The 57,671-nt window shown below is 41.5% G+C and carries 48 protein-coding genes and 1 other annotated feature (1 of these 49 only partly in view); of the genes, 28 read left to right on the forward strand and 20 right to left on the reverse strand.

Translation table 11 applies throughout. The annotated features are described in order from the left end of the window. Positions 1 to 136: 136 nt before the first annotated feature. The 6 genes from ihfB to ansB all read right to left on the reverse strand — a co-directional run bounded on the left by ihfB (position 137) and on the right by ansB (position 7,622). Complete coding sequence (ihfB, locus tag AACQ81_RS08430) at positions 137 to 427, reverse strand: integration host factor subunit beta (RefSeq protein ID WP_092552144.1); 291 nt, start codon at positions 425 to 427, stop codon at positions 137 to 139. 74 nt (positions 428 to 501) lie between these two features. After that, on the reverse strand, positions 502 to 2,175 hold the full coding sequence (gene rpsA / locus AACQ81_RS08435; RefSeq protein WP_237385260.1) for a 30S ribosomal protein S1: 1,674 nt from the start codon (positions 2,173 to 2,175) through the stop codon (positions 502 to 504). A gap of 194 nt (positions 2,176 to 2,369) precedes the next feature. After that, positions 2,370 to 3,056 carry a (d)CMP kinase gene (cmk, locus tag AACQ81_RS08440; RefSeq protein WP_237385261.1) on the reverse strand — a complete coding sequence of 229 codons (687 nt, stop codon included), beginning with the start codon at positions 3,054 to 3,056 and terminating at the stop codon, positions 2,370 to 2,372. A gap of 207 nt (positions 3,057 to 3,263) precedes the next feature. Next, a complete protein-coding gene (gene aroA, locus AACQ81_RS08445) occupies positions 3,264 to 4,550 on the reverse strand; it encodes a 3-phosphoshikimate 1-carboxyvinyltransferase (RefSeq protein WP_237385262.1) in 1,287 nt (428 codons plus the stop codon). 159 nt (positions 4,551 to 4,709) lie between these two features. Beyond that, positions 4,710 to 5,798: a 3-phosphoserine/phosphohydroxythreonine transaminase gene (serC, locus tag AACQ81_RS08450; RefSeq protein ID WP_237385263.1), complete on the reverse strand. Its 1,089-nt coding sequence runs from the start codon at positions 5,796 to 5,798 to the stop codon at positions 4,710 to 4,712. A gap of 780 nt (positions 5,799 to 6,578) precedes the next feature. Continuing rightward, positions 6,579 to 7,622 carry an L-asparaginase 2 gene (gene ansB / locus AACQ81_RS08455; RefSeq protein WP_237385264.1) on the reverse strand — a complete coding sequence of 348 codons (1,044 nt, stop codon included), beginning with the start codon at positions 7,620 to 7,622 and terminating at the stop codon, positions 6,579 to 6,581. A gap of 147 nt (positions 7,623 to 7,769) precedes the next feature. On the opposite strand from ansB, the gene ycaO reads away from it, so the two are divergent. The 6 genes from ycaO to AACQ81_RS08485 all read left to right on the forward strand — a co-directional run bounded on the left by ycaO (position 7,770) and on the right by AACQ81_RS08485 (position 16,327). Beyond that, the gene (gene ycaO / locus AACQ81_RS08460; protein ID WP_237385265.1) at positions 7,770 to 9,533 is read left to right on the forward strand and encodes a 30S ribosomal protein S12 methylthiotransferase accessory factor YcaO; all 1,764 of its coding nucleotides are present in this window, start codon (positions 7,770 to 7,772) and stop codon (positions 9,531 to 9,533) included. A 318-nt stretch (positions 9,534 to 9,851) separates the two neighbouring features. After that, positions 9,852 to 10,709, forward strand: coding sequence for a formate transporter FocA (focA, locus tag AACQ81_RS08465; protein WP_237385266.1), 858 nt, complete (start codon positions 9,852 to 9,854; stop codon positions 10,707 to 10,709). A 54-nt stretch (positions 10,710 to 10,763) separates the two neighbouring features. Further along, the gene (pflB, locus tag AACQ81_RS08470) at positions 10,764 to 13,046 is read left to right on the forward strand and encodes a formate C-acetyltransferase (RefSeq protein WP_237385267.1); all 2,283 of its coding nucleotides are present in this window, start codon (positions 10,764 to 10,766) and stop codon (positions 13,044 to 13,046) included. Between the two features lie 144 nt (positions 13,047 to 13,190). Next, positions 13,191 to 13,931: a pyruvate formate lyase 1-activating protein gene (pflA, locus tag AACQ81_RS08475; RefSeq protein ID WP_237385268.1), complete on the forward strand. Its 741-nt coding sequence runs from the start codon at positions 13,191 to 13,193 to the stop codon at positions 13,929 to 13,931. Between the two features lie 664 nt (positions 13,932 to 14,595). Further along, a complete protein-coding gene (locus AACQ81_RS08480) occupies positions 14,596 to 15,411 on the forward strand; it encodes a BPSS1780 family membrane protein (protein ID WP_237385269.1) in 816 nt (271 codons plus the stop codon). Positions 15,412 to 15,493: 82 nt separating this feature from the next. Beyond that, complete coding sequence (locus tag AACQ81_RS08485) at positions 15,494 to 16,327, forward strand: BPSS1780 family membrane protein (protein WP_237385270.1); 834 nt, start codon at positions 15,494 to 15,496, stop codon at positions 16,325 to 16,327. Between the two features lie 116 nt (positions 16,328 to 16,443). On the opposite strand, the gene serS is transcribed toward AACQ81_RS08485, so the two are convergent. From serS to lrp, 5 genes are all read right to left on the reverse strand, one after another. Beyond that, positions 16,444 to 17,733, reverse strand: coding sequence for a serine--tRNA ligase (gene serS / locus AACQ81_RS08490; protein WP_237385271.1), 1,290 nt, complete (start codon positions 17,731 to 17,733; stop codon positions 16,444 to 16,446). Between the two features lie 105 nt (positions 17,734 to 17,838). Beyond that, positions 17,839 to 19,182: a replication-associated recombination protein A gene (locus AACQ81_RS08495; protein WP_237385272.1), complete on the reverse strand. Its 1,344-nt coding sequence runs from the start codon at positions 19,180 to 19,182 to the stop codon at positions 17,839 to 17,841. A 7-nt stretch (positions 19,183 to 19,189) separates the two neighbouring features. Continuing rightward, complete coding sequence (lolA, locus tag AACQ81_RS08500) at positions 19,190 to 19,801, reverse strand: outer membrane lipoprotein chaperone LolA (protein ID WP_237385273.1); 612 nt, start codon at positions 19,799 to 19,801, stop codon at positions 19,190 to 19,192. 71 nt (positions 19,802 to 19,872) lie between these two features. Next, positions 19,873 to 23,328: a DNA translocase FtsK 4TM domain-containing protein gene (locus AACQ81_RS08505; protein WP_237385274.1), complete on the reverse strand. Its 3,456-nt coding sequence runs from the start codon at positions 23,326 to 23,328 to the stop codon at positions 19,873 to 19,875. Positions 23,329 to 23,460: 132 nt separating this feature from the next. Then, the gene (gene lrp / locus AACQ81_RS08510; protein WP_092552174.1) at positions 23,461 to 23,955 is read right to left on the reverse strand and encodes a leucine-responsive transcriptional regulator Lrp; all 495 of its coding nucleotides are present in this window, start codon (positions 23,953 to 23,955) and stop codon (positions 23,461 to 23,463) included. A gap of 618 nt (positions 23,956 to 24,573) precedes the next feature. Between lrp and trxB the strand changes: the two genes are divergently transcribed. From trxB to infA, 5 genes are all read left to right on the forward strand, one after another. Continuing rightward, on the forward strand, positions 24,574 to 25,533 hold the full coding sequence (trxB, locus tag AACQ81_RS08515; protein ID WP_237385275.1) for a thioredoxin-disulfide reductase: 960 nt from the start codon (positions 24,574 to 24,576) through the stop codon (positions 25,531 to 25,533). A 103-nt stretch (positions 25,534 to 25,636) separates the two neighbouring features. Then, positions 25,637 to 27,406: a heme ABC transporter permease/ATP-binding protein CydD gene (gene cydD, locus AACQ81_RS08520; protein WP_237385276.1), complete on the forward strand. Its 1,770-nt coding sequence runs from the start codon at positions 25,637 to 25,639 to the stop codon at positions 27,404 to 27,406. A 2-nt stretch (positions 27,407 to 27,408) separates the two neighbouring features. Further along, on the forward strand, positions 27,409 to 29,151 hold the full coding sequence (gene cydC, locus AACQ81_RS08525) for a heme ABC transporter ATP-binding protein/permease CydC (protein WP_237385277.1): 1,743 nt from the start codon (positions 27,409 to 27,411) through the stop codon (positions 29,149 to 29,151). Between the two features lie 8 nt (positions 29,152 to 29,159). Continuing rightward, positions 29,160 to 29,867, forward strand: coding sequence for a leucyl/phenylalanyl-tRNA--protein transferase (gene aat, locus AACQ81_RS08530; RefSeq protein WP_237385278.1), 708 nt, complete (start codon positions 29,160 to 29,162; stop codon positions 29,865 to 29,867). Positions 29,868 to 30,005: 138 nt separating this feature from the next. Further along, positions 30,006 to 30,224 carry a translation initiation factor IF-1 gene (gene infA / locus AACQ81_RS08535; protein WP_092552189.1) on the forward strand — a complete coding sequence of 73 codons (219 nt, stop codon included), beginning with the start codon at positions 30,006 to 30,008 and terminating at the stop codon, positions 30,222 to 30,224. Positions 30,225 to 30,310: 86 nt separating this feature from the next. Here infA and clpA read toward each other — a convergent pair whose 3' ends face one another. Both clpA and clpS read right to left on the reverse strand, forming a co-directional pair. Next, positions 30,311 to 32,596 carry an ATP-dependent Clp protease ATP-binding subunit ClpA gene (gene clpA, locus AACQ81_RS08540; RefSeq protein ID WP_237385279.1) on the reverse strand — a complete coding sequence of 762 codons (2,286 nt, stop codon included), beginning with the start codon at positions 32,594 to 32,596 and terminating at the stop codon, positions 30,311 to 30,313. 31 nt (positions 32,597 to 32,627) lie between these two features. After that, positions 32,628 to 32,948: an ATP-dependent Clp protease adapter ClpS gene (clpS, locus tag AACQ81_RS08545; RefSeq protein WP_237385280.1), complete on the reverse strand. Its 321-nt coding sequence runs from the start codon at positions 32,946 to 32,948 to the stop codon at positions 32,628 to 32,630. 322 nt (positions 32,949 to 33,270) lie between these two features. Here clpS and cspD point away from each other — a divergent pair, with 322 nt between their 5' ends. Continuing rightward, positions 33,271 to 33,531, forward strand: a complete 261-nt coding sequence (gene cspD / locus AACQ81_RS08550) for a cold shock-like protein CspD (protein ID WP_237385281.1) — start codon at positions 33,271 to 33,273, stop codon at positions 33,529 to 33,531. Between the two features lie 140 nt (positions 33,532 to 33,671). Here the strand turns inward: cspD and macB are convergent, their stop codons facing one another. Continuing rightward, complete coding sequence (macB, locus tag AACQ81_RS08555; RefSeq protein WP_237385340.1) at positions 33,672 to 35,609, reverse strand: macrolide ABC transporter ATP-binding protein/permease MacB; 1,938 nt, start codon at positions 35,607 to 35,609, stop codon at positions 33,672 to 33,674. Continuing rightward, the gene (macA, locus tag AACQ81_RS08560) at positions 35,609 to 36,733 is read right to left on the reverse strand and encodes a macrolide transporter subunit MacA (RefSeq protein ID WP_237385282.1); all 1,125 of its coding nucleotides are present in this window, start codon (positions 36,731 to 36,733) and stop codon (positions 35,609 to 35,611) included. Before macA ends, macB begins: the two co-directional genes overlap by 1 nt. 656 nt (positions 36,734 to 37,389) lie before the next feature. On the opposite strand from macA, the gene AACQ81_RS08565 reads away from it, so the two are divergent. The 5 genes from AACQ81_RS08565 (at position 37,390) to artM (ending at position 41,514) form a co-directional block, all read left to right on the forward strand. After that, positions 37,390 to 38,292, forward strand: a complete 903-nt coding sequence (locus AACQ81_RS08565) for a lysine exporter LysO family protein (RefSeq protein ID WP_237385283.1) — start codon at positions 37,390 to 37,392, stop codon at positions 38,290 to 38,292. Positions 38,293 to 38,562: 270 nt separating this feature from the next. Then, positions 38,563 to 39,291: an arginine ABC transporter ATP-binding protein ArtP gene (gene artP / locus AACQ81_RS08570; RefSeq protein WP_237385284.1), complete on the forward strand. Its 729-nt coding sequence runs from the start codon at positions 38,563 to 38,565 to the stop codon at positions 39,289 to 39,291. 89 nt (positions 39,292 to 39,380) lie between these two features. Further along, positions 39,381 to 40,115, forward strand: coding sequence for an arginine ABC transporter substrate-binding protein (artJ, locus tag AACQ81_RS08575; RefSeq protein WP_237385285.1), 735 nt, complete (start codon positions 39,381 to 39,383; stop codon positions 40,113 to 40,115). A gap of 14 nt (positions 40,116 to 40,129) precedes the next feature. Further along, positions 40,130 to 40,846: an arginine ABC transporter permease ArtQ gene (gene artQ / locus AACQ81_RS08580; RefSeq protein ID WP_237385286.1), complete on the forward strand. Its 717-nt coding sequence runs from the start codon at positions 40,130 to 40,132 to the stop codon at positions 40,844 to 40,846. After that, positions 40,846 to 41,514 carry an arginine ABC transporter permease ArtM gene (gene artM, locus AACQ81_RS08585; RefSeq protein ID WP_237385287.1) on the forward strand — a complete coding sequence of 223 codons (669 nt, stop codon included), beginning with the start codon at positions 40,846 to 40,848 and terminating at the stop codon, positions 41,512 to 41,514. The genes artQ and artM overlap by 1 nt, the downstream gene beginning before the upstream one ends. Positions 41,515 to 41,596: 82 nt before the next feature. On the opposite strand, the gene rlmC is transcribed toward artM, so the two are convergent. The 3 genes from rlmC to AACQ81_RS08600 all read right to left on the reverse strand — a co-directional run bounded on the left by rlmC (position 41,597) and on the right by AACQ81_RS08600 (position 43,667). Beyond that, positions 41,597 to 42,730, reverse strand: coding sequence for a 23S rRNA (uracil(747)-C(5))-methyltransferase RlmC (gene rlmC, locus AACQ81_RS08590; protein WP_237385288.1), 1,134 nt, complete (start codon positions 42,728 to 42,730; stop codon positions 41,597 to 41,599). A 24-nt stretch (positions 42,731 to 42,754) separates the two neighbouring features. After that, entirely contained in the window at positions 42,755 to 43,270 is a 516-nt protein-coding gene (locus tag AACQ81_RS08595; protein ID WP_237385289.1) for a YbjN domain-containing protein, read from the reverse strand. A gap of 85 nt (positions 43,271 to 43,355) precedes the next feature. After that, positions 43,356 to 43,667: a YbjC family protein gene (locus AACQ81_RS08600; RefSeq protein WP_237385290.1), complete on the reverse strand. Its 312-nt coding sequence runs from the start codon at positions 43,665 to 43,667 to the stop codon at positions 43,356 to 43,358. 206 nt (positions 43,668 to 43,873) lie between these two features. On the opposite strand from AACQ81_RS08600, the gene AACQ81_RS08605 reads away from it, so the two are divergent. The 3 genes from AACQ81_RS08605 to AACQ81_RS08615 all read left to right on the forward strand — a co-directional run bounded on the left by AACQ81_RS08605 (position 43,874) and on the right by AACQ81_RS08615 (position 47,596). Then, positions 43,874 to 44,143, forward strand: a complete 270-nt coding sequence (locus tag AACQ81_RS08605) for a GrxA family glutaredoxin (RefSeq protein ID WP_237385291.1) — start codon at positions 43,874 to 43,876, stop codon at positions 44,141 to 44,143. A gap of 555 nt (positions 44,144 to 44,698) precedes the next feature. After that, positions 44,699 to 45,307, forward strand: a complete 609-nt coding sequence (gene ybjG / locus AACQ81_RS08610; RefSeq protein WP_237385292.1) for an undecaprenyl-diphosphate phosphatase — start codon at positions 44,699 to 44,701, stop codon at positions 45,305 to 45,307. 984 nt (positions 45,308 to 46,291) lie between these two features. Further along, on the forward strand, positions 46,292 to 47,596 hold the full coding sequence (locus AACQ81_RS08615) for an HAAAP family serine/threonine permease (protein ID WP_237385293.1): 1,305 nt from the start codon (positions 46,292 to 46,294) through the stop codon (positions 47,594 to 47,596). A 115-nt stretch (positions 47,597 to 47,711) separates the two neighbouring features. Here the strand turns inward: AACQ81_RS08615 and AACQ81_RS08620 are convergent, their stop codons facing one another. Further along, positions 47,712 to 48,920, reverse strand: coding sequence for a serine hydrolase (locus AACQ81_RS08620; RefSeq protein WP_237385294.1), 1,209 nt, complete (start codon positions 48,918 to 48,920; stop codon positions 47,712 to 47,714). A 200-nt stretch (positions 48,921 to 49,120) separates the two neighbouring features. On the opposite strand from AACQ81_RS08620, the gene AACQ81_RS08625 reads away from it, so the two are divergent. Next, positions 49,121 to 49,741 (forward strand): glutathione S-transferase family protein, encoded by a 621-nt coding sequence (locus AACQ81_RS08625; RefSeq protein WP_237385295.1) that lies wholly within the window; start codon positions 49,121 to 49,123, stop codon positions 49,739 to 49,741. A 3-nt stretch (positions 49,742 to 49,744) separates the two neighbouring features. Here the strand turns inward: AACQ81_RS08625 and AACQ81_RS08630 are convergent, their stop codons facing one another. Continuing rightward, complete coding sequence (locus AACQ81_RS08630; RefSeq protein WP_237385296.1) at positions 49,745 to 50,575, reverse strand: SDR family oxidoreductase; 831 nt, start codon at positions 50,573 to 50,575, stop codon at positions 49,745 to 49,747. A gap of 525 nt (positions 50,576 to 51,100) precedes the next feature. Then, positions 51,101 to 51,223 (forward strand) — a sequence feature (His leader region). A 43-nt stretch (positions 51,224 to 51,266) separates the two neighbouring features. Here AACQ81_RS08630 and hisG point away from each other — a divergent pair. The 7 genes in view from hisG to hisF are tightly spaced (at most 24 nt apart) and all read left to right on the forward strand, a layout consistent with a single transcriptional unit that may run on beyond the window. After that, entirely contained in the window at positions 51,267 to 52,166 is a 900-nt protein-coding gene (hisG, locus tag AACQ81_RS08635; RefSeq protein ID WP_237385297.1) for an ATP phosphoribosyltransferase, read from the forward strand. 2 nt (positions 52,167 to 52,168) lie between these two features. Then, positions 52,169 to 53,497, forward strand: coding sequence for a histidinol dehydrogenase (gene hisD, locus AACQ81_RS08640; RefSeq protein ID WP_237385298.1), 1,329 nt, complete (start codon positions 52,169 to 52,171; stop codon positions 53,495 to 53,497). Between the two features lie 9 nt (positions 53,498 to 53,506). Beyond that, the gene (hisC, locus tag AACQ81_RS08645; protein ID WP_237385299.1) at positions 53,507 to 54,613 is read left to right on the forward strand and encodes a histidinol-phosphate transaminase; all 1,107 of its coding nucleotides are present in this window, start codon (positions 53,507 to 53,509) and stop codon (positions 54,611 to 54,613) included. Continuing rightward, positions 54,610 to 55,692 carry a bifunctional histidinol-phosphatase/imidazoleglycerol-phosphate dehydratase HisB gene (hisB, locus tag AACQ81_RS08650; RefSeq protein ID WP_237385300.1) on the forward strand — a complete coding sequence of 361 codons (1,083 nt, stop codon included), beginning with the start codon at positions 54,610 to 54,612 and terminating at the stop codon, positions 55,690 to 55,692. Before hisC ends, hisB begins: the two co-directional genes overlap by 4 nt. A 24-nt stretch (positions 55,693 to 55,716) precedes the next feature. Beyond that, a complete protein-coding gene (gene hisH / locus AACQ81_RS08655) occupies positions 55,717 to 56,307 on the forward strand; it encodes an imidazole glycerol phosphate synthase subunit HisH (protein ID WP_237385301.1) in 591 nt (196 codons plus the stop codon). Between the two features lie 4 nt (positions 56,308 to 56,311). Further along, complete coding sequence (gene hisA / locus AACQ81_RS08660) at positions 56,312 to 57,049, forward strand: 1-(5-phosphoribosyl)-5-[(5-phosphoribosylamino)methylideneamino]imidazole-4-carboxamide isomerase (RefSeq protein ID WP_237385302.1); 738 nt, start codon at positions 56,312 to 56,314, stop codon at positions 57,047 to 57,049. Next, positions 57,031 to 57,671 carry the 5' portion of an imidazole glycerol phosphate synthase subunit HisF gene (hisF, locus tag AACQ81_RS08665; RefSeq protein WP_237385303.1) on the forward strand. The gene runs 136 nt beyond the window's last position, so 641 of the gene's 777 nt are visible here — the first part of the coding sequence; it begins with the start codon at positions 57,031 to 57,033; the stop codon falls past the right edge of the window. The genes hisA and hisF overlap by 19 nt, the downstream gene beginning before the upstream one ends.

The raw sequence follows: 57,671 nt of genomic DNA on the forward strand, positions 1-57,671 counted from the left end.
CAGTCAGATAAATGCTATTATGGAATCGCTTCGCAAATCAACTATAACGAAAAAGAAACGATTCATAGAATTACAGTTATCATCACAAAAAACGGCACCCTAAGGTGCCGTTAGTTTAATTAAGTAATAACTTATCTTAGCTATCGCTATAGATATTCACGCGGTCACGCAACTCTTTACCAGGTTTAAAATGAGGAACGTATTTACCGTCCAATTCCACTTTATCACCCGTTTTTGGGTTACGACCCACACGCGGAGCGCGGTAGTGAAGAGAAAAACTGCCGAATCCGCGAACTTCAATACGTTCACCTGCGGCTAATGTTTCTGCCATATGATCAAGCATTTCTTTCACTGAATCTTCAACGGCTTTAGCTGGCATGTGAGATTGTTGCTCTGCAAGTCTTTCAATTAATTCAGACTTGGTCATAGTACCTCCCTAAACTACCGTATTCGGGTAATATTGCCATTTCAGATAATATTACCCGCCGTTATTGACTTAGATTATTCGCCTTTAGCTGCTTTGAAAGCTTCAGCCATTGCGTTGTTAGCGAAGTTTGAATCTTCTTGCTTGTTCACAGAAGCGATAGCATCTTTTTCATCAGCTTCGTCTTTCGCACGAACAGACAGGTTGATTACGCGGTTTTTGCGATCAACGCCAACATATTTAGCTTCAACTTCATCGCCAACGTTCAGAACTTGAGTTGCATCTTCAATGCGGTCACGAGAAGCTTCTGATGCACGCAGGTAACCTTCAACGCCGTCAGCTAATTCAACTGTAGCACCTTTTGTGTCAACAGCAGTCACTTTACCATTAACAATTGCACCTTTTTTGTTTACAGACAGGTAATTGTTGAATGGATCTTCTGCCAGTTGCTTGATGCCCAGAGAGATACGCTCACGTTCTGCATCTACTTGCAGAACTACAGCAGCGATTTCGTCGCCTTTCTTATATTCACGAACTGCTTCTTCGCCTGCAACGTTCCAGGAGATGTCAGACAGGTGAACCAGACCATCGATGCCGCCGTCCAGACCAATGAAGATACCGAAGTCAGTGATAGACTTGATTTTACCTTCAACACGGTCATTTTTGTTGTGAGTCTCAGCAAATTGCTGCCAAGGGTTGGATTTACACTGCTTCAGACCCAAGGAGATACGACGACGTTCTTCGTCGATATCCAGAACCATAACTTCCACAACGTCACCAACGTTAACAACTTTGGATGGGTGGATGTTTTTGTTGGTCCAGTCCATTTCTGAAACGTGTACCAGACCTTCAACGCCTTCTTCGATTTCAACGAAGCAGCCGTAGTCAGTCAGGTTAGTTACGCGACCAGTCAGTTTAGTACTTTCTGGATAACGCTTAGCGATAGCTACCCATGGATCTTCGCCCAGTTGTTTCAGACCCAGAGATACACGGGTACGCTCACGATCGAATTTCAGTACTTTAACTGTGATTTCATCGCCCACATTGACGATTTCGCTTGGGTGTTTAACACGTTTCCAAGCCATATCAGTAATGTGCAGCAGGCCATCAACGCCGCCCAGATCAACAAATGCACCGTAGTCAGTCAGGTTCTTAACGATACCTTTAACTTCCATGCCTTCTTGCAGGTTTTCCAGCAGCTGATCACGCTCAGCACTGTTTTCAGATTCGATAACAGCACGACGAGAAACAACTACGTTGTTGCGTTTCTGATCCAGCTTGATGACTTTGAACTCAAGCTCTTTGCCTTCAAGGTGAGTAGTGTCACGAACAGGACGAACGTCAACCAGTGAACCTGGCAGGAACGCACGGATACCGTTCAATTCTACAGTAAAGCCGCCTTTTACTTTGCCATTGATAACACCAGTGACAGTTTCAGCTTCTTCGTATGCTTTTTCCAGCATCAGCCATGCTTCGTGACGTTTTGCTTTCTCACGGGACAGGATAGTTTCACCGAAACCATCTTCTACCGCATCCAGGGCTACGTCAACTTCATCACCGACCTGGATTTCCAGCTCGCCTTGAGCATTTTTGAATTGTTCTACAGGAATTGCAGATTCTGATTTCAGACCTGCGTCAACCAGTACAACGTCTTTATCAATAGCAACTACAACACCACGTACGATTGCACCTGGACGAGTTTCGATAACCTGTAGGGATTCTTCAAAGAGTTGAGCAAAAGATTCTGTCATGTTAATGATCTTCAAGGTTTTTAATTAACGTCCATTGAGCATCCAGCCAAATGGGGTTGTTTTACATACCCCGCAACTTTATCCCTGTTACAGGGTGTTTTGGTGTGCCAGCATATTTCACTACCCACACACCAGAATTCTATATACATCTTCTTGATATGCTACAGCAATAGCGCATTTGCGAAAATTAACAATTATGCTGGTATTTCCAGCGCGTTTTTCGCATGATTCAGTGCTTTATCAATCACGTCTTCGATAGACATGCTAGTCGAATCTAAGATTAATGCATCTTGTGCAGGCACTAATGGCGCAGATGCCCGATTTCGGTCACGGAAGTCACGTTCTTGTATTTCGGACAAAAGGCGTTCAAAGTTAACACTAAAACCTTTCTCCTGCAACTGTAACATGCGTCTACGGGCACGTTCTTCCGCGCTCGCATCAAGAAAAATTTTTACTGGGGCATCAGGAAACACGACGGTTCCCATGTCACGACCATCCGCAATCAGACCTGGTGTAATGCGGAAAGCCCGCTGCCGGCGCAGGAGCGCTTCACGGACACGTGGAAATGTTGCTGCCTGTGAAGCCGTATTTCCGACAGTTTCAGTCCGTATTTCATTACTGACGTCTTCACCTTCCAAAATCACCCGGAGTTCACCATTTGCAGGCACAAAACGAACATCCAGATTTGCAGCCAGAGGAACCAAAGCGTCTTCAGACTGGATATCCACCTGATGGTGGATGGCAGCCAGTGCCAACACACGATAAATGGCACCTGAATCAAGTAATTGCCAATTTAACGCTTCAGCCAATGCCTGACATAGTGTTCCCTTGCCAGCACCACTTGGCCCATCAACGGTTATTACTGGGGCTATTGCCGCCATCATTATCCTCCTTTTCGCATAACATTCGCATAACCAACAGGTCATCTACCGAATGCAGGTAGCTGCTTAATTAATAAGCAATGAAAATCTGTCTTATTATACGCACTCAGCAAATGAGCGAAACAGGCGCGACATAATTATCCCAAATTTTCATGATGGAATATTTTTTCAGCATGAATAACCCTGTAAAAACCTATTTATTTCTGGCTATTGTGTATATTGGCTGAGTTTTTCAAGCTGATTGAAATAATCTGGAAATGTTTTTGCTGTACAGCCCGGGTCAAGAATTGTGACAGGCGTATTTGACAGCGCCACCAACGAGAAACACATCGCTACTCGATGGTCGTTATAAGTTTCAATTTCAGCATGGTTGAGCTTTTTTGGCGGTATGACACGAATATAATCGTGGCCTTCTTCCACTTCGGCCCCTACTTTACGTAATTCAGTTGCCATTGCATTGAGCCGATCCGTTTCCTTCACCCGCCAGTTATAAATATTGCGGATAACAGTTTCACCTTGTGCAAACAGCGCAGTTGTTGCAATGGTCATTGCCGCATCAGGAATAGCATTCATGTCCATATCTATACCTGTCAATGTACTGCGTTCACATTCGACGAAATCGTCACCCCAGCGGATCGTTGCTCCCATCTGTTCCAATACATTTGCAAACTTAGTATCCCCTTGCAGACTATTCTTGCCAATGCCTGTGACACGGACTGTTCCACCTTTAATCGCTGCCGCTGCCAGAAAATAAGATGCCGATGAAGCGTCGCCTTCTACCAAATACTGCCCAGGTGATAAGTATTGCTGCTGTCCTTTAATGTAAAAAATCTGATATTGGTGATTTTCTACCGTTACGCCGAAACTTTTCATCAGTGCCAGCGTAATATCAATATATGGTTTAGAAACCAGATCACCTTGGATATGAATTTCCGTATTGTTCACTGCCAGTGGTGCCATCATCAGCAAAGCTGTCAAAAATTGGCTGGAAACACTGCCATCAACAGTAACTCTTCCTCCAGAAAAACCGCCCTGAATACGCAATGGCGGATAATTTTCCTGCTCGAGATAGTCAATTTTCGCGCCACCTTGGCGTAATGCATCCACTAAGTGACCAATTGGGCGCTCTTTCATCCGTGGCTCCCCTGTCAAAACCACGTTGTTATCTCCCAAACACAACGCTGCCGCCAATGGTCGCATTGCCGTACCCGCATTACCCAGAAACAATTCCAGACCACTTTTCCCTGTGATATGCCCGCCCATACCATCTATTTCACAAACAGTACGATCGGCAGAGAGACGATAAGAAATATCCAATGCAGTCAAGGCATTGAGCATGTAACGAATATCATCACTGTCCAATAAATTGGTCAGCCGAGTTGTTCCTTTGGCAAAAGCAGCGAGTAATAAGGCACGATTGGAAACACTTTTAGAGCCGGGTAAATTAATTGTTCCATTAATACGAGAAATAGGTTGTAACGTCAGGAATTGCATAATAGAGATGAGTCTCCGGTTTTTAATACATTCTACCCTTCATCTTTCCGGCCATGGCTCAGAAATTTACCGGGTAATATTATCTTTAATTTGAATTTTTAGATTAAAACAAAAATTTTAATATCGGGAGGTTTTATCCTCCCGATGATAAAAACATTATTATCCGTTGCGACGTTCAAAATCAGCCATAAATTCAACCAATGCTTTTACACCTTCATATGGCATAGCATTATAAATGGAAGCCCGGGCACCACCGGCAACTTTATGCCCTTTCAAAGCATGCAGCCCATTGGAATAGGCCTCCTCCAAAAACTTGCTATCCAGCTCAGGATTGGATAATTGGAATGGGATATTCATGATAGAGCGATTTTGAGGAGCAACGTGGTTGATATACAAATGACTGCTATCAATGGCACGGTAGAGAAATTCTGCTTTCGCAAGATTACGTTTGCTGATTTCTTGTAAGCCGCCTTGCTCTTTCAGCCATTTAAATACCATACCAGAGAGATACCATGCAAATGTCGGTGGCGTGTTATACATAGAATCCGCTTTAGCCTGCACAGTGTAATCCAGAATAGATGGCGTATGTTTATGAGCCTGGCCCAGCAGATCTTCGCGAATAATAACAACTGTAATTCCCGCAGGTCCAATATTTTTTTGTGCTCCAGCATAAATAACACCGTAACGGCTCACATCAATTGGCGAGGAAAGAATCGTTGAAGAGTAATCGGCAATCACAATTTTATCATCGCCAAAATTAGGTTCTTCAAAAATAGCTGTACCTTCAATGGTTTCATTAGGACAATAATGGACATAAGCAGCATCACTACTCAAGACCCATTCACTCATCGGTTTTACACTGTTAATGCCATCCGATTCAGTCCTGATATCTATAACGTTTGGTGTGCAATATTTTTCTGCTTCTTTCGCAGCACATTCAGACCAATAACCACTAACGATATAATCTGCTGTCGATTTGTTACCAAGTAAATTCAGAGGTAATGCCGAGAATTGCCCACGAGCTCCACCGTGACAAAACAGCACCTTGTAATTCCCAGGTATCGCTAACAAATCGCGTAGATCTTTTTCTGCTTCAGATGCCACTGCAATAAACTCTTTGCTGCGGTGGCTGATTTCCATCACCGATGTTCCCAGACTATGCCAATTGCAAAGCTCCTGTTCTGCGCGACGTAATACCTCTGCTGGCAACATTGCTGGACCAGCGCTGAAATTATATATCTGATTCATTAATTTCACCCTATCAATGGATACAATAAAACCGGATACATTGGTTTTATCACTCCCGCCCTGCCGCTGCAATGGTTATTAAAAGATTGTTATCAACTATCACTTGCTTGCTGTTAGGTAGCATTATTTATAGTTAAACATTGAAAAACCAATAAAAAAACAACCATTTCAGATTAATAAAACCTCACTTATTATACATGATACAAAATCCACATATCACATTAAATTAGGAATATAAATATAAATATAAATATAAAATTATATTTAATATCTTAGAAACCTTTTATATTTACTTATTTATTAACCAGTAACATAATAAAATAAAAAATCTCAGTCACTAATAATATAAATAAAGCTAATTTTAACTAGCTTAACAAAGCAATAATAATGACTCCATCAATGATAAAAACCTTTTCTAATGATTTTGATGATGAATCAATATACTCTATAATATACTGATTATGACCACCTCTCTATTTAATTTAATTGCTCATACATGCCCTCAGGCATTTCGTCACTTACGTTATCTACTCATAGGTGGTGAAGTATTAAATCCACATTTTTTACGCTAAGTTTTACATTCTTTCCCTTCTCAACACTTAATAAACTGTTATGGTCCCACTGAAAGTACCATTATGTCTCTGAACCATGAAATCATATTAGATGAATTAACAGAAGAAAGTGTGCCTATAGAAAAGCCAATTGCTAATACTGATATTTATATTTTAGTACAGAAAGACGTTTTTAAACGTCTTTCTGTATATATACCTGAATCAGAAATTAATATTTAGAAAACATTTCCTGAATTTTTTCTACATCATTAGTCTGGGTCAGAGCCAATTGCAGAAGAACACGCGCTTTCTGTGGATTCAAACGCTCTGAAGCCACAAAACCGTATTTGCTGTCGTTAACTTCCGCATTCTGAGTAGTATAACCGAAAGGAATACGGCTGGAACGAACTACAACAACACCATCTTTAGCGGCCTTAGTCAGAGTATCAAGAATAGATTTATAGATGTTGCCATTACCTACACCTGCACTGATCACGCCTTGGTAGCCGTTTTCAATAAACGCTTTTGCTGGCAGGTCAGACGCGTTGGAGTAGTTATAAACGATGCCAACTTTTGGCAGTTTATCCAGTTGACTAACGTCAAACACGGCTTTATTTGCTTTTACAGGAGCCGCAGAGTAATAGTTGACTTTACCGTTGTGAACAAAGCCCTGATCACCTGAATTGACAGCTTGGAACGCCTGCACTGCAGTTGTGCTCAATTTAGCGATATCACGGCCATGAATAACGGAATCATTCATCGCAAGCAGAACGCCACGGTTTGCAGAGTTCTTGTCAGATGCAACAACAACTGCATTGTACAGGTTCAATGGGCCATCAGCACCCAGAGCAGTCGATGGGCGCATTGCGCCAACCATCACGATAGGTTTCTGACACTGAGTCGTCAAATCGAGGAAGTAAGCAGTTTCTTCCATAGTGTCAGTGCCGTGAGTGATAACAAAGCCATCAGTTTTATCACAGTCTGAATTGATTTTTTTCGCCAAAGTCAGCCAAACTTGATCGTTCATGTCCTGAGAACCGATGCTGACAACCTGTTCACCTTTCAGATCAGCAATATTCTTGATAGCTGGCACAGCGTTTAACAGAGAATCAACTCCCACTTTACCCGCAGTATAACTAGATTGAGTTGCGGATTCACCGCCTCCGGCAATTGTACCCCCTGTTGCTAAAACAGTAATGCTTGGCAAAGCGAAAGCAGAACCACTAACTAAAGCCAGAAAACCGGCTATTGCTGTTTTTTTAGTCTTTTTCATTATTTAACCTCTTGTAAAAAAACTATTTTATTATGTAAAGCAAGAATAAATAAACTCTAATTAACAATAATTTTTGGGAATTGATAGAGCGGACAAAAAAAACGCCGTATGATATATGGCTTCTAACATGAATTGAAGTGAATTACGATGACGCAAACCTATATCCCGGGCAAAGATGCCGCATTAGAAGACTCCATTAACCGTTTCCAAGACAAGCTGGTATCCCTTGGTTTTAATATCGAAGAAGCCTCTTGGCTGAATCCTGTCCCTAATGTTTGGTCAGTACATATCCGTGATCGCGATTGCCCACTGTGCTTTACTAATGGCAAAGGTGCCAGCAAGAAAGCCGCTTTGGCTTCTGCGCTGGGAGAATATTTTGAGCGCTTATCGACAAATTATTTCTTTGCTGATTTTTATCTTGGCGATGCGGTAGCCAATGGTGAATTTATTTATTATCCAAATGAAAAATGGTTTCCATTACCAGAAGATGATTCCCTGCCAGAAGGCATTTTAGACGAACGTCTCCATCATTTTTACAACCCAGACAATGCCCTCAATGCCAGCCAATTGATTGATCTTCAATCAGGCAATGAAGATCGCGGGATCTGCGCCCTGCCATTCTCTCGTCAGTCAGATAATCAAACTATTTATATTCCGATGAACATTATCGGAAACCTGTATGTTTCAAATGGTATGTCAGCCGGTAATACCATTAACGAAGCGCGCGTTCAGGGATTATCTGAAGTGTTCGAACGCTATGTGAAAAACCGCATTATTGCAGAACTCATCAGCTTGCCTGAAATCCCACAAGACGTTATGAACCGCTACCCTAGCGTAGTTGAGTCCGTCAATAAATTGCAGGAAGAAGGCTTCCCGATTTATTGCTACGATGCTTCACTCGGCGGCCAATTCCCGGTCATTTGCGTTGTATTACTCAATCCGAATAATGGAACTTGCTTTGCATCCTTTGGTGCCCATCCTGATTTTGGCGTTGCACTGGAACGTACTGTCACAGAGTTGCTGCAAGGGCGCAGCCTGAAAGATCTGGATGTCTTCACTCCACCCAGTTTCGATGATGAAGAAGTTTCTGAGCATACTAATCTGGAAACTCACTTTATTGATTCAAGCGGCGCGATCAGTTGGGATCTATTTAAACAAGATGCTGATTATGAGTTTGCTGACTGGAATTTCAGCGGAACAACAGAAGAAGAATTTGACACTTTGATGGGGATCTTCAATACACTGGATGCTGACGTCTACATTGCTGATTATGAGCATCTTGGCGTTTATGCCTGCCGTATTCTGGTCCCGGGTATGTCAGATATTTATCCAGTTGAAGATCTGCATATTGCCAATAACACCATGGGAACTCATCTTCGTGATACCATTCTGGCGTTACCGGTAAGCCAATGGCAACCAGAAGAATATCTCGCTTTCCTTGAACAATTGGATGATGAGGGGTTAGATGATTTCACCCGTATTCGTGAATTGCTGGGAATTGCTGCGGGCAAAGATAACGGTTGGAGCAACCTGCGTATCGGTGAATTGAAATCCATGCTGGCATTGGCTGGTAACGATCTGGAACAAGCGCTGATTTGGGTTGAATGGACACAAGATTTCAATACTTCTATTTTCACCGCTGAGCGAGCAAATTATTACCGCTGCCTGCAAACTTTATTGTTATTGACCCAAGAAGAGGATCGCAAACCAGAACAATATTATCAGGTGTTTGTGAAAATGTATGGTCAGGATACTGTTGATGCAGCTTCCGCTGCTATTGCCGGAGAGAACTGTTTCTACGGTTTATGGTCTATCGATTCAGAGTTGAAATCATTACCAGCACATCAGGCATTATTGAATGCCTATGAAAAATTGCAAAAAGCCAAGCGTAAATTTTGGGCAAATAAATAAACGATTAGATTAAAGTTTATTAAAAGTAAAATTCAGGTTAAATATAGTTTATATTAAAACAACAAATAAATGACAATTTAACCTGTTATTTTACTTTTTATGTCTGAAATCTCCCTATCTGTCCCTATAAAATATTTTTATAGATTTTAAAAAATATTTTATACATATAAATCAATACATTAAAGTCAAAAAGCCATATTCGGGTCATCATATTTCACCAGACTTTAAGACTAATATGATCCATATCAAATTCAGATCAGTATCGGTTTGTTACTATCATTGCGTGCTATATTAATTAAGGATAAAGAGAGTGTTAGGATGAAAACTGACAACCCTTTTAATTTATTTCCACCTGCTGTAATGGCACAAATCGCTGATGATAGTGGTGTATATAAAGTCAATAAACACCCCGCAGTGACTTACTTATCGGCAATCATGGCGGGTGTGTTTATCTCCATTGCTTTTGTTTTTTATATTACGGCAACAACAGGAACCTCTTCCATTCCTTATGGATTGGCAAAATTAACGGGGGGACTCTGCTTTTCTCTTGGCCTAATGCTGGTGGTTGTATGTGGTGCCGATCTCTTCACTTCTACCGTACTGACAATCATTTCAAAAGCGACAGGGCGTATTACTTGGTCACAGATGCTAAAAAACTGGATTAACGTTTATATTGGTAATCTGATTGGCGCACTGTTTTTCGTGGCCTTAATCTGGTACTCAGGACAATATACCGTTGCCAATGGTATCTGGGGGCTGAATGTATTACAAACAGCTGATCATAAAATGCACCATTCCTTTATTGAAGCGATTTGTTTAGGCATTTTAGCTAATCTGATGGTATGCCTTGCGGTCTGGATGAGCTATGCCGGACGCAGCCTGATCGATAAACTATTCGCGCTGATACTGCCAATTGGCATGTTTGTCGCCAGTGGCTTTGAACACAGTATCGCTAACATATTTTTAATTCCGTTCGGGATCACCATCAAAAATTTCGCGCCTGAAGAATTCTGGCTGAAAGTAGGAGTTACTCCCGAGCAGTTTCCGCAACTCACCGTTTCGAATTTTATTACCGATAATCTGATCCCTGTAACGATAGGTAACATTATCGGTGGTGCTGTATTGGTTGGGTTGACTTATTGGATCATCTATTTACGCGGTGGCAAAAAGAATTAATTCGCCTCCACGCCAGATTTCTTAAAAGTTCCACTGTTAAAAGGTAGAAGTATCATGTCCGAGTTAAATGAAAAATTTTCTGTTGCATGGCAAGGATTTAACGAAGGTAGCTGGCAGAATAAAGTCGACGTTCGTGACTTCATCCAGAAAAATTATATCCCGTATGAAGGTGACGAATCGTTCCTTGCAGGCGCCACAAAATCGACAGATGTTTTGTGGGAAAAAGTCATGGAAGGTATCAAAATCGAAAACCGCACTCATGCACCGGTAGATTTTGATACTGATGTTGCATCTACAATTACCTCTCATGATGCTGGTTATATTGAAAAAGATCTGGAACAAATCGTTGGCCTGCAAACCGAAGCGCCTCTGAAACGAGCCATTATTCCATTTGGTGGCATTAAAATGGTTGAAGGTTCTTGCAAAGCCTACAATCGCAATCTCGATCCAAAACTGAAACAAATTTTTACTGACTATCGCAAAACCCATAATCAGGGTGTGTTTGATGTTTATACTCCTGATATCCTGAAATGCCGTAAATCGGGTGTTTTGACTGGTCTGCCAGATGCCTATGGCCGTGGCCGCATCATCGGTGATTATCGTCGTGTCGCATTGTACGGTATTGACTTCCTGCGTGATGATAAATTTGCCCAGTTCACTTCCCTGCAAGAAAAATTGGAAAACGGTGAAGATCTGGAATCCACTATCCGCTTGCGTGAAGAGCTTGTTGAACAGCACCGTGCTCTCGGCCAAATAAAAGAGATGGCCGCTAAATATGGCTATGATATTTCCAATCCGGCGATTGATGCCAAAGAAGCGGTACAATGGACTTACTTCGCTTATCTGGCAGCTGTTAAATCTCAAAATGGTGCAGCAATGTCTTTCGGCCGTGTTTCCAGCTTCCTGGATGTCTATATTGAACGTGATATTCAAGCAGGTAAACTGACTGAACAACAAGCTCAAGAGCTGATCGACCATTTGGTAATGAAACTGCGTATGGTACGTTTCCTGCGCACTCCTGAATACGATGAACTGTTCTCTGGTGATCCAATCTGGGCAACCGAATCATTGGCAGGTATGGGCTTGGACGGTCGTACTCTGGTGACCAAAAACAGCTTCCGTTTCCTGAACACGCTGTACACCATGGGACCATCACCAGAACCCAACATGACTATTCTGTGGTCTGAAAAGCTGCCAATTAGCTTCAAAAAATTTGCGGCAAAAGTCTCTATCGATACTTCTTCTCTGCAGTATGAAAACGATGACTTAATGCGGCCTGATTTCAACAGCGATGATTATGCTATCGCATGTTGTGTCAGCCCAATGATTGTCGGTAAACAAATGCAGTTCTTCGGTGCCCGAGCGAACCTTGCAAAAACCATGCTGTATGCCATCAACGGCGGTATGGATGAAAAAATGAAAATGCAGGTTGGTCCGAAAGAAGAGCCAATGAGAGATGCCGTGCTGAATTACGACAAAGTTATGGATCGCATGGATCACTTCATGGATTGGCTGGCAAAACAATATGTCACCGCCCTGAATATCATTCACTATATGCATGACAAATACAGTTATGAAGCCTCGTTGATGGCACTGCATGATCGTGACGTATTCCGTACCATGGCATGTGGTATCGCAGGGTTATCCGTTGCTGCTGACTCACTGTCTGCGATTAAATATGCAAAAGTTTCTCCAATCCGTGATGAAGATGGCTTGGCCGTTGATTTCAATATTGAAGGAGAATACCCACAATTTGGTAACAACGATTCACGTGTCGATGATATCGCTTGTGATCTGGTTGAACGCTTCATGAAAAAAATCCAGAAACTGCAAACATATCGCAATGCCTCTCCAACTCAGTCTGTACTCACCATTACCTCTAATGTGGTTTATGGTAAGAAAACAGGTAACACTCCTGATGGACGTCGTGCTGGCGCACCATTCGGACCAGGCGCTAACCCGATGCATGGGCGTGACCAGAAAGGCGCTGTAGCGTCACTGACTTCAGTGGCTAAGTTGCCATTTGCGTATGCTAAAGATGGTATCTCATACACTTTCTCCATCATACCTAATGCACTGGGTAAAGATGATGATGTCCGTAAAGCCAATCTGGCAGGTCTGATGGATGGTTATTTCCATCATGAAGCAGATATTGAAGGCGGTCAGCATCTGAACATTAACGTCATGAATCGGGAAATGTTACTGGATGCAATGGAAAATCCTGAGAAATATCCTCAGTTGACTATCCGTGTATCAGGCTACGCGGTACGGTTTAACTCTTTGACTAAAGAGCAACAAAGAGACGTTATCACCCGTACCTTCACCAAAACAATGTAATGGCTAAGCATGTGAGAGTAGCGTTAAACAGAGCTGTGTTACCTCAAAATGTCATTATTTTCCATTGAAATGAAATGACATACACTAAAGGCCCCTTAATAACTGGGGCCTTTAATACTTGTCAGTTTTTGGAGAAATCCTTTCATGTCCGTACTTGGTCGTATCCACTCTTTTGAATCTTGTGGAACCGTTGATGGCCCGGGTATCCGTTTTATCACGTTTTTCCAGGGTTGCCTAATGCGTTGTCTCTATTGCCATAACCGCGATACCTGGGATACTCATGGTGGAAAAACGGTCACTGTTGAAGAGTTAGTAAAAGAAGCGACGACCTATCGTCATTTTATGAATGCTTCAGGTGGTGGAGTCACAGCTTCTGGTGGCGAAGCAATTCTCCAGGCCGAGTTTGTCCGTGACTGGTTCAGAGCCTGCCATGCGGAAGGAATTCATACCTGTTTAGATACCAATGGCTTTGTCCGCCGTTATGATCCGGTGATCGATGAGCTAATGGACGATACTGATCTTGTTATGCTGGATTTAAAACAAATTAACGATGATATCCACCAGAAATTAGTCGGCGTTTCTAATCATCGAACTCTCGAATTTGCCCGATATCTGGCAAAACGAAATCAAAAAACCTGGATTCGCTATGTTGTCGTTCCCGGCTGGTCAGATGACGATAACTCTGTCCATTTGCTTGGTGAATTCATCAAGCGCATGAAAAACATTGAAAAAATTGAATTATTACCTTATCACGAGTTGGGCAAGCATAAATGGATTGCCATGGGTGAAGAATATAAATTAGAAGATGTTCACCCTCCCTCAAAAGAAACAATGGATAGGGTAAAAGAAATTCTGAATAGTTATGGACACCATGTGATTTATTAGACTTTCATCTTCCTGCACTAATACTCAAATAAGAAATTGCTTAATTTCAGTAAAAACTGGTTTTCAATAAATTGAGACCAGTTTTTTTTCGAAGAAAAATTTGATAACTTAAATCTAATATTTTTTGTCAACACTTTAATTCGATTAAGATATTTATATACAATAAAAAAGAAATAATATATTTAACTTATTGGATAACTTCAGAATAATTTAAACTATGTCAGACTGAACTAGACCGATATAGATCAACTTACAGAAAAATTGAGCTTTCAATTAATAACACAAATTAACTATAACATTAAAAAATCAACACAATTTACCTGTTCTAAATACTGGCATTTGTTATTGACATCAAGTAAAGAAATTTCTATCCAAAAATATACATATTCTCATATTAAAAATGAAATAATTTACCTTATATCCAAATAGGTCAGATAATTAAACCAAAATTACATTATTACAATCAAAACGTACTTCAATATACCTCTTGATATCGATATAAATTACACACTAATCTGTAGATAAGAATCTCAATTAATGCTTGTTGATTAATAATTTTTATATAATAATTCTATCGTTCTCTCTATGAGCTTGTATTTATGGAGATAGTGATAGAGAAAAACCAATTCAAAAACAGTCAATAAATGAGATAAATCGGAAAAAAATGGACACTCAAGATATTAATTTCAATTCAGGGGAAAGTAATGTTTCTCTGAAAAAAGAGAAAAATGTATTCATTCCTGGCGGTCGTGCCGTTGGAGCTGGGGCAGCTACAGAGTGGATAGGTAGTGCTTGGGGAGTATTTAAAGCACAACCAATGAGATGGATACTGATGGGCTTAATTTACTTAGCCATTCTAATCATTGTACAGTTCCTTCCTTTCCTCGGTATCTTTAGCATGCTATTTAGTTCAGTCTTTTTTGCCGGTTTCATCGCCGCGGCTGAACAACAACGCATCACTGGTGAGTTTGATATAGAGCTAATCTTCTATGGTTTTAAAAATAAGCTAGGTTCATTAGTTGCTGTTGGTGGACTTTTCTTTGGTATCTATATACTTGGTGTAATTGCTGCTGTTATTGTTGGCGGTACCAGCATAATACAATTAATCTTATCTGCAGAAAATGCAGATCCAGCATTCGTATTAGGCAGTCTCTCCACTTTATTATTCGCATTTCTTATTTTATACGTTTTCATAATGGTTGCTACTGCATTTAGCTGGTTTGCCCCTTCCCTGATCATCATTAACGGTTTAAAATTTGGTGAAGCAGTATCCATGAGCCTGAGCGCAGTAAAGAAAAATCTATTCGGTGGTTTTATCTTTTTCTTATTAATGGGAATTTTGCTGCTTATTTCCGTAATCCCATTATTCTTAGGCCTATTTATCACCATGCCTATGTATATGATCACCTGTTACACCAGCTACCGCAGCATTTTTTATGCCCCAGAAGAAAATAAGGAAAAATCTACCATAATCAGTTAATTACTTGTGAATAGATATCTATAATGCAAAAAGCGCTATAAATAGCGCTTTTCTATTTTATTAATAATGGAAGTAAAAAATAATGGATGCACAAAGTATCAAACCAAATTCAGAAAAATCATCCAATGATTCAGATAACGATATTTTCATTCCCGATGGGCAAAAAATTAAAGTAAGTACAGCTATCGGCTCGATAGGCGATGCCTGGGACTTTATATCACCTAAACTTGGTATGTGGGTGTTAATGGGGATTATTTATAGTACTATCAATTTTGGCATTATGCTAATTCCTTATCTTGGGTTTATCCTTTCCAGTCTACTAGATCCTCTATTTATCGCCGGAATTATCTCTATATGTGAAAACCAAAGAATCACAGATAAATTCGAATTAAAACGGCTTTTTTATGGTTTTCGACATAAATGTGGTTCATTATTTTTAATAGGAATAGTTGTTTGCGGAATAAAATCATTGGGGTATATCTCTGCTGCACTTATCGATGGTGATGATTTATTTCAAGTTGTTTTTGATGATATGTATTCAATTTCTTTATATAGAAACTACGATTCAACCATTTCCGTAGATGAATCATCCTTATCATTTTTATCTTTATTTTCTATCATAATTGCTTTGTTTTTATCTACTGCATATTCTTGGTTCGCTCCTACATTGATTATGTTGAATAATTTTAGTGTAAAAAAAGCACTTTCAACCAGTTTAAATAGCATATGTAAAAACCTCTTAGGTGCATTACTATTCTTTTTCTTCATTAATCTTTTGATTTTCGTTTCTTCCCTTCCTTTATTATTAGGGCTTTTATTTACTACACCACTCCGTATGGCAAGCCATTATTCTTCTTATCGCAATGTTTTTTATTTACATGAAATAAAGAAGGATGAAATGGTCATGAAAAATTAAGGCATTGGGATATATTCATAAAAAAGCGCCGTTACTTCACACTCAGCGCTTTTTTACTAAAAATATACACCCTTCGTTTTCCGAGCTTCAGCTCAAAATTCACTGGGTATAGGTTATTAACCGATGTATTCCAATCCGTTCATATAAGGACGCAATACTTCTGGAATTGCGATACGTCCATCTGCCTGCTGATAGTTTTCCATCACAGCAACTAAAGTACGGCCTACCGCCAGTCCAGAACCATTCAGTGTATGTACCAACTGTGGTTTTTGGTTGTCCTTCGAACGGAAACGTGCTTGCATACGGCGGGCCTGAAAATCCCACACATTCGAGCAAGATGAGATTTCACGGTAAGTATTCTGTGCTGGCAACCAAACTTCCAGATCGTAAGTTTTTCTTGCACTTGCACCCATATCACCAGTACACAGCAGCATTTTGCGGTATGGCAGGTTCAACAACTGCAATACTTTTTCTGCATGACCCGTCAATTCCTCCAGTGCTTCCATAGATTTTTCTGGATGGGCAATCTGAACCAGTTCAACTTTATCAAACTGGTGCATACGGATCAGACCACGGGTATCACGGCCATAAGAACCCGCTTCAGAACGGAAGCAAGGTGTATGGGCAGTCATTTTCAATGGTAATTCGCTTTCATCCAGAATTTCATCACGAACCAAGTTAGTAACAGGCACTTCCGCAGTCGGGATCAAAGCATAGTTACTGGCAGATTCTTCTTCCAACGGTCTGGTATGAAACAAATCTTCACCAAATTTAGGTAATTGCCCCGTACCGTACAAAGAATCGTGGTTAACCAAATAAGGTACATAGGTTTCCAAATAACCATGTTGTTCAGTATGTAAATCCAGCATGAACTGTGCGATAGCACGGTGCAGACGAGCAATCTGACCTTTCATAACCACGAAACGTGAGCCAGTTAATTTAACCGCTGCCGCAAAATCAAGACCACCGCTCAGTTCACCCAGCGATACATGATCTTTAATTTCAAAAGCATACTGGCGTGGTTCGCCCCAACGGCTGATTTCCAGATTATCGCTGTCATCTTTCCCGTCAGGGGAGGAATCGTCAGGAATATTCGGCATACTTAAAGCAATATGACGAATTTCAGTCTGCAATGTTTCCAGTTCAGCTTTTGCTGAATCCAGCTTTTCTCCCAACTGATTCACTTCCTGACGCAGTGGTTCAATATCTTCACCACGGGCTTTCGCTGCACCAATAGCCTTCGATCGGGAATTACGTTCTGCCTGCAGGGTTTCAGTTTCAACTTGTAAAACTTTGCGGCGCTCTTCTAGTTTGCGCAGCATCTCCACATCAAGGGTATAACCCCTGCGAGCCAGTTTTTCGGCGACTGCGTCTAGCTCATTACGCAGCATATTTGGATCGAGCATGCTAGTCCTGTGTTTGTTGTTATTGAAAAGTTGTTATTGAGATACTTGTTATTGAGAATAACGTAGTGAAATCTATTGGATATAAACCTTACCGTATCAATAAGATTAACGATAGCGTTTTATCGGGCTATTTTGATCCTGTTCCAGCAACCAGTTTAATTTCTCACCAATCTTCCCTTCCAGCCCTCTGGTGACCGGATAATAATAACGTGTTTGTTGCATTTCAGGTGGGAAATAAACTTCACCGGCAGCATACGCATTCGGTTCATCATGAGCATAGCGATATGCTTCACCCACGCCCATTTCCTTCATCAGTTTCGTCGGTGCATTACGCAGATGGATAGGCACATCATAATCCGGTTTATTTTTTGCGTCCGCCATTGCCGCATTGAATGCGGTATAAACCGCATTACTTTTCGGTGCGCAAGCAAGATACACAATTGCCTGTGCAATCGCTCTCTCTCCTTCCGCCGGTCCTACTCGTGTAAAACAGTCCCATGCAGCAATTGCGACCTGCATTCCGCGTGGATCGGCATTACCAACATCTTCAGAAGCAATCGCCAGTAACCGGCGAGCAATATAAAGTGGATCACCACCTGCGGTAATGATTCGGGCATACCAGTAAAGTGCGGCATCAGGTGCTGAACCACGGATTGCTTTATGCAGGGCAGAAATTAAATCGTAATACCGATCACCTTTATTATCAAAGCGTGCACTTCTCTCCCCACTGACTTCTTTTAGTAGTTCAAGTGTCAGAACTCTCTGATCGTGCCGATCCACTTCTGCCATATCTGACATCATTTCCAGCAAATTCAGTGAGCGGCGAGCGTCTCCAGCGACAAGTTCAGCAATCATTTGGCGGGTATCATCCGGTAATACAATCTTTTGCCCGCCAACCCCTCGTTCTTTATCGTTCATAGCCTGAATAAGCACTTGCTCAATCTCTGTCGTCGAGAGAGATTTCAATAAATAAACTCGCGCCCGTGATAACAAGGCTGAATTTAATTCGAAAGAAGGATTTTCTGTCGTTGCACCAATAAAGGTGATCGTTCCATCTTCAATATGTGGTAAAAATGCATCCTGCTGGCTTTTATTAAATCGATGAACTTCATCGACAAATAAGATGGTTCTGCGACCTGCATTCCGGTTTTGGCGTGCTTTTTCTATTGATTCACGGATTTCTTTAATGCCGGATGTCACTGCCGAGATTCGTTCGATATCAGCTTGGGCGTAATAACCAATTATTTCAGCCAGCGTTGTCTTTCCTGTTCCTGGTGGCCCCCACAAAATCATGGAATGAAGGTGACCAGCCCGGATCGCTTTTGGCAAAGGTTTGCCTTCTGCCAATAAATGCTGCTGCCCAATGTAATGATCTAATGTGACTGGACGCATTCTTGCGGCCAGTGGCTGAAATTCATTTTGTGAAAAATCGAGTGAAAGATTATTCACTTAAACCTCACTGGCGCTGATCATCCAGCGTAACACCATCTGGTACTGTAAATTTGAATTTATCCGCATTTACGCTGGTATTTTGCTGCTTTTGCAATTGATAAGCGCTTTTTTGCCCATCCTGTTCAACCGCCGTAAATTTCTGGATAGTTCCCTCTGGTGTTACAGTAATTGAAAAGTGGTTCAAGTTACCATTGGCATTATTCGGAGTCAGCTCAAAATGATTACCATTTTGTGCAATTTTGTACTGTTTCCAATCTGCGGGATCATTACGGGCAATCAACATAAATGGTGTATTCCCCGTTGCATCTTTTAACCAGTTTGCCGTTACTTGTTCGACAAAAGGGTTATAAAACCACAGAGTTTTACCATCAGAAACCAAAACACTTTCATCAGGCGAAGTCATGTGCCAGTTAAATAAATTAGGGCGTTTGATCCAAAGTTCTCCTTCCCCTTTTTGGATTGTAGCCCCATCATTGCTAGTCACTGTTTGAGTAAAACCAGCATGAAAACTATTTACTTTTCCTAAACGCCCTTGCAGATCTTGCGTAGCATCAGCCCATGCAGAACCTACGCTCACACCCATCATCAGACAACCAATCAACATCAGTTTTTTCATGTGCGAGTACCTTCAATTCGTATTATTGCCAGCATCAGTGGCTGATACTGCATTGCATTTAACAGCATTAATTAATGTTCGTGTGGCGGAGGTGCCAAAACTTCACGGTTGCCATTATGTCCGGGTGTACTGACAATCTGCTGTGCTTCCATTTGTTCGACAATCCTAGCCGCCCGGTTATATCCGATACGGAATTGACGTTGCACGCCCGAAATGGAAACACGGCGCTTTTCAACCACAAATTCAACTGCTTGATCAAACAAAGTATCCAGCTCTTCATCGCTATCAAACCCTAAGCCGCCATCACCATCTTCTCCGCCCTTGATAATACTATCAATATATTGAGGACGCCCACGAGCTTTCCAGTCATTAACGACTTCATGAACCTCTTGGTCACGGACAAATGCACCATGAACACGCACAGGAATGGAAGAATTTGGTGCCAAATAAAGCATATCTCCCATGCCAAGCAATGATTCTGCACCACCTTGATCAAGAATGGTACGAGAATCGATTTTACTGGACACTGTAAATGCAATACGTGTTGGAATATTGGCTTTAATCAATCCCGTAATGATGTCAACAGAAGGACGCTGTGTTGCCAGCACCAAGTGAATACCTGCTGCACGCGCTTTCTGAGCCAAACGGGCAATCAGTTCTTCCACTTTCTTCCCGACTGTCATTATCAGGTCTGCAAACTCATCAACCATAACGACGATATAAGGCTCTTTTTTCAGCATAGGATGCGTTGCATCCATACTATCTCCCGGTTTCCAGAACGGATCAGGGATTGGCCGTCCCATATTTTCCGCTTGTTTGATCTTGTCGTTATAACCAGCGAGATTACGCACACCCAAAGCTGACATCAGTTTGTAACGTCGTTCCATTTCATTCACACACCAGCGCAAGGCGTTGGCCGCATCTTTCATATCAGTGACAACTTCAGTCAATAAGTGCGGAATTCCTTCATACACTGATAATTCAAGCATTTTCGGATCTATCATGATAAAACGAACATCTTCCGGTTTCGCTTTATACAGGATACTGAGGATCATGGCGTTAACCCCCACCGATTTGCCCGAACCCGTTGTCCCTGCAACAAGTAAGTGAGGCATTTTACCCAAATCAGCCACAACAGGTTGCCCTGCAATGTCTTTTCCAAGAACAATAGTCAACGGCGATGGATTGTCCCTGAATTTATCGCAATCCAGTACTTCCCTCAGGTAAACTGTTTGGCGCTTTTTATTGGGCAATTCCAACCCGACATAAGGTTTCCCGGGGATAACTTCCACAATACGGACAGCTACTGCGGAAAGAGAGCGGGCAAGGTCACGTGATAAGTTAGATATGCGGGAAGCCTTGACACCCGGCGCCAAGTCCAGCTCAAACCTTGTAATCACAGGACCAGGCGAAAATCCAACAACATCTGCTTTGACGCGATAATCATTTAGACGCGATTCAATCAAACGAGAGGTTTGTTCTAGAACAAACATATCGACAGGTTCTTCTTCTATTGGCGGCTTAGCCAAAAGGTCTAAAGAAGGCATAGGTGTTGTTGGTTTCGGCAATGGCTGATCATTGCGCATCAAAAATGGATGGAACAAGCTGTCTTGCTGCGGTTGCTGCGGTTGCTGCGGTTGCTGCGGTTGCTGCGGTTGCTGCGGTTGCTGCGGTTGCTGCGGTTGCTGCGGTTGCTGCGCAAGAGTATGCTGAATTCCCGATTCATGGGAAGCAGGGGCAGGAACTATTTTTTTCTCCTGAGTCTCTTGTTGAATCAATGGCTCTGGTACTCTGAATGCAGGCTCAGTTGATTCAGATTTATCAAGATCATCAACCTGAGGAGAATAATTTAACTCAGCTCCTTCATCTTGTTCTGAAATGTGTGTTGAAATAACAGGTTGGTTCATTTGATAACGCTCACTCTGCTGTTGCTCAAATGCCATTCGCAGCGCTTCTTCCTGCTGCGCTTCCTGTTCATCTACACTATTTTCCAGATTATTCTGTTCTGTAAATACAGTTACTGTTGGTTGCCGATATAAAGATACAGCTTCCTCGCGTGCTTCTCTACTTTCTGTCTCAAAATTATTGCCATAACGTTCACGTTGTTGTTCAAGAAATTGCTGACGCAACATATTTTGCTGTTGCTCATCCATGTCTTGTTCATGAGTTTCTGCGATCAGTTCATTCTGCTTTTCTTTTTCTTCCCGTTGCAGATGTTCCGCCAAACGATGAGAAGGCACTTTAATACCATACAATTCACGACGTGTAGGTATCCTGACAGGATTAGGGCGTGGCATTTCAGGGCCAATACCCTGTTTAATCTGAGGATTTTTCGTTATAGCAGAAATGCCGGCAATATCCGCAACCGTATTTTTCAGGTTGGTACTGTCAGTATCAGCAATAACTGACGAAAGATTGTCTGGTTCTGAATTTGATTGATAATCGTTTGGTAATTCAAATAAATAACGAACAGACTCTTCCTCTTGCTCATCTTTTGCATTATGCGTTATTTCAGTTTGTACAGGTTCTGACGAAGTTGCCCCTGGTTGTATTACTGATTGCGGTATGTGTTCATCACTGCTACTGCTGAATGATTGCTCAGGCATTTCTGGTAACACAGTTTGTGTTGGTACTGTCTGTACGGAGATATGCTCAGGAGAACTCTTTTCCTGTGTTTTCTCAATAAATTCTGTTTTAGAGGAAGTTGAAGCAGTAGGTAATGCTGAATCTGTATTTGCTAATTCAATTACTGTTGGAGCAGTCAACAACACATCATCTTCGTCTGCGCTTACCGCTTCTGTTTCAATCGTTGTCTCAGCCAGTTCATTTTGGTCAATATGTTCGGCTCGTTGATGCTCACTGGTTGAATATTCATCTTCCAACTCATTACGGTCATATTCTGATGCATTACGACTGCGGTTTACCATAAAACTTATAGAATCCAGAATGATTGCACCAATCTTTTCTGCAATGGTGAGCCATGACCAACCCGTAAACAAAATAAAACCAACCGCCCAAATACCAAGCAGGGCTAATGTTGCACTAAGTATATTGAACCAAGGCAGAATCGCATTACTGAATAAATTACCCACAACACCACCGGCAGCAAAATCATCCAAATCATCAATATTGAGTGCTGCCAAGCCACATGAAGTCAGTACCAAGGCTAAAGCGCCGATAACACGTAATGCGAGGGTAAAAAAATCAACGTACTCTTGCCTATCTTTCTGACGGAAAGCATTCCAACAACCTAAAAACATTAACGGCGGGACTGCATAGGCAAGAATACCAAATGCCGAGAACAGCGTGTCTGACAACCAGGCACCTACGCTTCCACCCCAATTGTGGATGGGTTCATGCCATGAAGTTTGTGACCAGCTTGGATCGGATGGGTGAAAGCTAATGAGCGTTATCATCAAGTACACAGCACAAATAGCAATTACCAACAGAACGGCTTCCAGAAGCCGGCGGCCACTGCTTATTTTCTTTAACTTAACACGTTTGTCTTCTGTATATTCCTGGTTCAAGAAAGACTCTCCAGGTTTTCCTGTTGATTAAACGGAACAACGCTGAGGATAGCTCAGCGTTGAAACTGTATGCATAAACAGGAGTGTACCTAAGTTTTTCCTGTTTTGCATCTGTACATTTTAGACAAAAGCTTAACGAGTCTTAATCACTAGGCGATTACTCTGTTTCACTTCTTCCATAACGACATAAGTACGCGTATCGTTAACCCCCGGAAGACGCAACAGGGTTTCACCGAGTAATTTACGATATGCGGACATATCTGGTACGCGCGTTTTCAGCAAGTAGTCAAAATCACCAGAGACCAAATGACATTCTTGGATTTCTTCTAATTTCTGGACAGCCGTATTGAATTGTTCAAACACATCTGTTGCTCCACGGTTCAGCGTAATTTCAACGAATACCAGCAACGATGCATCCAGATAGTGAGGATTCAGCAAAGCTGTATAACCAGAGATAAAGCCCTGGCGCTCCAAACGACGTACACGTTCCAGACAAGGTGTCGGTGACAGACCAACACGTTTGGATAACTCCACGTTAGAAATACGACCGTCTTTTTGCAACTCATTAAGGATATTGCGATCTATACGATCAAGATCTTTTCCTGGACGCTTCTTATTATCAATCATCTTATTGCTCTCTCTCTATATTCCTACACCCATAACTTTTCCCTATCTCTTTGAAGCAACTGAGCTGGAAAAGATGTCTTCAAAGGTAAAGCCCAATCTGTAACCAAGTTTTGAGGCCTACTACAATTTCCCAGTATGTGGTTTTCCAGCGTTCGATTAACCAGAACACCATTTTCCAGTATATTATCTCCCAAAACACAATGTCTTTCAGAAAGTAGCTTAACGGCAATTTTTAATATTCTATGAGAAAATTATCCACCTCAATTTGTCTATTCTATAGAAACAATTGATTAGCGAGGTAGATAATTATCTCTTACACAGATGTTTTCGCAAATGCACAGCCGATTGTCAAAGTAAATGAGCGAAAACCAGAACAACATACCAAACAAATTTTCAGTAAGACGTTCAAATAACTGGTTTCATATCTTAAATGTATAAATGATGTTCGATTCAGAAGGTTAAACAATTCCCCCTTACATTTCGATCACATCATAGTTACTATCTATCGGTAAAATCGTTAATAACATGAATATTTTATCTGATAATCGCTTTTTTTAACTTATTATTTCTCCTACAATCCCTAAATTCGCAATATGAGATAATGGAAATGAGGTATTCATGAGCACAGCCAAACACAGTAAACTCATCATTCTTGGCTCAGGTCCTGCTGGTTATACCGCTGCCGTTTATGCAGCCCGCGCTAATCTAAATCCGGTTCTCATTACTGGGATTGAAAAAGGCGGCCAATTGACCACCACGACTGAGGTTGAAAACTGGCCCGGTGATCCTGAAGGGCTTACTGGTCCAGACTTGATGGAGCGTATGTTCCAGCATGCTGAGAAATTTCAAACTGAGATGATTTCTGACCATATTAAGAAAGTTGATTTCTCAAACAAACCACTCCGTTTATATGGGGATGATCAGGAATATACTTGTGATGCGTTGATCATAGCGACAGGTGCTTCTGCCCGTTATCTAGGATTGCCTTCCGAAGAAGCTTTCAAAGGCCGGGGTGTATCCGCTTGTGCAACATGTGATGGTTTTTTCTATCGCAAACAGAAAGTTGCCGTCGTTGGTGGTGGTAATACGGCTGTTGAAGAAGCACTTTATTTGGCAAACATTGCCTCTGAAGTCCACTTGATTCACCGCCGTGATACTTTCCGTTCAGAAAAAATCTTGATAGACCGTATGATGGAAAAAGTGAAAAGCGGTAATATCATTCTGCATATCGATCGAACTTTGGATGAAGTTCAGGGTGACGATATGGGGGTTACGGGGGTCCGCCTTCGCGATACGAAAAGCAGCAATACCGAAGAACTGGATGTCGCTGGTGTTTTCATCGCCATCGGTCATAGCCCAAATACAGGTATCTTTGACGGGCAGCTTGAACTGGAAAATGGATATATCAAAGTCCAGTCTGGATTGCACGGTAATGCTACCCAAACCTCCATTCCGGGCATTTTTGCCGCCGGAGATGTGATGGATCATATATATCGTCAAGCAATCACTTCCGCCGGTACAGGCTGTATGGCTGCGCTGGATGCTGAACGTTTTCTTGATGGTTTGGCAACCAAGTAATCCATCCTCCTTAAAAGCGCTATTTCAATAGCGCTTTTAAATAAGTAACATAAGGTTTGTTTTGATATTTCGTATCATCACCTGCTAATCAGAAATTTTTCTTATGGACAAAACAAGACAATCTGAACTTGTTCGATGGCTGAGACAACAAAGTGCCCCAGCCCGACGGTGGCTTCGTCTATCCATGATACTAGGGCTGATCGGTGGATTACTGATCATTTCTCAAGCCTGGCTTTTAGCCTCAATCCTTCAAGCCCTGATTATGGATAATGTTCCCCGTGAAAACCTCATCAATCAGTTTCTGATGCTGGTAGCTGCCTTTATATTTCGTGCAATCATCAATGCCGTCCGGGAACGTGTGGGTTTTATCTGTGGCAAAGTTGTACGCCAGCAAATTCGCAGTATGGTTTTAGATAAATTGGAAAAGTTGGGACCAGTATGGGTTAAGGGGAAACCAGCCGGCAGTTGGGCGACCATTATTCTGGAACAAATCGAAGATATGCAGGATTTCTATTCTCGCTACCTGCCCCAAATGACTCTGGCCGCCATGATCCCAATGTTAATTCTGATTACCGTGTTTCCGGTTAATTGGGCAGCTGGGTTGATTTTGCTTGTGACCGCACCATTGATTCCCCTATTTATGGCTCTGGTAGGATTAGGTGCAGCAGATGCTAACCAACGAAATTTTGTTGCACTCAGCCGTTTAAGCGGCAACTTCCTCGATCGTTTACGGGGTCTGGAAACTTTACGCTTATTCCACCGGGGAGAAGCTGAAGTTAAGCAGATTACTCAATCAACAGAAAATTTCCGCCGCAGAACAATGGAAGTGCTGCGCATGGCATTCTTATCTTCAGCTGTATTGGAGTTTTTTGCTGCGGTTTCCATTGCCGTTGTTGCCGTTTATTTTGGTTTTTCCTATCTGGGAGAACTGCACTTTGGCAGCTACGGAATGGGCGTCACACTGTTTTCCGGCTTCCTTGCACTGATCCTCGCACCTGAATTTTTTCAGCCTTTACGGGATCTTGGGACATTTTATCACGCAAAAGCCCAGGCAATTGGAGCGGCTGAATCACTTTTCACCCTACTCAGCAGTGATGGAGAACAGGCTGTTATCAGCGGCCAAAAAAAGCTACCTGATGAAAAATCAGTGGCTATTGAAGCCAACGAATTGGTGATTTTGTCTCACGATGGTCACCGTCTTGCTGGTCCTTTGAATTTTACGATTGATGAACATCAGCGAATCGCGCTGGTTGGCAAAAGTGGTGCTGGCAAAAGTTCGTTGATCAATCTGTTGCTGGGGTTTTTGCCTTATCATGGCTCACTGAAAATCAATGGTATTGAACTGCGTGAACTTGATTTCACTAAATGGCGTGAGTGTTTGAGTTGGGTTGGTCAGAATCCTCATCTGCCAGAGCAGACTCTGTTAGATAATATCCGTCTCGGTCAATATGTTGCAACACAAGAACAAATCAATGATGTGATGAAACAAGCTTATGTTGATGAGTTTGTTCACGCGCTACCAGATGGCGTCAATACGGTAATTAGTGACAATGCGGCTCGTCTGTCTGTCGGGCAAGCTCAACGTATCGCGGTAGCAAGGGCATTATTAAATCCCAGTCAATTATTATTATTGGATGAACCTGCCGCCAGCCTTGATGCCCATAGTGAACAGCGCGTGATGATGGCCTTAAATCAAGCCGCCTATCAACAAACCACCCTATTAGTTACTCACTTGTTAGAAGAAACTCTGGAATATGACCAGATCTGGGTAATGGAGAATGGACTATTGATTGAAACAGGTGATTATCAGAGTTTAAGCCGATCTCAAGGTGCATTTTTCCGTCTGTTGTCTCACCGCAGTGTGGAGCTTTAACCATGCGTATATTACTCCCCTTTCTCGCCCTCTACCGTCGCCACTGGTTTCTCATTAGTTTAGGAATGGTATTGGCGATTGTAACCCTGTTAGCCAGCATTGGCCTGTTGACACTTTCCGGATGGTTCCTTGCCGGCACAGCTCTGGCGGGATTTTCGGGGTTGTATACGTTTAACTATATGCTACCTGCTGCTGGTGTTCGTGGGGCTGCCATTTTCCGCACTGCTGGCCGCTATGGTGAACGTCTTGTCAGCCATGATGCAACTTTCCGTGTTCTGGCACATTTACGCGTTTTTGCTTTTCAAAAAATTCTGCCACTTTCTCCGGGAGGAATTGCCCGTTTTCGTCAAGGTGAATTGTTAAACAGGCTCGTTGCTGATGTCGAAACGTTGGATCATCTCTATCTGCGCGTTATTTCCCCTGTTCTCGCCGCGTTTGTCGTAATTTTAGTACTGACATTTGGCTTCGGGTTCCTTGATGTCTCGCTCGCCTATATTCTCGGCAGTATTATGTTAGGGCTGCTGTTGATATTGCCTTTCGTGTTTTACCACGCCGGTAAACCCTATGGCAAAAACATCACCTTACAACGGGCCCAATATCGTACATTACTGACTAGTGCCTTACAGGGGCAGGCTGAATTGACCGTATTCGGAGCACTCAAACGTTTTCGTCAATCTATGGTAGAAGTTGAATATGATTGGCTGAAGAGTCAGCAAAAACAGGCCAATTTAACCGGGCTTTCGCAGGCAATTATGATTTTCTCCACAGGTATAGCGGTAACGCTGATGCTTTGGCTAGCAGCCGGCGGTGTGGGGGAAAAGAACCAGCCAGGGGCATTAATAGCTCTATTTACATTCTGTACCCTTGCTGCTTTTGAAGCCCTCGGGCCAGTTACCATAGCATTTCAGCACATGGGGCAGGTTATTTCATCCGCTACTCGTGTTTCCCAATTAATGCATCAAAAGCCGGAAGTTACTTTCCCTGCTAATGGGCCTAAGACAGATGGGGATATCAGAATTGAAATAAAAAACATTGATTTCACCTATCCTGACCAACCTCTGCCAGTGTTAACAAATATTTCTCTCACTTTGGTCTCGGGTGAACATATTGCTTTATTGGGAAAAACAGGATGTGGTAAATCGACGCTTTTACAGCTATTGACCCGTGCATGGGATGTCAATAACGGTGAGATTCAACTAAATCAGAAACCTATTTCCCGCTATGATGAGACAACATTGCGCTCAATGATGTCTATCGTTCCCCAGAGAATACATATATTCAGCCATACCCTGCGCGAAAATCTTTTATTGGCAAAACCAGATGCCAGTGATAATGAATTAATAACCATATTGAAGAAGGTAGGTTTAGGAAACTTGCTGGATAATGATGAAAATCTAAACTGTTGGATGGGCGAAGGCGGACGCCAGCTTTCTGGTGGAGAGCAACGCAGATTAGGAATTGCCAGAGCATTGTTACATGATGCTCCTTTAATGCTTCTTGATGAACCAACTGAAGGACTTGACGCGGATACTGAGCAACAAATCTTATCGCTGCTACGCCATAGCTGCCAAAACAAGACACTGATTACTGTTACCCACCGACTAACGGGCTTACAACATATGGATCGGATCTGTGTTATGGATGGGGGACGCATTATTGAGCAAGGCAAACATGACGTTCTGCTGGCTCAACAAGGGCGTTATTACCAATTTTATCAGCGACAAAATTACTCTGGGCAGGAGTGACACGCTTTATGTCAATAGCTCAGCTGGATATTTCATACGAATTCCCTCATCCAAACAATGCCTTGGCTGAACCCAATGGTTTGCTGGCATTTGGTGGAGATATGAGTGCAGAACGTTTAAAAGTGGCTTATAATGAGGGAATTTTTCCGTGGTATTCGCCCAACGAGCCTCCTTTATGGTGGTCTCCAGATCCTCGGGCTGTATTAATTCCTGGGGAATTGCATACGGGCCGAACATTACGTCGTTTTATTCGCAAACATATTTATCAAATTACGGTAAACTATGCTTTCGATAGAGTAATGTATAGTTGCGCCCAACGGCCAGAAGGTACCTGGATCGGTTCGGAAGTTCAGAGAGGTTACCAAACCCTGCATCACAAAGGTTTGGCCCATTCAATTGAAGTCTGGCATAAGCACCGGTTGGTGGGCGGTTTATATGGCGTTTGTGTAGGTGCATTATTTTGCGGTGAATCGATGTTTAGCCGAATGGAGAATGCATCCAAGTGCGCTTTTATAGCATTTTATCACCACTTTTTACGTCATGGTGGCCAACTGTTTGATTGTCAGGTATTAAACCATCATACAGAATCATTGGGTGCCAAAAATATTCCAAGGGAAGAATTTCTCCAGCATCTTTACCAGTTACGAGACCAGCCACTACAATCAGGCTGCTGGTCTACTCAGGTGCTTGATTTATCATTACCCCTTAAGGATTAATGCTGTTTACGGTGGGAATGTCACTATCTATCAGGCCTAAAATGATGGCTTAAAATACGACATTCCTTTACATGATGATGGTTTTTCGGCATTATCTTGCCGATTAAAAACTTATGGTTGTTACATTTAGAGGATTAGATGGCCAAAGAAGAAAACGTTGAAATGCAAGGTACTGTGTTAGAAACACTGCCAAACACCGTGTTCCGTGTTGAATTAGAGAACGGACACGTCATTACTGCTCACATTTCAGGAAAAATGCGTAAAAACTATATCCGCATCCTGACTGGAGACAAGGTTACTGTTGAGCTAACTACATATGACACGGACAAAGGTCGTATCACCTTCCGTAGCCGCTAATTAAGTAACTTGAACACCACAGGTGATGTTTATTCAATAGCACCTGTGGTGTGACTCTGGTTTTAATGCCAATTCCTATAATTTACTTATAACACGGCATCTTCTGATCTCTTTTTACTTGATTTCTGTGAGCTTTTAAAATCGTATGTTAATACTTGTTTAACTTTATCAAGATTAATCTTGACGGAGCCACCATGTATTAAAGAGCCAAATAGTAGTTCATTTGCCAGTGGTTTCTTCAGATTATCTTGAATAATACGAGCCATAGGACGTGCTCCCATAGCCCTATCATAGCCTTTGTCACATAACCACTGACGGGCACCTGCACTGATTTCAAGAGAAACTCCTTTTTCATCCAGCTGAGCTTGTAATTCAACAATAAATTTATCAACAACTTGCTGAATAACTTCAGAGGAAAGTGCATCAAACCAAATTATGCCATCAAGTCGATTGCGGAATTCAGGCGTGAAGATCCGTTTAATTTCTTCCATTCCATCTATGCTGTTATCTTGCTCAGAGAAACCAATGGATTTACGCTGAGTCTCACGTACTCCTGCATTGGTTGTCATCACTAAAATAACATTGCGGTAATCCGCCTTGCGGCCATTATTATCGGTCAATGTGCCATTATCCATAACCTGTAACAACAGATTAAATACATCAGGATGGGCTTTTTCAATCTCATCCAGCAACAGTACAGAATGAGGATGTTTGATAATTGAGTCGGTCAATAATCCTCCCTGATCATATCCCACATAACCTGGCGGAGCACCAATCAATCGACTGACAGTATGGCGTTCCATGTATTCCGACATATCAAATCGCAGCAATTTGACATTCAATACCTTAGCAAGCTGAACCGTAACTTCCGTTTTACCGACCCCTGTAGGCCCGGCAAACAGGAAAGACCCCACTGGCTTATGTTCCTGCCCCAACCCAGCCCGGCTCATTTTAATCGCTTCCGTCAATGCACCAATGGCTCTATTCTGACCAAAGACCAACATCTTCAAACGATCATCCAGCGTTCTCAATACATCTTTATCGCTGGCCGACACAGTTTTTTCTGGAACGCGGGCAATACGAGCTACAACAGATTCAATATCAGCAACGTTGATTGTTTTCTTACGACGGCTGACCGGAATTAATCTTGTTCTTGCTCCCGCTTCATCAATAACATCAATAGCTTTATCCGGTAAATGGCGATCTGTAATATATTTCACAGATAACTCAACTGCGGCGCGAATAGCTTTTGCCGTATAGCGAACATCATGGTGCGCTTCATACTTAGCACGTAACCCATTGATAATTTGTATCGTTTCCTCTGGCGAAGGTTCAAGAATATCAATTTTCTGGAATCGACGAGCTAGCGCCCTATCTTTTTCAAAAATATTGCTGAACTCGTGATAGGTCGTCGAACCAATTACCCGGATCCGTCCACTGGACAACAAAGGTTTAATAAGATTGGCTGCATCCACTTGCCCACCAGAAGCTGCACCAGCGCCAATAATAGTATGGATTTCGTCAATAAAGAGAATGCTTTTGCTGTCTTGCTCTAAGGTTTTTAACAATGATTTGAAGCGCTTCTCAAAATCACCACGATACTTTGTACCAGCCAGCAGTGAACCAATATCTAAGGAATAGATAGTACAGCCCAGCATAACGTCAGGAACATCTTTTTGTACAATACGCCATGCAAGCCCTTCTGCAATGGCAGTTTTACCAACACCAGACTCACCTACGAACAGTGGGTTATTCTTGCGACGACGGCAAAGTACCTGAACAGTTCTCTCCAATTCATGCTGACGCCCGACGAGTGGATCGATCTGACCTTTTTGTGCCAATTGATTCAGGTTAGCTGTAAAATTCTCCAGCCTATCTTCGCTGATTATCTGTTCTTCTTGAACGGGATTAATACTGTGGTGAGAATCATGATCAGGCTCATCTTTACGTGTTCCATGAGAAATGAAATTTACAACATCCAAGCGGCTGACATCATGTTTACGCAGCAAATAAGCAGCCTGAGATTCCTGTTCACTGAAAATGGCAACCAGAACATTTGCCCCAGAAACTTCTGAGCGCCCTGAAGACTGAACATGAAATACTGCTCGTTGCAATACACGCTGAAAACTTAATGTAGGTTGTGTATCTCTGTCATCATTTTCAGATAACAAAGGGGTTGTTTGGGCAATAAAACTTTCCAATTCCTGGCGTAACATCGCCAGATCGACTTTACAAGCCTCCAAAGCTTCCCGCGCTGATGTGTTGCTTAACAACGCCAGCAATAGGTGTTCTACGGTCATAAATTCATGTCTATTATCCCTTGCTTTGGCGAAAGCAATATTGAGACTAAGCTCCAGTTCTTGATTGAGCATAAGCATCTCCTCCTAAAATCAGTGAGCCAGATCAGACCTTTTCTAGCGTGCAAAGTAACGGATGCTCGTGCTCCTTAGCATACATGTTCACTTGCGCAGCTTTAGTTTCTGCGACCTCTGCCGTATAAATTCCGCAAACTGCTTTCCCTTTATAATGGACATCCAGCATTAGTTGCGTTGCTCGTTCAACATCATAAGAAAAGAACTTTCGCAATACGTCAACCACAAACTCCATGGGCGTATAATCGTCATTGTTAAGAACAACCTTATACATTGATGGGGGTTGTAACTTTTGTTTTGCGTCTTCCTTAATAAATTCTTTAACTTTCAAATTGTTATAAAACTCAGTCATCATTCTTCCGCTGGGTGTTAGCTTTCCGTTGGATTTTAGTATGAACTAATCCATTATACTGCTATATATTTTATCACTTCATAAAGCACTCTGCTTACCCCCTTCGGTTATCGGATAAAGAATTCGCTTAAAAATTAGATACCGTTATCTATATCAAACTTTAGCCATTTGAGACAGCCTGACGTTATTTATATGCTTGACGGCGTAATGAATTTCACTACAGTATATTTTGTGAACACCAGCCCTGTCTGGGTTTCTGTTCATATTTTTAATTTTTTTATGATTCCTAAATCCGAAATCGTAATACGAGGGACAGAGAAGTATGGAAACAGGTACTGTTAAATGGTTCAATAATGCAAAAGGCTTTGGATTTATTTGCCCGACCAGCGGAGGAGATGACATATTCGCTCACTATTCAACCATTCAGATGGATGGTTATAGGACACTGAAAGCTGGGCAAAAAGTGAATTTTAGTGTTAATCAAGGCCCCAAAGGTAATCACGCTAGCCTTATTGTGCCTCTGGAAAGTGATTCAAAATCGAAAGAAAACGATTCAAAATCAAAAAAAAGAGCGGCTCAATAAAATTATAATTCCACGCCACAAATAAACAGTGGGCTTATTTGCGGCGTGCTATCAGCGCACTTCATTTTTTCTCTTCGTTTTAACATATGCATAGCGTGTCCAGATCGTGAGATAATTTTGATTTAACCGCAGTTTCGTAGCTATTCCCTTGCCAGGGCTTCGATAGGATCGAGACGGGCAGCGTTTCGTGCAGGTAAAAAACCAAATATTATTCCAATTGTAGTTGAGCAACCAAAGGCGATGAAAAATGCAGTGAGATTATAACCGAAATTCCATTTCGGTAAGATTAATTGCACAATCAAAGCAAAGCTATATGACAGGGTGATACCCAATGCTCCTCCCATCAAACAGACCAGAATGGCTTCAATAAGAAATTGCTGCATAATGTCACTGGTTCTGGCACCAACAGCCATGCGAATACCAATCTCTCGGGTGCGCTCTGTTACTGATACCAGCATAATGTTCATCACGCCAATACCACCAACAACTAAAGATATAACCGCTACCAGTGTTAAAAATATTTGCATAGTTTGAGTTGTTTGATCTACTGCGGCAATTATTGTATTCGCATTGTAGATATGGAAATCTTTTTTACCATGGCGAAATGCCAACAATTGGGTAATTTTTTCTTCCGCCTCATCAGAAGAATAGCCATCCTTCACCCTGATAACAATCGAACCCAAATAATCTTGGTTTAGCATACGGCTATTCATCGTGCTATAAGGCAACCAAATTTGTAATGAGTTACCATAAAAACGCGGCCCACGCTCAATCACCCCAACCACGGTCAACAGCATATTATCCAGCAGTAAATCTTTACCTATTACATCATGTTGATAAGGGAATAGTTTTTTACGTGTATTATCATCAATGATAACGACTTGAGCTTGCTGATAAATCATTTCTGGGGTAAAGGGCATACCTTGCGAAAACTTCATGGCATACACACGAAAAAAATCGCCATCTACACCAGATATACTGACACCAGCATCAACATTACCGTGACGTAAATTGCCACTTTGAGCAATCTCAGGGGAAACAGCCTGAACATAATACTGGGATTTTATTGCCGGAATATCAGTAAGTTTCAGCGATTGCATGTCTAAACTGTCATCACTGCCAAAATTTTCCCCTGGATATACCACAATGGAATTGGTTTCAATAGCTTTAATATGTGATAACACTTTCGATTTTGCTGCATTACCTATCACTAAGATAGTGACGACAGAAGCAATACCAATAATAATGCCAAGCATCGTCAGCAAAGTCCGCATTTTATTGGCGGCCATGGCGCGCCATGCCATCCACAGTGCCTCATTGAAACTTCCCCATATTTGTTGAATTGAAGAAGTTTTTATCTCCACCGGAGAAAAATGAGCCACTATTTTATTATCAGAAACGCGTGAATCACTCATGATACGCCCATCTTTAATTTCAATTATCCTTTGAGCCTGCGCTGCAATTTTTGGATCATGAGTCACAATAACAACCGTATGCCCCTGCTGGCACAGTTGTTTCAATATATTCATCATTTCCTGACCGGAGGTGCTGTCCAAAGCCCCTGTCGGCTCATCAGCAAGAATAACCTGTCCCCCATTCATAAGTGCTCTGGCAATACTTACGCGCTGTTGCTGTCCTCCTGAAAGCTGGCTTGGCCGATAACTAATGCGAGTACCCAATCCGAGGCGTTTGAGTAATTCAATTGCTCTCTCACGACGCAGTATTTTAGAAGTCCCTGAATAAATTGCCGGAATTTCAACATTTTGCTCAGCAGTTAAATGGCTCAGTAAATGATAACGCTGAAAGATAAATCCAAAATATTCCCGGCGTAATTCCGCCAGCTCATCGCTATTAAAATTGGCGATATTTGTTCCTGAAATCCAATATTCCCCACTGCTTGGTTTATCCAAACAACCAAGTATATTCATCAGGGTAGATTTACCCGAACCTGATGCACCAACAATAGCTACCATTTCACCCGCCTGAATGGATAATGAAATATTATCCAACACAGTCACGCATTCTCCTCCAGCAAGGTAACTACGGTTAACGCCTTTCAGTTCCAGTAAAGTTTTTATCATAATGCCTCAGTATCCTCAGTAGCATCACTGCGAGCGGTGATCACGCGTTCGTTCTCTTGTAATCCAGTGATAACTTGAACATTGACATTATTAAAAACGCCTGTTGTTATTTTACGTTTTATTTCTTTACCATTATGCAGCACACTAACTTCGTATTCGGTAGGCGATATCTGTTTTTCCAAAGCTGAAATAGGGATCATCAATACGTTATGCAGCAATTGAAGTTCTATTTTAACTTGAGCCGTCATTTGTAAACGTAAAATATGATCAAGATTAGGTACTTCAAAACGGGCATAATAGAAAATAGCTTTATTGACGACTTGTGGTGTTGGCAAAATATCTTTTAAAACACCATGAAATTGTTTGTCAGGGGCGCCTAATATGGTAAATGATACTTTTTGCCCGGGCTTTAAGTTGATAACATCCGCTTCTGATATTTCTGCACTGACAATCATAGTATCGAGATTGGCCAGTGTCAGGATCGTTGGTGCTTCTTGTGCAGCAATTACGGTTTGTCCCTGAAATGTTTTGATATCTGTCACAATGCCCGTGATTGGGGCGATGATATTGGTATATTGTAAGTTTGTTTTCGCAGTATCAAGATTGGCTCTATTTTTTTTAATTTGTGCTATCAAATTATCCACTCTGGCAGCCTTAGAGTGCATATCCGTTATGCTATTATCCAGTTCCTGATTTGACGTTGCATGTAATTTAAATAATCGTTTCAGTCGCCTGAATTTGAGCCAAGCAAGTTTAAATTCTGCCCGTGCCCCACGCAGATCAGCCCTCAGTGATTTTGTTGTCTCCTCCGTTTCTATCACAGTATTTTTCGCTGTTTGAGGATCAATTGTTGCCAGCTGTTGACCTTTGTTAACGGTATCCCCTAGTTTCACATATAATTCTTTCAACTGACCACTAACCTGAGCACCGACATCAACTTTACTGACAGCATCGAGTTTGCCTGTCGCTAAAACATTTCTTTCAAAGTTCCCTTTCATCACCGCACTAGTCTGATATTTAATGATTTTATTTTGGTGAAAGAAATAGTTTAATGCGAATGCCACTACAATGAGGACAATTCCTGCAAAAATCCAGCGACGCTTAGCATTAAGAAAATTCATCAACAAATACCCACAATTAGAACACGCTATCTAATTATCTAAATGTACTGTATACAACATCAACACATCCTCTCAACAAGATATTTTTGATAAGAAAAATTTCTAGTGCACCTTCCCCTGCCCGAAAATAATCAATAAAAATGAGTCAAAACTACATGTTTAATTGACTTTTCCTCTCGTCAACCCAACAATCCCGGACAACGTGTTTCTCAAAAAGAGGAGTAATAACAGTAACGCCACATTCTGCTGCATGATTAGCAACAGCAAGGGTCAAATCAGGTTTAGAAGTGTTGGTTCTCCTTCACGAAAAGATGGTCAATTAAAGTGAATATGGAACGAGACACGACGCATTTTCAACTATCAGGATCATATTATCGTCAAGTACAAATGATAATCTATTTTATACCTCTTAAGCCGGAAATTTCCATACGTTCAGGAACATACCCTCCCCTTTTTATGTACAGCATTTATTTGATTTTATTTATAACATGTATATTTTTTTAGAATAAAAAATCGTTGAATTTCAGTGTATTTACCTTTACCCTATTTGTTATTTTAGTGTAACTATTTTGTTTATATGAATTTATTAGTCTTTATGACTGCTTTCAGTTATTAAAAATAGATAAAAAGATATTTTTTGGATAAGGATATGAATCATGTATTCAGGATTATTAATTATTCTCCTACCATTAAGTCTAGGCTACCTTATTCACTTGAATAATAAATCAGTGTTAGCTCTAGCTCATCGGCTACTCAATGCCATGGTCTATATTATTCTCCTCCTTATGGGCATTAACCTCGCTATGCTGGAAAATTTAGGCAGTAATTTACTTTCTATCCTGCTATATGCGACGACATTTTTTCTATGTATCTTTGTTTTTAATATGCTAGCGCTTTTCCTCTTGGATAAACGAGATCCCTGGATTGTTAATACGCATAAGCAGGACCCCCCCCCTTCCCGATTACATATGGCGTTGGATTCCGTCAAATTATGCAGTACATTGATATTCGGATTTATTATCGGATTAACAGGCTGGTCATGGTTCCGTTTCTCCAATAATGCCAGCGAAATTGTCTTGATTATTTTGCTATTTCTGGTCGGAGTTCAATTACGCAATAACGGCATGAGCTTAAAACAAACGCTACTGAATCGCCGCGGCACAATTGTTGCTATAACAGTCGCCGTCAGTTCTTTGTTAGGTGGCGTGCTAGCAGCATTTTTACTCGGATTACCCACCAAAACTGGCCTTGCTATTGCTTCTGGATATGGATGGTACTCCCTTTCCGGTATATTAATTTCAGATGCTTATGATCCCATATTCGGAAGCGCAGCATTTTTCAATGATTTAGTTCGGGAGCTTGCGTCAATTATACTTATTCCTATGCTTATAAATCGTTACCGTTCAATGGCATTGGGTTTAACCGGAGCGACTTCAATTGATTTTACCTTACCCATTTTACAACGCTGTGGTGGAGTAGAGATTGTACCAGCCGCTATCGTTCATGGTTTTATACTGAGCTTGATGACCCCCTTGTTTATCGCATTTTTTACCCAATAACGAGAGCTTAGGCCTGACATATCTACTTGATGAATTTCAAGTTGTATCTTGAGATTCATCAAGTATAAACTGACTAAAAAGAAACTTTTTCAGTATAAAAATCAATCTCAATCACCAAAATAAGAACAAAAAACGTTCTAAAAAATGTCTATAACTTGATTAGTTAAGTCACCAATCTAATAAAAACAACAATTTTATGCATATATTATTGCATAGTTATTCTTATAAGATTAACATCCAGTCAAAATATTAACTATTCACATTTTCAGCATGAACATTCAATTAAAAAACATAAATTGTTTCTATGGTACACATCAGGCACTGTTCAATATCAATTTTGAATGTGCATCAGGGGAAACCGTGGTATTACTAGGGCCAAGCGGTGCCGGAAAAAGTTCTTTGCTACGTGTTTTAAATCTACTGGAGATGCCTCATTCTGGGCAACTTAATGTGGCAACCCATCAGTTTGATTTCAAACAGCAACCAAACCACAAAGAAATTCTGGCATTGCGGCAAAAAGTCGGCATGGTCTTCCAACAATACAATCTGTGGCCACACTTAACCGTGATGGATAATTTGATTGAAGCACCCTGTCGGGTATTGAAGCAATCTAAACAACGGGCACGGGAAAAAGCAACAAAATTACTTTCCCGTCTTCGTCTGGATGAATTCACTGACCGTTTTCCGCTTCATCTTTCTGGTGGACAGCAACAACGTGTTGCTATTGCGCGGGCTTTAATGATGGAACCTAAAATTCTGTTGTTTGATGAACCCACTGCGGCGCTTGATCCCGAAATTACATCTCAAGTTGTTGATATTATCAAAGAGCTGGCCGAAACCGGTATCACCCAAGTTATCGTGACCCATGAAGTAGAGCTGGCTCGCAAAACAGCAAGCCAAATTGTATATATGGAACTAGGGAATATTATCGAAAAAGGTGATGTAACTCATTTTACTCAACCTCGAACAGAAGCCTTTGCTCATTACTTGTCACATTGATATATCATTATCATATTGAGTCTGTTATATCGATAACCGAACATAAAACAAATACCAACCACAATACTCATGAACGACAGGATATGGCTATGAAAAAATTTTTATTTGCAGCCTTATTGAGTGCAATAACTTTATCAGCAACCGCAGCAGAGAAAGCCACTCTTCGTTTTGCGACAGAGGCGACCTATCCTCCATTTGAATTTATTGATGAAAACAATAAGATTCAGGGATTTGATGTCGATTTAGCGAATGCCATATGTGCAAAGATCAACACAGAGTGCACATTCACCAATCAGGCTTTTGATAGCCTCATTCCCAGTCTGAAATTCCGCCGTTTTGATGCCCTTATGGCAGGCATTGATATTACACCAGAGCGTCAGAAACAAGTTGATTTCACCCATACCTATTATGATAACTCGGCTATTTTCATTGCTATCAAAGGGAAAGTTTCCAATATTGCCGATCTGAAAAATAGACAAGTAGGTATTCAAAACGGTACTACTCATCAGAAGTATTTGATGGAGCAGCATAAAGAAATCAAAACTGTACCTTATGATAGCTATCAAAATGCGATCCTTGATCTGAAAAATGGCCGTATTGATGCTGTGTTTGGCGATACTGCGGTTGTTAACGAGTGGCTGAAAAAGAATAAAGAATTAAGTACTGTTGGTGATAAAGTGACAGACAAAAATTACTTTGGTACAGGTTTAGGCATTGCTGTTCGCAAAGGCAATACAGAATTGCTGGACAAACTGAACAAAGCACTCGCAGAAGTTAAACAAGATGGTTCTTATGACACCATCTATAAAAAATGGTTTGAATAATAAACTGAGTCCCGATGAGTGAACTTCAATCTTTAATCAGCGCCGCCGGTGTTACCGTCGGCCTTGCTGTCTCCTCGCTTATGGTTGGTTTGATTCTGGCAATGCTTTTTGCCGCATGGGAATCTATCCGCTGGAAACCGATCGCTTTTTTAGGCTCCTGTTGGGTTACATTGATCCGCGGGCTGCCTGAAATTTTAGTTGTTCTCTTTATTTATTTTGGAAGTTCACAGCTTCTAATAACTCTGTCAGACGGTTTTGAAGTTAATCTTATCGTCTGGCAGTTTAAAGTGCAGATGGAAATTGACAGCTTTGATGTCAGCCCTTTCCTTTGTGGAGTGATTGCTCTTTCATTACTGTATTCCGCTTATGCCTCTCAAACGATCAGAGGTGCCTTGAAAGCAGTTCCAATGGGGCAACGGGAAGCGGGTCAAGCATTGGGGTTAAGCCAAAGGCGCATTTTTTTTCGCCTGATGATGCCACAAATGTGGCGTCATGCTCTGCCTGGTCTGGGAAATCAATGGTTGGTTTTGCTGAAAGATACGGCTTTGGTTTCACTGATTAGTGTTAATGACCTGATGCTACAAACAAAAAGTATCGCAACTCGCACACAAGAACCTTTCACATGGTATGTAATTGTTGCCGCCATCTATTTGGTAATTACGCTCGTGAGTCAATTTATTCTCAGACAACTTGAAATGCGTGCCACTCATTTTGAACGGAGTATTTCATAATGTTTGAATATATCAGGGAAATTTTACCGGGATTACAAACCAGCCTCAGTCTGACTTTCACGGCACTACTGACCGCATTTATATTGTCGGTTGTTTTGACCATGATTCTGACAATGAAACTACCCGTGCTTTCCCAATTGGTAAAAGGCTATATCACGTTATTTACCGGAACTCCCCTCCTCGTTCAGTTTTTTTTGATTTATTACGGTCCGGGGCAATTTCCATCAATCAAAGAATATCCGTGGTTATGGAAATTCATGTCAGAACCTTGGCTCTGCGCGATGATTACTCTGGCATTGAATAGCGCAGCCTATTCGACTCAACTATTTTATGGTGCCGTTAAAGCTATACCAACAGGACAATGGCAATCTTGTCACGCTCTCGGAATGTCCAAAATTCACTCTATGCGTATTCTGCTGCCTTATGCTTTCAAGCGAGCACTCTCTTCTTATTCCAATGAAGTCATTCTGATCTTCAAGAGTACTTCACTTGCCAGTACGATCACCTTATTGGATATCATGGGATATAGCCAACTGCAGTTCGGACGTAGTTATGATGTAACCGTATTTGTTGCCGCCGGAATAATCTACCTTTGCATTAATGGTCTTCTGACACTGTTCATGCGTATGCTTGAACAACGTGCCCTATCATTTGAATATCGGAAGTGACCTTCAATTACACAGAATATATTCTGTCTTACCCTGTGATAACTCATTGTTATCACAGGGCAAGGCAAGCAAGCTCAGTTAGTTAGCTAATATCGAGAACCAATAATGCCAGAGTTTCATAATGTTCAGTATGAGGAAACATATCGAATAACTGTACTTTTTCTATTCGATATTGTTTAAGCATAGCAATATCCTTCGCCATCGTCTGAGCATTGCAACTGGAGTAAAGCACGAACTTAGGAGACATACGGCTAAGGTACTTACAAAGCTCTTTGCCAATGCCTCTTCGGGGAGGATTTACCAACACCAGCTCAGGTATCTGCGATTTATCGAGAGCAAAATGGGTAGAGTCCAATGCCTGAAATTCCACGAATTCCAATCCCATACTTTTAGCTGAACTTTTAGCACAATCAATAGCCTCAGCACTGATCTCAATGCCCGTCAACTTAGTCTCTTTATCCGCACAATGCAGCCCGAAGCCGCCAGCACCACAAAACAGATCCCACATACTGCTGATATTCAGCTCTCTGACCCAACGCCCCGCGGTTGCATACAGTTCCGAGGCAATATCTGGATTAGTCTGGAAAAAACTCCGCGGACGAATATACAACGGGATATTGTTAAAAGTTTCCTTTAACATCTTCTGTTCAGTAAAAATAATTTCTTTCTCACCTTCGAGAATTGCCATATGAGTCGGCTGGATATTCGCGGAAATCACCGTAATTTGTGGCAATTGTTCCTTCAACCACGGTAATGCCCGCTCGAACTGAGCTAATTTTGTTTCTGATCGCAAAACAAACCGCAGCATCATTTCATTATTGGCTCGACTTTCCGTCAGAAGAATATATTTCAATTCTCCCTTTTTACGTTCCACGTTGTACGGAACCAAGCCAGATTTAGCGATAAATACTTTTATTACTTCAAAAATCGGCTGATAATAGTGTGGATATAATGGGCAATCACAAAGATCTACCGTTCTACCATCACGATGCAACATGCCGAGCAAAGGGCGCTCAACACTACCATTTACAACCATCTTTGCCTTATTACGAAATTCACTTGTCTTGCTCGTTACTGGTGATAACCAGTGTATTACTGATGCTTCCTGTAAAAGTTGTTTTAAATGTTGTTGTTTATCAGATAATTGCTGTGAATAGGACTTATCGAGCCACTGGCAGGAGTGACAATGCCCCGCGGTATACTGCACACATTGCATTGTAAAAAACCGTATCAAAAAATATTAGTGCAAGGTAAACGTTGATGTTTCCGTTGAGGTTAATGCTTCTTCATCTTCTACTTCTACTTCCATCTCACTTTCCATATCATGATTGACATAGAGAAGATTATTGCTATGAATTTCAAAGATCACGTTAGCAATTTGTTCTTCACCTTGTTTCATAAAATTAGAAAACTGCCTGAAAGTCATGCCCCCAGCGACAGAAAATGCCTGACAAACAATCAATTTGGGTAAATTTTCATCTTGAACATCAAGAAATGCCTTAACGGTGAGGGAACTAGCATTAATCTGACTCAAATTGGCAACTAATGGAATTATCGCAGTTGGTCTTACTTCTGCAAGAGCAGAAAACAATAGAACATCACCCAACAGATCGATCTTGGCATCAAACAAGCCATCAATATTCTGCATATGAGGTAAGTGTAAGACTGAACATGAATCATTCTCAAAGTAAGAGATTTTTAGCTGTTCAAGCCATGTGCGCAATATTGACATATCGGGAATAACCATAGAATCCATCGAATTAACCTCATATGACCAGAAAGTTACACATGCTACCTTGGGGAAACATTCCCTGTCGGGTAGCAGTATGACCAATAATTAACTATTTTGTTTTTTCATCATCAGAAACAGTCTGATGATTTTTATCTGCTTTCTTATGATCAATTCCCAGAAAGGAAAGATTATAGACCGCACGCCAGATAATATGGATAGCTGCTGGTATCAAACAACCGATACCCAGTAAGATCATAGCAATGTGCGCTTCTGCCGTCATTAATAAAGGTGATAGAATTATGCTATCACTTATCGACAAATACGCCAGAACTAATAAGCCTATTCCCAATGCTTCCAATAAAATGACTAACTTAGGCATATCAGCCAATGAATGCATCTCTTTTGACGAATTTTCTTTCATACTTTACCTGTTTCCCATCCTGAAAAAACAAACTCTCCGTAGGTTATCGCAAAATTATCATATAGTAAGCGGAACAAATCCCTTCAATTGGCAGGGCTAATTACAATAAAAGGTAATTCCTGCTTTTTTTTACCTCCGCTTACAGGCATAGTAACTCTGGATGACAATCCATGAAGTTCATGATCATTACCATTAAAGGAGTCTGTATGTATACTGTCATTTTTGGCCGCCCAGGTTGCCCATATTGTGTTCGCGCCAAAGAGCTAGCTGAAAAATTAAAAACAAATCGCGAAGACTTTGATTATCGTTATGTCGATATCTGGGCAGAAGGCATCACCAAAGACGACTTATCAAAAACGGTGGGTAAACCCGTTGAAACGGTTCCTCAGATCTTCATTGATGAGAAACATATCGGTGGTTGCACTGATTTTGAAGCTTATGCTAAAGAAAATCTGGAACTATATACAAATAGTTAAAAATAAATCCCAAAAAAGCCGCTATCCAACCAAATCGTCCCCATCCTACGGGATAGCGGTAAGTTTAGCCATACTCGCTAATCCCAAATATCATTTTACTGAAAAAATTTTGCGTTTTTTTCTCAATGATGAGAACTTTTATATCACAGTGCAGTCTTAACTATTGCCACTGCTTTTCTTTGATGTCCCCATTTTGAGGAGCCCGGTAGTCATCCACTTTGGTTAAAGACTATCGGGTTTTTTGTCGTTTATCCTGTTACATGTACAATATACATCCAATAATGTTAGATCTGTGCACACTGGCAAGAAAACAGCCTTCTAAAAGCATAGGTAAACAGGGCTATTCTTTGATAGAGAGATGAAGAAAATATCGGCTATCTTTCTTTACTATCACTGCTATATTATTTACTCATGCAACATCAACAATCGTTAAATAAAATTATGAAAGAAGATAATCTTTTTTACATTTCGGAATTATAAAATATTCATTTTAACAATGAGTTGATAAAATAGATTGATCATATTTACGTAAATATCGCGCTTGTGAGGCTTACTTTGCTAGAACAACTTAACCATAATTTGTTTACTTTTATCAATGCAACTCCAGATTCATCACCAGCTATGATCTGGCTCGCAATCTTTATCTCGAAATATTGCGTATTTATTTATCCTGTCACATTAGCCATTTGCTGGCTTTGGGGAAAAGAAGAATCCATAACACATCAACGCATTGTAGTCAGTAAATCCTGTATTGCTTTTGCTTTGGGAATGGCAACATCATATGCCATTGGAATATTTGTTCCTCACGCCCGCCCCTTTGTTGAAGGCGTTGGCTATAATTTTCTCTATCATGCTCCTACGGAGTCTTTTCCCAGTAACCATGGCACTGCAGTATTCACTTTCGCATTAGCATTTCTTTTCTGGCACCGTCTTTGGTCAGGTTTATGCTTAATGATTCTTGCCTGTGCAATTGCCTGGTCTCGGGTTTATGTGGGTGTTCATTGGCCGATAGATATGATTGGTGCATTTTTAGTCAGCCTATTGGGATGTGCACTTTCCCAGATATTTTGGAATCTATATGGTCAGTTCTTACAAAACAAACTTACTCAACTTTATCAATTCTGCTGCGCATTCTTGATCCGAAAAGGATGGATAAGAAATTAATCGAATACAAATAGATATCTTTATTTTTCAAGTTGCAGCTCTGCTGACTATAATGTTGCAACTTGAAATCTATTGAGTATAGATACTTTGCTTAAAATCCATACTATCAATAAACTTTCCATGAAAAATTTACATTTCCCCTTCTAAGATTTAATTAAATTTACCTTAAGTCAGATAACCTTGATAAATTTGAGCCTTTATTTTACCAGACTAGTTCTAACATTTACTTTACATTAGGAAATCAGAGAAAACATTAGAACAAGGTTATCTGTTATATTTAACATATATGGTCATGAAATGATTACCATTCCTTTATAAAATCAGGGTATATGGATAAATTTCACACACATAACAAGCTCACTCACAGAATGTTTATTAATGAATAATCAATAAAAATGAAATTTTTTCTTAGAAAAAAACTCCATACACTTCAATGAAACAACAGAAAACACCATTTATTATCAGTGTATTAAATAAAAAATCATTACCTGCAAGGGAATTGCAAATAAAAACATTGATATTTATCATCCTATTTAGAACTTCATTAATTTAATTATACCAAAAATGTTAATATGTAAATAATAATGAAAGGTAATTTAAGCGATGCAACAATTTTAAATAAAAATAATGATAAACCTTCTCTCAATTTTTTCCGTTTATTTTTTTAATATTTAATTAACATTTTAGGTAAGTTTATAACATACTTTCTTTTCTATATAAATCTTGCAATTGCGAGAATGATCACGGTACATTTCACTAAAAATAATTATATTTCCCTTATCAAAAGTCTGGAATTAAATTTTTTGATTTAGGTGAACATATTTTAGTCGGCTTATTAATGTAGTAATAAAACGTTTAGATAAACATCAGCACAATATCTGACAACTTATTATTCATATAAAAAATCCAACTCGCGCATTTAAATAATGTGCGGGTTTACTAGTTTTCAAATTTTACTTTTATCGCGTCATTTCGGAGATATTTATGGACACATCTCAATCAGGCACAATCACAGCCACTGCTTCCGGCAAAAGCGATTACACTACCTGGCGTAAATCAGACACTGTATGGATGTTGGGATTATATGGCACTGCAATTGGTGCTGGTGTTTTGTTTCTCCCAATCAATGCAGGTATTGGTGGTTTAATTCCACTCATTATCATGGCAATACTTGCTCTTCCTATGACATTTTTTGCTCATCGTGGGATGTGCCGTTTTGTTCTGTCTGGCAAAACCACAGGTGAAGATATCACCGGTGTAGTAGAAGAACATTTTGGTAAAGTTGCAGGTTTTCTGATCACGATCCTCTACTTTTTTGCTATTTATCCTATTCTGCTGGTTTACAGTGTTGCGCTGACGAACACCGTAGAGAGTTTTATCATCCACCAGCTGCAAATGGATGCCCCTCCACGTGCACTATTGGCTCTGGTATTGCTTCTTGGCGTGATGAGCATTATCCGCTTCGGTGAGCAAACCATCGTCAAGGCAATGAGTGTACTGGTATTCCCATTCGTTACTGTTTTGATGCTATTAGCCGTGTATCTTATCCCACACTGGAACATGACTATCTTTGACACCCTGTCACTGGATAGCGCAATGTCTTCAACAAGCAGTAATGGCCTTCTGTTCACTCTGTGGCTGGCAATTCCTGTCATGGTTTTCTCTTTTAACCATTCTCCAATCATCTCTGCATTTGCAGTGGCAAAACGTGAGGAATATGGTGAGAACGCAGAGAAAAAATGTTCACGTATTCTTGCCTATGCCCATATCATGATGGTTCTGACAGTCATGTTCTTTGTCTTTAGTTGCGTACTGAGCCTGTCACCTGAAAATTTGGCAGAAGCAAAAGCACAGAACATTACCATCCTGTCTTATCTGGCTAACCACTTCCGTGTGCCAACTATTGAGTACATTGCTCCATTTATCGCTTTCATCGCAATTACTAAATCTTTCCTGGGCCACTATCTGGGTGCTCGTGAAGGTTTCAACGGTATCGTAAACAAGGCATTAAGCACTCAGGGCAAAACTATTCAGCATAAGACGCTGAATCGTATCACTAGTGTCTTTATGTTGGTGAGTGCTTGGGCGATTGCAACTCTTAATCCAGGTATCCTGAATATCATCGAAACCTTGGGTGGACCAATCATTGCTATGATCCTGTTCATCATGCCAATGTATGCTATCAGCAAAATTCCAGCTATGCGCAAATACTCCGGCAAACTCAGCAACATCTTTGTTGTTGTGATGGGAAGCATTGCAATTTCTGCTGCTGTTTATTCTCTGCTTTAACTCAAAGAGTTGGGTTGCTCTTTATCGCTGAGCACCCCCGTAAAAAATGCCAGTCATCTTTATCAATGACTGGCATTATTCTATTTGTTGACAGCTTACATCTTTCGCACTTCTACTAACTGAAAATCGACTTAAACCAGCCACTAATCGTCTTGACAACAAAATCCCATATACGTCCAAAGAAGCCACTCTCCTCGACAGCCTTTTTAACAACCAATGGACGCTGATCGATCATTTTATCATTCAGCATAAAATTCACAGTTCCCACCACCTGGTTTTTCATCAATGGTGCTTCAAGGGATTCTTGACTCAATGTAAAACTAGCTTTTAAATTTCCGACCTGTCCCCGGGGTATTACTATCGAAGCATCTTTTTCCACTCCCAAAGCTACTTCGGAATGAGTTCCGTACCACACTTTTTCTGTCATCAGTGTGTCAGAGGCTTTCAATGGTGTCACCGATTCATAAAAACGGAATCCCCACGACAATAGTTTTTCGCTCTCAGAAAAACGAACCCGATCATTGGGAGCACCCAATACCACTGAAATCAGACGCATTGGCCCTTCCGTTGCTGATGCAACAAGGTTATAGCCAGCACCACTGGTGTGTCCGGTTTTTATACCATCCACAGTCATATTTTTATTCCACAATAAACGATTGCGGTTAGGCTGGCGGATATTATTAAAAGTAAATTCTTTTTCTTTATTCAACGCATATTCATCCGGCACATCACGGATCATAGCTTGACTTAAAAGTGCCATATCATGGGCTGTACTATACTGTCCCGCTGCATCCAAACCATGCACAGTCTTGAAATGAGTATTCGTTAACCCCAGTGTTTTCGAGTATTTATTCATCAAATCGACAAAAGAATCCTGACTGCCAGCCACATAATCCGCCAAAGCAATACTGGCATCATTACCTGATTGGATAACAACACCGCGATTCAGATCAATAACCTTAACTCTGTCCCCGGGCTTCAAAAACATCAGGGACGAACCTTTAAGCACTGGATTACCCGTCGCCCAAGCATCTTTACCTACTGTCACCATATCTTCTGTGGAAATTTTTCCTGACGCGATCGCCAGCCCAACGACATAGCTGGTCATCATCTTTGTCAAACTGGCTGGGTCTAACCGCTCATCAGCGTTATTTGAGACCAAAATTTTCCCGCTGGAATAATCCATTAAAACATAGGCCTTAGCATCAATTTCGGGTGCTGCGGGTTCGTCCATTGCATATACATTGACACTCACCAGCCAAAAAACACTCAAGCCAACAGCAAAAGATTTTATTACCGGTGTCTGTCGTCTTTTTTTCATCATCGCTCGCCCTTTTTCTCTTCTACCCGATTTTTTATTTACAAATAAATTTCTATCTACAAAGAAAATATAAAAACCCTTATTAATATAGGATGTTATGAAGAAAGACTCCAACCCAATAAAGTAAAGTTTTCCCTGTGATTCATCTAATGTTATTGTCATATTATTGATAATTCAGAATGACCTGATGCAGGGGAAAAATAATGATAACGATCTGGGGTCGTAAAAACTCATCAAACGTAAAAAAAGTCCTTTGGTGTCTCGAAGAATTAAACGTTCCATATCAACAAGTTGATATTGGGGGGAAATTTGGCAAGCTCAACGAGCCTGAATATCTACGTATGAATCCCAATGCAGTTATCCCATGTTTGCAAGAAGAGGGTTTTATCCTCTGGGAATCAAACACAATTGTGCGTTATGTCGCCGCAAAATTTGGCAGCGATAGTCTTTATCCTGCCGACCTGCAAGAAAGAGCCAATGTTGAAAAATGGATGGATTGGGCAGGTTGCAATCTGTTTCCGCTTATCAAACAATTTATGATCAGTTTTGTCAGAACACCAAAAGATCAACAAGACCCGGAAACCCTCTCTAGAATCTTATCAGAGATTGAAAAGTTGCTGACAATTGTTAATGGAACACTCAACAACCAATCATATCTTTCCGGTGAAAAGTTTGGAATGGCTGATATTACCCTGGCTCCACTGGTTTATCTGTGGCTAAACGTAGAGATAGAAAGATCACCACTGCCAAATTTAGAGCGCTGGTATCAATTACTGACCAAAAGATCGGCTTTTCAAAAAATTGTTATGACCGAAATAAGTTAGTCATTAAGTCATTGGCATTCTACCGGGATCTGGAAACTGATACACAAATCCCAGTTCCCGACAGATACGGCTACCATCAATTATCTTACTTTCAATATTTTTATCTTCTGATTGTAAAAATTCCGGTGGCACCAAATCGAGTTGACGGCTGACCAATGGATAATATTCTGATTTTTTAGGGTGTATTGGTGCACACAAGTTATAGATATGCCCACCTTCCGGTTGTTGGATAAGAAGTTTAATGGCAGAAATAACATCATCCTGATGAACCAGATTAACCACATTATCCCCACCTTCAACAGCCTTACGCCCAGAGAGAAAACGCCCTGCATGACGCCCATTGCCTACTAAACCAGCCAAACGTAATACATCAACCGATGTATTGGGTAGTTGATGCAGCCAATTTTCCAATTCAACCAATGCCCTTGCAGATCGTGTTTCAGGGGAAAAGGACTCATCTTCATTGAGATAACCAACAGCCGAACCATAAACTGAGGTTGAACTAGTGAAAATAATCCGGGGAACCGAATAAGAAAGTGCTGTATCAACAACCAGCTGCACTGCTTTAACGTACCCTTCCCCGCCACCAGCAACACCACTAACGGGTAGCGTCAAAACCAACACATCGACGGACATCAATTGATCGAGATTATCCGCTTCACAAATAATCTGGGGGTTCAAGTTCAATAGATAACAATCTATACCACACATACATGCAGCTTCAACGCCATCTGGTGTTGTTTTACTGCCAACAACTTGCATGCCCCTGCTTTGTAGCGCTTGCGCCAGTGGCATACCTAACCAACCCAATCCGATAATGGAAACTTTTCTCACTCCACCCTCCAAAAAGCTATGACTCATCCAAGTACTATGCTTTCCTCAAGTACTATGCTTTCCTCAAGTACTATGCTTCCCCCAAGTATTATGCTCCTCTCAAAAATACCATCTCATCCGAAAACCATAATTTTCTTAAAAATGATATTATTTTGATTATTAGACAGGTATATTCATAGACTCCAATTACGTGTCATTTACGTCCTGAGAATAAATCCTCCAGAAACATAGCTAACATTACTCATATAGCGCCCTAATGACAACAACACACATTCAGTATAAAAAACAAATAATTAGATCATAATAAATACCTTTCCCAAAAAAAGTTTGCTTTTTATACATAAAATCGTATAGGTTAAACAACAGGCAACCACACGCTTATTCGCAAACAGAGTTTTCATTATAGGCACTGTAAACAGCATTATTTAACGCACAATTCATCTTTTTGAAAGCAGTGCCGAACGTAGAATTAAACTCAAAAAAGCAGACAGAGAGCTTACATATTATGAACCGTATTCAATTTAACCATCATCACCATCATCCTGACTAGTCTTTCAGGCTTCTGTGTGCTGGAAGACATTTAACCCGTCTTCCGGTGGTATGAATACAAACAAAAACCCTCGGAAGATCTTCCGGGGGTTTTTTATTTCTGATTTATACGACCGAAAATTGAGATAGGGTAAAACACAACATGTTAGATAAAACACGCTTACGGATAGCCATTCAAAAATCAGGTCGCCTTAGTGATGATTCACGGGCGTTACTTGCACGCTGTGGTATTAAAATTAATTTGCAACAGCAACGCCTGATCGCATTTGCAGAAAATATGCCCATTGATATCTTGCGCGTCCGCGATGACGATATTCCCGGCCTTATCATGGATGGTGTTGTCGATTTAGGTATTATCGGTGAAAATGTTCTTGAAGAAGAATTACTGACACGTCGGGCACAAGGAGAAGATCCCCGTTATTCAACCTTACACCGTCTCGATTTCGGCGACTGCCGTCTCTCCCTTGCCGCGCCCTTCGACTGCGACTATACCGGTGTAGAATGCCTGCAAAATTCCCGTATCGCTACATCTTACCCTCACTTATTGAAACGTTATCTCGATCAAAAAGGTATACGTTTCAAATCCTGCCTCCTCAATGGTTCTGTCGAAGTTGCTCCTCGTGCTGGGCTGGCAGATGCTATCTGCGATTTAGTCTCAACAGGCGCAACACTGGAAGCCAATGGCTTGCGGGAAGTGGAAGTCATCTATCGTTCAAAAGCCTGTCTGATCCAACGTGATGGAAAGGTGCCAGAAGACAAACAACAGCTTATCGACAAATTGATGATCCGCATTCAGGGTGTCATTCAGGCACGAGAATCCAAATACATCATGCTACATGCACCCAGTGATAAGCTCGAAGAGATTATTTCCCTGCTGCCGGGAGCTGAACGCCCCACCATTTTGCCACTGGCTGGCGCACAAAATCGTGTTGCTATGCATATGGTCAGTAGTGAAACACTTTTTTGGGAAACGATGGAAAAACTCAAATCATTGGGTGCCAGTTCCATTTTAGTTCTGCCAATCGAAAAAATGATGGAGTAACTTTGATGAACACTAATTTCAAGACCATCATTCGCTGGCAAGAATGTACGCAAGAGCAACAAAAAATTTTGCTGACACGCCCTGCTGTCGCTGCATCTGAAGATATTTCATATACTGTTAAACAGATTCTGGAAACGGTAAAGGCACGTGGTGATCAGTCATTGCGGGAATTCAACCAACGCTTCGATAAAATAGCCGTTGAGACTATCCAAATTGCAGCCAATGAAGTAGATGCAGCCGCCAGCCGCCTGACACCAGAGATTAAGCAGGCGATACAGCAGGCGATGAACAATATCCGCCGATTCCATGAAGCACAAAAACCAGAAGAAATTGATGTTGAAACATTACCGGGCGTTCGTTGCCAGCAAATCACTCGCCCAATAGATTCAGTTGGTCTCTATATTCCCGGTGGCTCTGCGCCCTTGCCTTCCACAGTACTTATGCTTGGTATACCAGCCAATATTGCGGGATGCCGTAAAGTCATCCTCTGCTCTCCACCACCCATTGCCGATGAAATTCTTTATGCTGCACAGCTATGCGGGATCAACGAGATTTTCAACATTGGAGGCGCGCAAGCCATTGCTGCAATGGCCTTTGGAACTGAATCTGTTCCTAAAGTGGACAAAATTTTTGGCCCCGGCAATACATGGGTCACAGAAGCCAAACGTCAGGTGAGTCAATGCATTGATGGTGCGACAATTGACATGCCCGCAGGCCCATCTGAAGTATTGGTCATCGCGGATAGCGGAGCCAATCCCATCTTTACTGCGGCTGACCTACTTTCCCAAGCCGAACACGGTCCCTATTCTCAAGTCATACTGGTAACACCTGATGAAACCTTTGCCAGGCAAGTGATTGGTGAAATTGAAATCCAGCTTAACGCATTACCACGCCAGCAAATTGCAACTCAAGCGCTGCAAGCCAGTCGGATCATTATTGCTGAAAATCTCACCCAATGTGTGGAGATCAGCAACCAATACGGCCCGGAACATTTGATTATTCAAACCCGCCAGCCTGAGCAATTAGTAGAACAAATTACCAGCGCTGGCTCCATTTTCCTTGGTGATTGGTCACCTGAATCCGCAGGAGATTACGCTTCCGGTACTAATCACGTTCTGCCCACCTATGGCTATACTTCAACCTATTCCGGTTTAGGACTGGCTGACTTTCTAAAAAGAATGACAGTTCAACGAATTACACCGCAGGGTTTGATAAACCTCGCTCCAACCATTGAAACACTGGCGCAGGCAGAACAACTTATCGCCCACAAAAATGCCGTTACATTACGCATGGCAGCCTTGAATAACACAAAATCAGAATCACAAAGCTAAGGATCAATCATGAATACAGTGTTTGATATCAATTCATTGGCAAGAGAAAATGTTCGTAACTTAGTTCCTTACATGTCAGCTCGACGCTTAGGCGGTAATGGTAATATTTGGTTAAATGCGAATGAATATCCGATAGCGACCGATTACCAACTTACCGAAAACACACTGAATCGCTATCCTGAAAGTCAGCCGACAACAGTCATTCAACGTTATGCAAATTATGTCGGCCTTACACCTGAGCAAGTTCTTGTCAGCCGTGGTGCCGATGAGTCCATCGAATTGCTGCTCCGTGTTTTTTGCGAGCCGGGGCGTGATGCCGTCCTGTTTTGCCCCCCAACCTATGGCATGTACAGTGTTAGCGCGGAATCTTTTGGCGTAGAACAGAAAAAAATCCCTGTCAGCGCTAACTGGCAACCCGACATTACCGCTATCGAAAATAATCTTGATCGCGTCAAACTTATCTATATTTGTAGCCCCAACAATCCCACAGGTAACCTGATCGATCCCGCAGCATTACGCCAGATTATTGAACTCTCCCGCAATCGTGCCATTGTTGCCATCGATGAAGCCTACATCGAATTTTGTCCGCAACATACTATCACCCATTGGCTGCAAGACTACCCTCACTTAGTCATTTTGCGAACCCTCTCGAAAGCTTTTGCTTTGGCGGGATTGCGCTGTGGATTTACGTTGGCATCTGCCGATATCATCACGCTGATATTAAAAGTGATTGCCCCTTATCCAATTGCGACACCTGTCGCAGATATCGCAGCACAAGCACTGACAGAAACTGGCATTTGTTTGATGAGAAACCGAGTAGCGGAAATTGTGAACAATCGGTCTTATCTTGAGCGAGAACTGACTAAAATAGAACTGGTTGAAAACGTATTTCCCAGTGAAACTAATTATATTCTGGTGAAATTTACTGATGCAGAAATGGTATTCAAGACCCTATGGGATCAAGGGATTATATTACGTGATCAACGCAAACAACCGGGATTAGATAATTGTCTTCGTATCACTATTGGCAGCCGAAATGAATGTGAACAGTTGATCAATGCCATCAATGTGCTTTCCAGCCAAACTCAACAAATCAAGGAAACTGAGAATCCATGAGACAGAGACTACTTTTTATTGACCGCGATGGAACGTTGATCACTGAACCATCCAATGATTATCAAGTTGATCGCCTTGATAAACTGGCATTCGAAGCAGAAGTTATTCCCGCTCTGCTATCCCTGCAAACAGCAGGATACAAACTGGTCATGATCACTAATCAGGATGGATTGGGCACCACCAGTTTCCCACAAGCTGATTTTGAACCTCCGCATGCCCTTATGATGCAAATTTTCACCTCACAAGGCATCCGTTTTGAAGAAATATTGATCTGCCCGCACAAACCCGAAGATAACTGTAATTGCCGTAAGCCAAAACTCGGCTTGGTAGAAAAATATCTGGCAAAAGATGTCATGGATACCGAAAACAGTTATGTCATCGGTGATCGGGAAACCGATCTGCAATTAGCACAAAACATGAGGATTCAAGGTATTCGCTATCAGCCAGAATCACTGGGCTGGTCAGCTATCTGTGAAAAACTTCTCTGTGAAAAACAGCCAAACAAAGATCGCCACGCCCATGTTGAACGAAAAACCAAAGAAACGATCATTGATATTGCAGTTTGGCTGGATCGTGAAGGTGAAAACCGCATCAATACAGGTGTTGGTTTCTTTGATCATATGCTGGATCAGATCGCAACTCACGGTAGCTTCCGCATGAACATACAAGTCAAAGGTGACCTTTATATTGACGATCATCACACCGTTGAAGATACAGGTTTGGTGCTGGGTGAGGCCCTGAAGCTAGCATTGGGGAATAAACGCGGTATTACCCGCTTTGGCTTCACGCTGCCAATGGATGAATGCCTTGCTCGCTGTGCCTTAGATATTTCCGGTCGCCCACATCTAGAATATAAAGCCGAATTTAAACATCAGCGCGTCGGAGATTTAAGTACAGAGATGATTGAACACTTCTTCCGCTCCCTTTCTTACACGATGGGATGCACCTTGCACCTGAAAACTAAAGGAAAGAATGACCATCATCGGGCAGAAAGCCTGTTCAAAGTCTTCGGTCGGACATTACGCCAAGCCATTCGTGTAGAAGGTGACACTTTGCCAAGTTCCAAAGGTGTTTTGTAAGGCAATGCTTAAAAGGAAGCCATGATGAACGTTGTTATTCTGGATACAGGCTGTGCCAACCTTGCTTCTGTTACCTATGCAGTTCAGCGATTAGGTTATCAACCGATTGTTAGTTTGGACACAGACATTGTGTGTTCAGCGGATAAACTACTGTTGCCGGGAGTAGGAACAGCCAGAGCTGCAATGGAGCAACTCGAACAACGCCAATTAATTCCCTTGATTAACTCACTTTCCCAACCCGTATTGGGTATTTGCCTCGGTATGCAATTATTAGCTTCGGTCAGTGAAGAAAGTGATAACACCCCACTGCTGAAATTAATTGATGCTCCTGTCGAAAAAATGGCAACCACCGGTTTGCCATTGCCACACATGGGTTGGAACCAAGTGAAGGCACAGAAAAAACACCCTCTATTTCAGCACATTGCAGACAATGCCCGTTTCTATTTTGTTCACAGTTATGCCGTGCCTGTTGGTGAATATACGATTGCTCAAACGGAATATGGCAACACATTTAGCAGTGCCATTGCGAAAGATAATTTCTTTGGTGTGCAATTCCATCCTGAACGCTCTGGCGCAGTGGGTGCACAATTATTGAAAAACTTTTTGGGGATGTAAGCACATGATTATACCTGCATTAGATTTAATTGACGGTAATGTGGTGCGTTTGCATCAGGGAGATTACAACCAGCGCCGGGATTATGGCAATTCCCCCCTCTCTTGTTTGCAACAATATGAACAGGAAGGTGCTAACTTACTGCATTTGGTGGATCTCACCGGAGCAAAAGATCCAGCCAATCGCCAGATTACACTTTTGAAACAACTGCTGGCGGGAGTCACCGTTCCGATTCAAGTCGGGGGAGGCATTCGCTCAGAAAATGATATCAAAGCACTTCTTGAAGCCGGTGCCAGTCGAGTTGTTATGGGTTCTACTGCAATTACACAGCCTGAGTTAGTTATGCAATGGTTTCAACGTTACGGCGCTGAATCGATTGTACTGGCGCTGGATACGCGCATAAGTAAAGATGGAATTAAACAAATTGCCATCAGCGGCTGGCAGGAAAACAGCAATGCCACGCTTGAAAATGTCATTGAGCAATATCTTCCTGTTGGATTAAAACATGTGTTGTGTACTGATATTTCCCGTGACGGCACATTAAACGGCTCCAACATCACACTTTATCAGGAAATCAGCCAACAGTACCCGCAAATCCAGTTTCAAGCATCTGGAGGTATTGGCAGCCTCACCGATATCTCTCCTCTGCCTGCATCTGGCGTAGCGGGTGTTATTGTCGGGCGCGCATTGCTTGAAGGCAAATTCACACTGACGGAGGCTATCCAATGTTGGCAAAACGCATAATTCCATGCCTTGATGTCCGTGATGGGCACGTCGTCAAAGGTGTTCAATTCCGTAATCACGAAATTATTGGTGATATTGTTCCCCTCGCACAACGCTATGCTCAAGAAGGTGCTGATGAATTGGTATTTTACGATATTACCGCTTCTTCTGATGGTCGCGTAGTGGATAAAAGCTGGGTGGCGAAAGTTGCTGAAGTCATTGATATCCCTTTTTGCGTAGCAGGTGGCATTAAAACTATTGAAGAGGCAGGCCAGATTTTATCATTCGGTGCAGATAAAATTTCCATCAACTCCCCCGCCCTGACTGATCCGGAATTGATTAACCGTCTGGCTGAACGCTACGGTGTTCAATGTGTCGTTGTAGGAATTGATAGCTGGTTTGATGAAAAAGCAAATAGTTATCAAGTTTACCAATTTACAGGAGATGAACAACGTACAACTATCACGGGTAGGCAAACACTTGATTGGGTCAAGGAAGTTCAACAACGCGGAGCTGGTGAAATCGTCCTGAATATGATGAATCAGGATGGTGTCCGCAATGGTTATGACCTTACACAATTAAAACGAGTCCGTGATATCTGTTCTGTGCCACTGGTCGCTTCTGGCGGAGCTGGAATACCCGA

Source organism: Xenorhabdus sp. Sc-CR9 (assembly GCF_963897815.1).
In the GTDB taxonomy this organism is placed as follows: domain Bacteria; phylum Pseudomonadota; class Gammaproteobacteria; order Enterobacterales; family Enterobacteriaceae; genus Xenorhabdus.

Coding starts and splice junctions, on each gene's coding strand:
- ihfB (WP_092552144.1), bottom strand. CDS start 427: ATGACCAAGTCTGAATTAATTGAAAGACTTGCAGAGCAACAATCTCAC.
- pflA (WP_237385268.1), top strand. CDS start 13,191: ATGTCCGTACTTGGTCGTATCCACTCTTTTGAATCTTGTGGAACCGTT.
- cydD (WP_237385276.1), top strand. CDS start 25,637: ATGGACAAAACAAGACAATCTGAACTTGTTCGATGGCTGAGACAACAA.
- clpS (WP_237385280.1), bottom strand. CDS start 32,948: ATGACTGAGTTTTATAACAATTTGAAAGTTAAAGAATTTATTAAGGAA.
- rlmC (WP_237385288.1), bottom strand. CDS start 42,730: ATGCAATGTGTGCAGTATACCGCGGGGCATTGTCACTCCTGCCAGTGG.
- infA (WP_092552189.1), top strand. CDS start 30,006: ATGGCCAAAGAAGAAAACGTTGAAATGCAAGGTACTGTGTTAGAAACA.
- AACQ81_RS08595 (WP_237385289.1), bottom strand. CDS start 43,270: ATGGATTCTATGGTTATTCCCGATATGTCAATATTGCGCACATGGCTT.
- aat (WP_237385278.1), top strand. CDS start 29,160: ATGTCAATAGCTCAGCTGGATATTTCATACGAATTCCCTCATCCAAAC.
- cmk (WP_237385261.1), bottom strand. CDS start 3,056: ATGGCGGCAATAGCCCCAGTAATAACCGTTGATGGGCCAAGTGGTGCT.
- macA (WP_237385282.1), bottom strand. CDS start 36,733: ATGAATTTTCTTAATGCTAAGCGTCGCTGGATTTTTGCAGGAATTGTC.
- serC (WP_237385263.1), bottom strand. CDS start 5,798: ATGAATCAGATATATAATTTCAGCGCTGGTCCAGCAATGTTGCCAGCA.
- lrp (WP_092552174.1), bottom strand. CDS start 23,955: ATGATTGATAATAAGAAGCGTCCAGGAAAAGATCTTGATCGTATAGAT.
- artQ (WP_237385286.1), top strand. CDS start 40,130: ATGAGTGAACTTCAATCTTTAATCAGCGCCGCCGGTGTTACCGTCGGC.
- hisH (WP_237385301.1), top strand. CDS start 55,717: ATGAACGTTGTTATTCTGGATACAGGCTGTGCCAACCTTGCTTCTGTT.
- hisG (WP_237385297.1), top strand. CDS start 51,267: ATGTTAGATAAAACACGCTTACGGATAGCCATTCAAAAATCAGGTCGC.
- hisC (WP_237385299.1), top strand. CDS start 53,507: ATGAATACAGTGTTTGATATCAATTCATTGGCAAGAGAAAATGTTCGT.
- AACQ81_RS08600 (WP_237385290.1), bottom strand. CDS start 43,667: ATGAAAGAAAATTCGTCAAAAGAGATGCATTCATTGGCTGATATGCCT.
- AACQ81_RS08625 (WP_237385295.1), top strand. CDS start 49,121: ATGATAACGATCTGGGGTCGTAAAAACTCATCAAACGTAAAAAAAGTC.
- AACQ81_RS08620 (WP_237385294.1), bottom strand. CDS start 48,920: ATGATGAAAAAAAGACGACAGACACCGGTAATAAAATCTTTTGCTGTT.
- artP (WP_237385284.1), top strand. CDS start 38,563: ATGAACATTCAATTAAAAAACATAAATTGTTTCTATGGTACACATCAG.
- pflB (WP_237385267.1), top strand. CDS start 10,764: ATGTCCGAGTTAAATGAAAAATTTTCTGTTGCATGGCAAGGATTTAAC.
- AACQ81_RS08615 (WP_237385293.1), top strand. CDS start 46,292: ATGGACACATCTCAATCAGGCACAATCACAGCCACTGCTTCCGGCAAA.
- ycaO (WP_237385265.1), top strand. CDS start 7,770: ATGACGCAAACCTATATCCCGGGCAAAGATGCCGCATTAGAAGACTCC.
- artM (WP_237385287.1), top strand. CDS start 40,846: ATGTTTGAATATATCAGGGAAATTTTACCGGGATTACAAACCAGCCTC.
- aroA (WP_237385262.1), bottom strand. CDS start 4,550: ATGCAATTCCTGACGTTACAACCTATTTCTCGTATTAATGGAACAATT.
- serS (WP_237385271.1), bottom strand. CDS start 17,733: ATGCTCGATCCAAATATGCTGCGTAATGAGCTAGACGCAGTCGCCGAA.
- clpA (WP_237385279.1), bottom strand. CDS start 32,596: ATGCTCAATCAAGAACTGGAGCTTAGTCTCAATATTGCTTTCGCCAAA.
- ansB (WP_237385264.1), bottom strand. CDS start 7,622: ATGAAAAAGACTAAAAAAACAGCAATAGCCGGTTTTCTGGCTTTAGTT.
- AACQ81_RS08485 (WP_237385270.1), top strand. CDS start 15,494: ATGGATGCACAAAGTATCAAACCAAATTCAGAAAAATCATCCAATGAT.
- hisA (WP_237385302.1), top strand. CDS start 56,312: ATGATTATACCTGCATTAGATTTAATTGACGGTAATGTGGTGCGTTTG.
- artJ (WP_237385285.1), top strand. CDS start 39,381: ATGAAAAAATTTTTATTTGCAGCCTTATTGAGTGCAATAACTTTATCA.
- hisB (WP_237385300.1), top strand. CDS start 54,610: ATGAGACAGAGACTACTTTTTATTGACCGCGATGGAACGTTGATCACT.
- lolA (WP_237385273.1), bottom strand. CDS start 19,801: ATGAAAAAACTGATGTTGATTGGTTGTCTGATGATGGGTGTGAGCGTA.
- focA (WP_237385266.1), top strand. CDS start 9,852: ATGAAAACTGACAACCCTTTTAATTTATTTCCACCTGCTGTAATGGCA.
- cydC (WP_237385277.1), top strand. CDS start 27,409: ATGCGTATATTACTCCCCTTTCTCGCCCTCTACCGTCGCCACTGGTTT.
- AACQ81_RS08480 (WP_237385269.1), top strand. CDS start 14,596: ATGGACACTCAAGATATTAATTTCAATTCAGGGGAAAGTAATGTTTCT.
- cspD (WP_237385281.1), top strand. CDS start 33,271: ATGGAAACAGGTACTGTTAAATGGTTCAATAATGCAAAAGGCTTTGGA.
- AACQ81_RS08605 (WP_237385291.1), top strand. CDS start 43,874: ATGTATACTGTCATTTTTGGCCGCCCAGGTTGCCCATATTGTGTTCGC.
- AACQ81_RS08565 (WP_237385283.1), top strand. CDS start 37,390: ATGTATTCAGGATTATTAATTATTCTCCTACCATTAAGTCTAGGCTAC.
- rpsA (WP_237385260.1), bottom strand. CDS start 2,175: ATGACAGAATCTTTTGCTCAACTCTTTGAAGAATCCCTACAGGTTATC.
- trxB (WP_237385275.1), top strand. CDS start 24,574: ATGAGCACAGCCAAACACAGTAAACTCATCATTCTTGGCTCAGGTCCT.